Origin of the sequence: Variovorax sp. OK212, assembly GCF_900112425.1 — a bacterium.
Taxonomy (GTDB): domain Bacteria; phylum Pseudomonadota; class Gammaproteobacteria; order Burkholderiales; family Burkholderiaceae_C; genus Variovorax.
In genome coordinates this window covers 55,647-111,370 of the sequence record NZ_FOLP01000013.1, presented here as the reverse complement: position 1 = coordinate 111,370, position 55,724 = coordinate 55,647, and the positions used below count along the sequence as shown (strand labels likewise).

The following is a 55,724-nucleotide window of genomic DNA, read 5'->3' as shown; positions in this document are numbered from 1 at the left end:
CACAAGCCGCTGTCGGAGCAGGGCGTGTGGCGCGAGCGCATTGCCGAGTCGCGCATGCTCATCGAGCAGTCGCGCTGGATGGTGCTCAACGCGGCCTACCGCATGGACACCGTGGGCAACAAGGTCGCCGCGAAGGAGATCGCGATGATCAAGGTGCTCACGCCCAACAACTGCGTGAAGGTGATCGACTGGGCCATGCAGGCCTTCGGCGCCATGGGCCTGAGCCAGGACACGCTGCTGACGCACTTCTACGCCTACGAGCGCCACCTGCGCGTGGCCGACGGCCCCGACGAGGTGCACCGCAACGCCATTGCCAAGCAGGAGCTGGCGGCGTACCAGTAAGGCGGGGAAGGCGCGGAAGGCGCAGAAAGTAGAAAGCGCGTCAGCCCACGCGCTTCGCTCTTTCGAGCATCGCGTGCAGCAGCACGTTGCAGCCCGCCGTCAGGTGGCCGGGCTGCGCGTCCTCGATCTCGTTGTGGCTGATGCCGTCCTTGCACGGCACGAAGATCATGCCGGCCGGCGCGAGCCGCGCGGCATAGATCGCGTCGTGCCCCGCGCCCGACACCACGTCCATGGTCGAGTAGCCGAGCTGCTCGGTCGCGCGGCGCACCGCGTCCACGCAGTCGGGGTGGAAGGGGCAGGGCGGGATGTAAGACACCCGCTCGATGGTGATGCCCAGTCCCGTCTCGCGCTGCGTGCGCTCGATGAACGCCAGGATCTCGGCGTGCATGCGGTCGAGCAGCTCGTCGTTCACGTTGCGCAGGTCGATGGAGAACTTCACCTGCCCCGGAATCACGTTGCGGCTGTTCGGGTGCACCTGCACCATGCCGACCGTGCCGCGCCCGTAGGGCGGGTGGCTGTGCGCAATGGCCACCACCTCCTGCATGATGCGCGTGGCCACCTGCAGCGCGTCGCGGCGCAGGTGCATCGGCGTCGGGCCCGCATGGGCTTCCATGCCGGTCACCACGCAGTCGTACCAGGACAGGCCGAGCACGGCCGGCACCACGCCGATCACCTTGCCCGCGTCTTCCAGCACCGGCCCCTGCTCGATGTGCGCCTCGAAGTACGCGCCTATCGGGTGGTCGCCCGGCGTCTGCGTGCCCACGTAGCCGATGCGCTGCAGCTCGTCGCGCACCGTCTTGCCCTCGGTGTCGGTCGCGGCGTAGGCGTGTTCGAGGCTGAAGGCGCCGCAGAACACGCCCGAGCCCATCATGACGGGCACGAAGCGCGAGCCCTCCTCGTTGGTCCAGAAGGCGACCTCGATGGGCGCCTCGGTGCGGATGCCCTGGTCGTTCAGCGTGCGCACCACCTCCAGCGCGGCGAGCACGCCGTAGTTGCCATCGAACTTGCCGCCGGTGGGCTGCGTGTCGATGTGGCTGCCCGACACCACGGGCGGCAGCGCGGGGTTGGTGCCTTCGCGGCGCATGAAGACGTTGCCGATCTTGTCGACGGTGATCGACAGGCCCGCTTCCTTGCCCCACGACACCACGAGGTCGCGGCCCTGCTTGTCGAGGTCGGTCAGCGCCAGCCGCTTCACGCCGCCCTTGGGCGTGGCGCCGATGCGCGCGAGTTCCATCAGCGCGTTCCACAGGCGCTCGCCGTTGATCGCCAGCGCCTGCTTGTCCACTACTGCATTCATCTGTATGACTCCTTGAGGGTTCAGCGCGCCACGGCCGTCGGCGCGTGCTGGTGCTTGAAGCGTTCCAGCGCGGTGAACATCGGCGCGAAGGCCGGGCGTTTCAGGTAGCGGCCGGTGCCGGGCTCGGCGCGCAGGTCGCCGTCGCGGTACACCCAGCGGCCCGCGGCCACGGTGTGCTTCGGCAAGCCGGTGACCTGGCGGCCTTCGAAGATGTTGAAGTCGCTCTTCGAGTGCTGCGTTGTCACCGACAGCGTCTTGGTGGCCTTCGGGTCCCACACCACGATGTCGGCGTCGGCGCCCGCCTGCACCACGCCCTTGCGCGGGTACAGGTTGAACAGCTGCGCCGCGTTGGTGGAGGTGACGCGCACGAACTCCGAGGGCGTGAGCCGCCCGGTGTTCACGCCCGCGTCCCACAGCACGGCCATGCGTTCTTCCACGCCGCCGCAGCCGTTGGGAATCTTGGTGAAGTCGTCTCGGCCCGCCGCCTTCTGATCGGCGCAGAAGGTGCAGTGGTCGGTGGCCGTGGTGTGCAGGTTGCCGCCCTGCAGGCCGCGCCACAGCATGGCCTGGTTCTCGCGCGAGCGGAAGGGCGGGCTCATCACGTGGGCGGCGGCGCGCGCGAAGTCGGGGTCGCGGTAGGCACTCTCATCGACCACCAGGTGGCCGGCCAGTACTTCGCCGTACACGCGCTGGCCGCGTGCGCGGGCGCGGGTGATGGCGTCGAGCGCTTCGCCGCACGACACATGCACCACGTAGATCGGCACGCCCAGCACGTCGGCAATGGCAATGGCGCGGTTCGCCGCCTCGGCCTCGACCATCGGCGGGCGCGACAGCGGGTGGCCCTCGGGCCCGCGAATGCCCTGCGCCAGCAACTGCTGCTGCAGCATCGCGACCAGCTCGCCGTTCTCCGCATGCACGGTGGGCATCGCGCCGAGTTCCAGCGAGCGCTGGAAGCTCTTCACCAGGATCTCGTCGTCGGCCATGATCGCGTTCTTGTAGGCCATGAAGTGCTTGAAGCTGTTCACGCCGTGCTCGTGCACCAGCTCGCCCATGTCCTTGTGCACGCTGTCGTTCCACCAGGTCACGGCCACGTGAAAGCTGTAGTCGCCGGCGGACTTCTCGGCCCAGCCGCGCCACATGCGAAAGGCGTCCATCAGCGGCTGCTGCGGGTCGGGAATCACGAAGTCGATGATGCTGGTGGTGCCGCCGGCCAGGCCCGCCGCCGTGCCGCTGAAGAAGTCGTCGGCCGCGACCGTGCCCATGAAGGGCAGCTGCATGTGGGTGTGCGGGTCGATGCCGCCGGGCATCACGTAGGCGCCGCCCGCGTCGATCACCTGCGCGCCGGCGGGGGCCTGCAGGTCGGTGCCGACCTGCACGACCTTGTCGCCCTCGCAGAGCACGTCGGCCCGGTGTTCGGCATCGGCGTTGACCACCGTGCCACCGCGAATGAGTACGGTCATGGCTTGAATTCCTTTTCTAGCTGGGGTTCTTGAGCGGCGCGGCCACGCCCTGCAGTTGCGGCGCGCGCGCCTTCATGAGACCGAGGTACACCACGGCCGAGAGCACCACACCGACGAACCATGCGTAGGTGTAGACAGTCTTGAAGAACTCGGGCATCGACGGCACGGCCGCCGGAAAGGCCGCGTTCAGAAAGCCCGGAATGTTCGGCAGCACGCCGACGATGAAGGCGATGACCGCAGCCATGTTCCAGCCGTTGGTGTAGCTGTATTGGCCGGTGCCTCGGTAGAGCGCATCGACGTCGAGCTCCTTGCGGCGGATGAAGTAGTAGTCGGCAATCAGGATGCCCGCCACCGGCCCCAGCAGCGCCGAATAGCCAATGAGCCAGGTGAAGATGTAGCCCTGCGTGGTCTCCAGCACCTTCCACGGCATCATCACGATGGCGATGCCGGCCGTGATGTAGCCGCCCTTGCGGTAAGAGATCTTCTCGGGGTTGAGGGCCGAGAAGTCATAGGCCGGCCCCACCAGGTTCGCCGCCAGGTTCACGCTCACCGTGTCGATCAGCAGGATGAGCAGCGCAATCAGCACCGCCGCGCCCGTCATGCGGCTGGCCAGGTCCACCGGGTCCCACAGCGCCTTGCCGTAGATCACCACGGTGGCCGAGGTCACCATCACCGCCATCATCGCGAGCAGCCCCATGGGCGCGGGCAGGCCGATGACCTGGCCCACCACCTGGTCGCGCTGCGAGCGCGAGAAGCGGGTGAAGTCCGGAATGTTCAGTGCCAGCGTGGCCCAGAAGCCGACCATGGCCGTGAGCGAGGGCCAGAACACCGCCCAGAACAGCCCGGCTTTCTTGCCGCCCGGCTCGAACTGCGAGGGCTGCTCGAAGATGGGGCCGAGGCCGCCCGCGCGCTGCACGGCCCAGTAGAGCAGGGCGATGCACACGAGGATCTTCAGCGGTGCGGTGTAGGTCTCGAGCCGGCGGATCGACTCGATGCCGTGCACCACGAAGTACAGCTGGATCGCCCAGAAGATCAGGAAGCACACCAACTGCGCGCCGTTGATGCCCAGCAGCGGCAGCTTGTCGCCGCCCAGCGGCTGGCCCATGAGCACGCCCACCAGCGTGTAGATCATCTCGCCGCCGAACCAGGTCTGGATGCCGTACCAGCCGCAGGCCACGATGGCGCGCAGCAGCGCGGGCAGCCGCGCGCCGCGCGTGCCGAACGAGGCGCGCGCCATCACCGCGTACGGAATGCCGTACTTCGCGCCGGCATGCCCGATGAGCAGCATCGGCACCAGCACGATGGCGTTGCCCAGGAACACCGTGAGCACCGCCTGGCTCCACGACATGCCGCCCTCGATCAGGCTGGCCGCCAGCGTGTAGGCGGGAATGCACATCACCATGCCCACCCACAGGGCCGCGAAGTGGTACCAGCGCCACGTTCGCTGGGCCAGCGTGGTGGGCGCGAGGTCTTCGTTCCAGAGGTTGGCGGCGGGGCCGCCGCCGTGCTGCGATGGGGTTGTCATGGGGGTTGTCTCCTGCACGTGTGTTGTGTTCTTGGCGATGTCGTTGTTCCCCTCCTGCCGCGGGCCCGGTCTGCGCCGGGCTGGGTCACTCATTCATTCATTCGCCGGCTCAGGCATGGCTGTCGGCGCGCATGGGGTTGTTCGGGTGCGTGGTCCAGTTGGCGTACTGGGCGACCACCGGGTGGCCGGTGCGCGCGTCCATCTCGCCGGGCTTCAGGGTGCGCATCGACAGCGCGCCGGGCACCGGGCAGATCGACACGCACAGGTTGCAGCCCACGCACTCTTCTTCCTTCACCTCGAAGTAGCGCATGCCGTCCTTGGTGGCGCTGATGGCCTGGTGCGAGGTGTCTTCGCACACCACGTGGCAGCGTCCGCACTGGATGCAGGCGTCCTGGTGGATCACGGCCTTGTCGACGTGGTTCAGGTTGAGCTGCTTCCAGTCGGTGATGCTGCCGATGGCCCGGCCCTGCAGTTGCGCGAGGCTGGCGTAGCCCTTCTGGTCCATGAAGTTGGAGAGGCCGTCGCACAGGTCCTGCACGATCTTGAAGCCGTACACCATGGCGGCCGTGCACACCTGCACCGAGCCGCTGCCCAGCGCGATGAACTCCGCCGCGTCGCGCCAGGTCGACACGCCGCCGATGCCCGAGATGGGCAGGCCCGCGGTCTCGGGGTCGCGCGCGATCTCGGCCACCATGTGCAGCGCGATGGGTTTTGCGCCGGGGCCGCAGTAGCCGCCGTGCGAGCCCATGCCGCCGGTGTTGGGGAGCATGGCCATCGCGTCCAGGTCCACGCCCATGATGGAGTTGATGGTGTTGATGAGGCTCACCGCGTCGGCGCCGCCTTTCTTGGCGGCGCGCGCCGCGGGGCGGATGTCGGCCACGTTGGGCGTGAGCTTCACGATCAGCGGCAGCTTCGAATAGTGCTTGCACCACTCGGCCACCATCTGGATGTACTCGGGCACCTGGCCCACGGCCGCGCCCATGCCGCGCTCGCTCATGCCGTGCGGGCAGCCGAAGTTCAGCTCCAGGCCATCGCAACCGGTGTCTTCCACCATCGGCAGGATGTTCTTCCACGATTCCTCGGTGCACGGCACCATCACCGAAGCGACCAGTGCGCGGTCGGGCCAGTTGCGCTTCACGCGGGTCATCTCTTCCAGGTTGGTGCGCAGCGGCCGGTCGGAAATCAGCTCGATGTTGTTGAAGCCGGTCACGCGGCGGTCGGCCGCATAGGACACGGCGTAGCGCGGGCCGTGCACGTTGACCACGTTCGGGTCTTCGCCCACGGTCTTCCACACCACGCCGCCCCAGCCGGCCTCGAAGGCGCGGACCACGTTGATCTCCTTGTCGGTGGGCGGCGCGGAGGCGAGCCAGAAGGGGTTGGGGCTGCGGATGCCCACGAAGTCGGTGCTCAGGTCTGCCATGTGAATTGCTCCTGTCGCGGCCATGCGCGAACGGGTGGATGTGGGAAGGGAAGGGTTGGGCCGCTTGCGCTATGCGGCGGCGCGCAGGTGCCGGTCGATGGACAGCGCGGCCTGCTTGCCGTCTTCCACCGCCTCGACCGTGAGGTCGCGTCCGCCGAAGCGCGCGTCTCCGCCGGCCCACACCTTGGGCCGCGAGCTGCGGCATTCCGCGTCGGTGCTGATGCGCCCGCCCTGCAGCTGCACGCCGCTGTCCTCCAGCGCGGTGGCCACGAAGCTCTGGCCGATGGCGCACAGCACCATGTCGGCCGGGAGCGCGAGGCTCTCGCCGGTCTCCACCAGCTTGCCGCCGACCAGCGCGGTGCGCGCGAAGTCGATGCCGCGCAGCACGCCGCCCTTGGCGCGCAGGGCCTTCGGCGCGGCCCAGTGGATGATGCGCACGCCGTTCTCCTTGGCCCAGCTCTGCTCGTCGACCGAGGCGCCCATGGCCTCGGCGCCGCGCCGGTAGACGATGCTCACGTCTTCCGCGCCCAGCTTGCGCGACTGCACGGCGGCATCCACGGCGGTCATGCCGCCGCCGATCACCACCACGTGCCGGCCGATGGCCACGTCCGCCGGCGACGCGGCCTGGCGCAGCTCGGCGATGAAGTCGACCGCGTCGCGCACGCCGGCCTGCTCGCCCAGGCCCAGCGTGTTCACGCCGGCCAGGCCGAGGCCGAGGAACACCGCGTCGTAGTCATCGGCCAGTGCGTCCAGGTGCAGCTCGCGGCCCAGCGCATGGTGGTTGCGCACCTCGATGCCGCCGACCGACAGCAGCCACTCGATCTCGCGCTGCGCGAAGCCGTCCACCGTCTTGTAGCTGGCCAGGCCGTACTCGTTCAGGCCGCCGAGCTTGGGGCGCGCGTCGAACAGCACCACCTGGTGGCCCAGCACCGCGAGCCGGTGCGCGCAGGCCAGGCCCGCGGGGCCCGCGCCCACCACCGCCACGCGCCGGCCGGTGTCGGCCGCGCGCACGAACAGCGGCGTGCCGGGCGCGTCGAAGAAGGCGTCGGTCGCGTGGCGCTGCAGCAGGCCGATTTCCACCGGCTTGCTCTCGTTGGTGTTGCGCACGCAGGCCTGCTCGCACAGCACCTCGGTCGGGCAGACGCGCGCGCACATGCCGCCCAGCGGGTTCTCCTCCAGGATGGTGCGGGCCGCGCCGCGCAGGTTGCCGTCGGCAATGCGGCGGATGAAGGTGGGAATGTCGATGCCCGTGGGGCAGGCCGTCTGGCAGGGCGCGTCGTAGCAGTAGTAGCAACGCTCGGCCTCGATGTTGGCCTGCACCACGTTCAGCGGCGGGTGGGCGTCGCAGAAGTTCTTGGCGTACTGCGCGGGGGCCAGGCGGCCGGCGCGCACATCGGAGGCGATGTGGGCGGTGGGCGCGACGGAGTTCATCGTGCTGCTCATGGGCGTTCAGGCTCCAGGATCGTGGTGGGGATCTGTTGCGACACGAGGGAGCTGGCCCTCGTGAAGTTTGACCAAGTGGTCGAATGTCGCGATGATTCAGCAAACAAGGGGTGCCGCCCATACACAGTTGGCGCGGCAGGCGAGAAAGTGTTTGCTGCCGCTGGCCGTGCTGTTTGGTGCACCGGCCAGCACGGTTCCTTCGGGCAAACCCTCTCTTTCGCCAACCCCGGAGCCGTTCGAGCTTCGAAGGAGACACCGCGATGCAGAGTTCACGCAACGCCTCGGCGCTGCACGTGCCCGCAACCTCCGGCGCCGGCTGGATGCAGGGCCTGATGGGCGAGATGGACGAGGCCGCCCCCGGCCTCGGGCTCGCGCAGCGCCTGGTAGTGGGCGTGGAGTTGCGCGTGACCGACGGGCGCCTGGCACCCGGCACCAAGATGCCCTCGGTGCGCGCGCTCGCGGGCAAGCTGGGCATCAGCACCTTCACCGTCACCGAGTCGTACAGCGCGTTGCGCGCGCGCTCGGTGCTGGCCTCGCGCCCGGGCAGCGGCTACTACGTGCTGCACCGGCCCGCGCGCCTGGCCGACGAGGTGGTGCCGCGCATCGCCGATGCGTCTTCCGGCCATGACCGCCCGCCGCCTGCCGAGTACCGCGGCGACGAACTGGTGCGCGAAGCCATGCGCCGCGTGGCGCGCGCCGCGCCCGACTGGGACGGCGGCGCGCGGCCCAGCTTCGGCCTGCCGCGCCTGCGCGAGCTGATCGCCGCGCGCCATCGCGCCGAACTGCCCGGGCTGGCGCCGCAGCAGGTGATGACGGCCGCCGGCAGCCTGGGCGCCGCCATGTGCCTGCTGCAGGCCTGGACCGCGCCCGGCGACGCGGTGCTGCTCGAGTCGCCCGCCTCGCGCCAGCTGCGCAACCTGGTGCTGACGCTGGGGCGGCGCATTCTCGAAGTGCCGCGGCGCGGCGGCTGCCTCGACATCGCCGCGCTCGACCGCCTCGCACCGCTGCTGCCTGCCGAAGGCCGCCAGCGGCTGCTGTTTCTCTCGACCGCCGTGTCCAACCCCCTGGGCATCTGCATGAGCCTGCAAGGCGCGCACCAGGCGTTGCAGTCCGCCGAGCGGCACGACCTGTGCGTGATCGAGCTCGACACCTGGCGCGGTCTCTCGCCGCTGCAGGCGCCCAGCCTCGCGGCCATGGACGGGCTGCAGCGCGTGGTGCAGGTCGGCGGCGTGTCGACCACGCTGTCGGCCAAGCTGCGGCTCGCGCATGTGCTGTTGCCGCAGCGCTGGGCCGACGACCCTGTGCTGCGCTGCCTGCACACCACGCTCGGCCCGAGCGAGTTCGAGGAGCGCGTGGCCTGCGAGGTGCTGTGCGATGCGGGCTACCCGCGCTTCCTGCAGAAGCTCAACACCGCGCTGAAGATCGCGGGCGAACGCACGCTGTCGCTGTTGACCGGTGCCGGCCTGCAGGCGCTGCACGCACCCGACGGCGGCCCGTTCCTGTGTGCCGGATGGCCGCCCGGCAGCGAGCCGCGCCCGACCGTCGACGCCGTGCTGCAGGAGGCGCGCAAGCAAGGCCTGCCGCTGGCGGCGGCGACCGACTTCGGCGCCGCGCCGCAGCCGCTGGCCTGGTACCGCTTCAACGTCACGCAGTGCGGCGACGAGCGGCTGGTGCGCTTCCTGGCGCGGATGAAGAACCCATGAGCGCCGCGCCGGGCCGCCCCGAGCAAGCTCGCACCGCAACGCGCAGCGTGGAGGTTGTCTGATGAGCGTGGTGCGCCCCCCCGCCGTCAAGCGCCGGGCACGCCGCCAGAACCTGGAGAGCGCCATCGTCGCCGTGGCGCAGGAGCGCTTCGCGGTGCATGGCTATGGTGGCGTGTCGGTGGACGACATCGCGGCCGACGCGGGCATCTCCAAGCAGAGCCTGCTGTATTACTTTCCCTCGAAGAAGGCGCTGTACCGGCGTGTCTTCAACGACGTGCTCGACTCGTGGCTGTCCAACCTCGACAGCCTGGCCGCCGCCGACCTCGACCCGTACGCCGCGCTGGAGCGCTACGTCACGCAGAAGCTGCAGTTCTCGTACGACCACCCCTCGGGCTCGCGCCTGTTCGCGCAGGAAATCATCTCGCAGGCACCGCAGTGCGCCGACGACATCGAGGCCAAGCTGGTGCCCGCGTTCCGTGCCGAGGCCGCCGTGCTGCAGCGGTGGATGGCGCGGGGCGACGTGCAGCCGCTGCCCGTGGCGCACCTGCTGTTCACGCTGTGGGCCATGACGCAGACCTACGCCGACTTCGCGTGGCAGATGCGCATGCTGCTGGGCAAGAAGGCGCTGGAGCCCGAAGACTTCGAGCAGGCGCGCGAGACCGTCATGCGCATGCTCGAGGGCGCGCTGGGATTGAAACGGAAACCGGCGGCGTCCTGAAGTGCGCCTACGCCGGCACCGGCGCTTCCCACGCAAAGCCCACGCCGTACACCGAGCGTATCCAGTCGTGCGCGGGCGTCACCGCGCCGAGCTTGCGGCGCAGGTTCTTCACGTGGCTGTCGATGGCGCGTTCGGTCACGTCCACCGTGTCGTCGTAGGCCAGTTCCAGCAGGCGGGCGCGCGAAAAGATGCGCCCCGGGTGCCGCGACAGCACCTGCAGCAGCCCGAACTCGCGCCGCGTGAGGTTCAGCGGCGTGCCTTCGAGCGAGGCGCGCCAGTGCACGTCGTCCAGCACCAGGCCGGGTGCGTCGTCCTGCGAGGCCGGGCCCGATCCCGACCCCTGCCCGCCGAAGGCCGGCCCGGCGGTGCGCCGCAGCACGGCGCGCACGCGCGCCACCAGCTCGCGCGGCGAGAAGGGCTTGCACACGTAGTCGTCGGCGCCCAGCTCCAGTCCCAGCAGGCGGTCGACCTCCTCGATGCGCGCGGTCAGCATGATGATCGGGTGCGCCGTGTGCTCGCGCGCGCGGCGCAGCACCTCCACGCCGTCCAGCCGCGGCAGCATGATGTCGAGCAGCGTGAGCTCGGGCGGCGCCGCCACGATGCTGTCGAGCGCGCTCTGCCCGTCGGTGAAGTGGGTGGTTTCGTAGCCCGCGTGGCGCAGGTAGTCCTGCACCACCGAGGCGATGTCGATTTCGTCTTCGACGATGACGATGCGTGTCATGACGATGCAGCCAGTGGAAGGGTGAGGGTCACGCGCAGCCCGCCCAGCGGCGAGGCCGACGCGTCGATGGTGCCGCCGTGCGCCTCGATGGTGGCGCGGCAGATCGACAGGCCCAGCCCCGAGCCGCCGTGCTCGCGGCTGCGCGAACTCTCGCCGCGGAACAGGCGGTCGAACAGGCGCGGCAGCTCGCTGTCGGGCACGCCGGGCGAGCTGTCGTCGAACAGCAGCGTGAGGCAGTTGCCGGTCCACGGGCCTTCGACCGTGACGTCGATGCGCAGCGCGCCGCCTTCGTCGGTGTAGGCCAGCGTGTTCTCCAGCAGGTTCATGAACACCTGGTGCAGCCGGTGCGCGTCGCCCTCCACGGTGGGCTGAGACAGGGTGTCGATGCGGTCGACGGCCTGGCGGTCGACCTCGATGCCGCGCTTGGCGAAGCGGTCGCGCGTGTGGTCGAGCGCCTCCTTGAGCAGCGACAGCGGGTACACGGTGGCCGTGAGCAGGTCGCTCTGCGGCTCGCGCATGCTGCTGCGCAGGTCGTCCACCAGCTGGCCCAGGCGGATCACCTGGCGGTGCAGGCGCAGCGCGGTGCGTTCGTCGAAGGTGCGCACGCCGTCCTGCAGCGCCTCGATCTCCGCGCGCATGGCGGCCAGCGGCGTGCGCAGCTCGTGCGCGGCGTCGGCCAGCCAGGCGCGGCGCGAGGCCTCGACCGTGTCCAGCCGCTGCGCCATGTCGTTGAAGGTCTTGCCCAGCAGCGCGAGCTCGTCGGAGCCCTGCACCGCCACGCGCGTGGAAAGCCGGCCGCGCGCCACGTCCTGCGCGGCCTGCGTGAGTTCGTCGATGGGGCGGAACCAGCGCCGCGCCAGCAGCCACGACAGCACCAGCGCAAAGCCCAGGCCGCACAGGCCCGTGAGCACGATCACGCCCGACTGCCGCGCGATGAAGGCGCGGTCGGCCTCGCTCTCCAGCCCCTGCACCGGCGCGAGCGCCAGGTAGCCGATGACCGACTTGTTGTGCCGGATCGGCATGCGCGCGGCGTTCGCCAGGTCGATGTCGGCGCCCACCACGCGCGCGCCGCGCGCGTCGAGCACGGCGATGCGCTGAAAGATGGAGTCGTGCATGCCGCGCGGGTCGGGGAACAGCCACGGCGGCGGCATGCCCGGGATGCCGGGCGCGCGACGCGGCAGCAGGTCGAGCTGCGCGGACGACGGCATGGGCGGCGGGCCGCCGTCGGGCGGGCTGTCCGGCGGAGGCGCGGCGCGCATGGCCCGGTACTCGTACCAGGGCGGCAACCGGCGCTCGTCGCCGTTGGCAGCGGCACTGTCGAGCACGTTGGCGAAGCGGCCCATCTGCAGGCGCTGCCAGGCTTCCTCGTTGTCGCGCAGGTTCTTCCAGTCGCCGTTGGTCACGTAGTGCTTGAGCACCAGCTGCGAGAGCCAGTCCATGCGGCGGATCTCGATCTCGGCCACGTAGGAGCCCAGGCCGCGCTGCAGCGCAATGATCGACAGGCCCGCGAAGCTGATGAGCAGCACGATCAGCAGGGCGGCCAGCGCCAGGAAGATCTTGCGGGAAAGGGTCAGTTGCGGCATGGGCACGGGGGAGGCATGGCCGCATTCTGCGACATGCATGAGCGGTCGGGCAGGCGGGGAAAGGGCGAGAGAAAGGGCGTGTTCGGGGGGGAGAAAGCCGATGATGTGGCCGGAATGTGGAGGAAATTGGGAGAATTTCCGCGCCAAGGGTTTCTCCATTTTTTCTCCCGGATCCGGCCGCAGCATGGCCGCATGAATCCGACGCTGAGCTTTGCGCTGCTGGGGGCGATCACCGTGTTCTTCTGGCTGGTCGCCCAGGCATGGACGCTGCTGGTCCTGTGGGCCGAAGGCTGCGTCACGCGCCCGGCCGTTCCCGGGTCGATCCACGAGGAGAAGAGAAAACCATGACACATCCGGACCCCGCCATCGGCCGCCGCGGCCTGCTGGCCACGCTCGGCGCCACGGCACTGGGCGGCGTTTCCACCCGCCCCGCTCACGCTGCTCACGCCGCGCACGCCGCTCACGCTGCGGAAGCTGCCCAGGCCGCCCCGGCCAACCTGCCGCTGACCGCGCAGACCACCGAAGGCCCCTACTACCTGGACGTCGCCCAGGTCCGCCAGGACGTCACCGAGGGCCTCGAAGGCGTGCCGCTGGACGTGCGCTTCACCGTGTGCGACACGGCGGGCAAGCCGTTGCCCAGGCTGCGCGTGGACCTGTGGCATTGCGATGCGCAGGGGCGTTACTCGGGCTTTGCCGGGCAGGGCGACGACCGGGCGGGCGGGTTCGAGGGCAAGACCTTCCTGCGCGGCAGCCAGTTCACCGGCCGCGAGGGCACGGCCGCGTTCACCACCGTCTACCCCGGCTGGTACGCCGGGCGCACCACGCACATCCACATGAAGGTGCTCAACGGCGCGCGCGCCGTGCTCACCTCGCAGTTCTTCCTGCCCGACGCGCTCAGCGAATTCCTCTACACGCAGGTCTCGCTGTACAAACGCGCCCGGGTGCGCGACACGCTCAACAGCGTCGACGGCATTGCGCTGCGGGCCGGCGACACGGTGCTCGGCGCGGTGCGCGAGGAGCGCCAGCGCTACGTGGCCACGCTCGCGCTGGTGGTCGACCCGGCCGCGAACCCGGTGGTCGACCGGCCGCCCCGGTCCGGCGGCATGCCGCCGTCGGGAGCGATGCCGGGCATGCCTTCGCCCGGCGCGGCGTCGGGCATGCCCCCGCCCCGCGCAACGGGCATGCCCCCCGGCACGCAAGGCATGCCGATGGGCGGCGGCCCGGGTCCCATGCGTCCTCGCGCGCTGGAAGGCGCCGCGCGCATCAAGGCGCTGGTGCCGCCACGCGCCGCCGGCTGAGCCGGTGCACGCTGTTCACCCCGCCGGCTGAGCCGGCGCACGCCGCTCACCCCGCCGGCCGCTCCGCAAAGCTGAAGCCCACGCCGTAGACCGAGCGGATCCAGTCGTGCGCGGGCGCGGCGGCCGCGAGCTTCTTGCGCAGGTTCTTGATGTGGCCGTCGACCGCGCGCTCGTTCACGTCCAGCGCTTCCGCAAACGCCACCTCCAGCAGCTTCGAGCGTGTGAGCACCCGCCCCGGCGCACGCGACAGCGCGCGCAGCAGCAGCAACTCGCGCCGCGTGAGCGACAGCGGCCTGCCTTCCAGGCTCGCGTTGCCGCGCGCATCCGTGAAACCCACCACCGCCGACGGCCGAGCGGCCTCGTTGCGTTGCGCATGCCGGCGCAGCACCGTGTTCACGCGCGCCACCACCTCGCGCGGCGAGAAGGGCTTGCACACGTAGTCGTCGGCGCCCATGTCGAGCGCGCGCAGCCGGTCTTCCTCGTGCGCGCGCGCCGTCAGCATGATGATCGGGTGGTTGCTGTGCGAGCGCACCTTGGCCAGCACGTCGATGCCGTCTGCCACGCCCTCCGTGCCTCCTGTGCCTCCGGTGCCTCTTGCGCCCCCGGTGCCTTCCACGCGCGGCAGCACGATGTCCAGCAGCGTGAGCGCGGGCGGCGCCGTCAGGATGCGCTCCAGCGCCGCCGCGCCGTCCTCGATCTGCTCGACCTCGTAGCCCGCGCCGTGCAGGTGCGAGCGCAGCAGGCAGGCGCTGTCGTTGTCGCTGTCGCGCCCGTCTTCCACCAGCAGGATGCGGCCCATGGTCGTGGTTCTCCTGTTCAGAAAGACGTGCCGATCTGGAACTGGAAGCGCTGCGTGCGGTCGGCCGCGATGTTGTTGGCCGTGTCCTCCTTCTGGTAGAGCAGCGGCACCGCATAGGCCAGCCGCAGCGGCCCGAGCGGCGAGATCCAGCTGATGCCGATGCCGGCCGACGCGCGCAGGCGGTTCTGCGCCTTCCACTGCGCGTCGGTCATGCTGGCCGTGCGGTCGGCGAACACGTTGCCCGCGTCCATGAAGGTGTACATGCGCAGCGTCTTGTCGTTGCCCGCGCCGGGGAAGGGCGTGGAGAACTCCATGTTGAAGATCGCCTTGCGCGTGCCGCCGAGCGCGCCGCCGGTCACCGCGTCGGTCGGGCCCAGCGAGTTCTGCTCGAAGCCGCGAATCGAGCCCAGGCCGCCCGCGTAGAAGTTCTTGAAGATCGGGTACGTGCTGCTGCCCAGTGCGCGCGCATAGCCCAACTGGCCGTTGATGGCCAGCGTGTACTGCTTGGACAACGGAAAGTACTGCTGGTACTGGTAGTTCGACTTCATGTAGCGCAGGTCGCTGCCCACGCCCACCTCGAGGCTGGCGCTTTGCAGCTTGCCGCGCGTGGGCACCAGCGCGCTGTCGCGGTCGTCGCGCGACCAGCCCAGCGTGGCCGGGATGCCGACGATGCTCGAGTTCGAGCAGCTCACGCTGGGCACGGTGCCCGTGCACTTGAAGTAGTCCAGGTAGGCCTGCGGCGTGGCCGTGTACACGTAGGAGCCGTCGACCAGCGTGTAGGTGCCGTTGGTGCCGGGCGTGAACGAATAGCGCTCCACGCCGATGCCCAGGAACACCGTGTCCTGCTCGCCCACCGGGAAGCCGAAGCGCACCGAGCCGCCGTCGCTCGCCAGCTTGTAGTTGCCGTCGGCCTCGTAGTAGGGCCGCGTGGTGGTGTGGAACACGTTCAGCGTGCGCGAGATGCCGTCCTTGGTGAAGTACGGGTCGGTGGCCGTGAGCGAGATGGTGCGGTTGTACGAGCTGGTGTTCACGTTCAGCCCCAGCGAGTTGCCGCTGCCGAACACGTTCTCCTGCGTGATGCCGAAGGTCAGCGACACCTTGTCGGTCGACGAGTAGCCCGCGCCCAGCTGCAGCGAGCCGGTCGGCTTCTCGGCCACGGTCACCGCCAGGTCGACCTGGTCGGGCGAGCCGGGCACGTCGACGGTGTCGACGTTCACGTCGGTGAAGAAGCCCAGGCGGTCCACGCGGTCGCGCGAGGCGCGGATCTTGTTGCCGTCGTACCAGGCGCCTTCGTACTGGCGGAACTCGCGGCGGATCACCTCGTCGCGCGTCCTGGCGTTGCCGCCGATGTTGATGCGCCGCACGTACGCGCGGCGCGAGGCCTCGGCGCTCAGCACCAGCGTGACGCGGTTGTTCACGCGGTCGATCTCCGGCTCGGCCTTCACGCGCGCGAAGGCGTAGCCGAAGGTGCCGAAGTAATCGGTGAAGGCCTTGGTGGTGGCCGCAACTTCCTCGCCGTTGTACGGCGCGCCGGGGCGGATGGCCACCAGCGTCTTGAACTCGTCCTCGCGGCCCATGTAGTCGCCCGCCAGCTTCACGCCGGCCACCACGAACTTCTGGCCTTCGGTGATGTTGATGGTGAGCGTCAGCGTCTGCCGGTCGGGCGAGATCGCCACCTGCGTCGAGTCGATGCGGAACTCCAGGTAGCCGCGCGTGATGTAGTAGGAGCGCAGCGTCTCCAGGTCGCCGTTGAACCTGGTGCGCGAGTACTGGTTCGACTTGGTGTACCAGTCGAGCCAGCCGCCGCTGTCCTGGTCGAACAGGTCGAGCAGCGTGCTCTCGCTGAAGGCCTTGGCGCCCACCACGTGCACGTCCTTGATGCGCGCGGACTCGCCCTCGGTCACGGTGAAGGTCAGGTTCACGCGGTTGTTCTCCAGCGGCGTGACGGTGGTGATCACCTGGGCGTTGTAGAGGCTGCGGCCGATGTACTGCCGCTTGAGTTCCTGTTCCGCGCGGTCGGCCAGCGCCTTGTCGTAGGCCTGTCCGTCGGCCAGGCCCACCTCGCGCAGCGCCTTCTGCAGCGCGGCCTTGTCGAACTCCTTGGTGCCGACGAAGTCGACGTCGGCGATGGTGGGGCGCTCTTCGACCACCACCACCAGCACGTTGCCGTTCACGTCGATGCGCACGTCCTTGAACAGGCCGAGCTTGAAGAGCTCGCGGATGGCGTTGCTGCCGCGTTCGTCGTTGTAGGTGTCGCCGGCCTTCAGGCCCATGGTGGCGAAGACCGTGCCGGGCTCCACGCGCTGCAGGCCTTCGAGGCGGATGTCCCTGACGGTGAACGGATCGACGGCCCAGGCGGGAAGCGAGGCCAGTGAGGCAAGCAGCACGGCGGCCGCTGCAAAGGACTTCGGTAAGTGCATGGCCGCATGGTCATGGCCAATGTCGGAGAAATTTGGGACTTCCCCGCGGCCGCCGGGGCTGTGCTGTGTCTTTACGTTACTGCAACCCCATGGCGTTTGCACCCGGCCATGCCGGTGCGGCGAGCACGGTTGCGCCCGGGTTGGCGTTTGCCGTGACGCCGCTTCGCTCGCGGCAGTTCTGCAGATGCTCGTCCAGCGTCAGCTCGCCCTGGATCTCGAGCAGCCGCTCCACCGTGCGGTCGACGCCTTGCGCGTCGAGCAGGCGGTAGGTGCGCGCGGTGCGCCCGTTGTTGCGCACCAGCCGTGCGATGTACGGCAGGTCCTGCTGCGTGATGACGGCCGCCGGCATCACGCCTTCGAGCTCGATGCCTTCGCACGGCAGCAGCACGAAGTACTGCAGCCGCAGGTCGTCGGGCAGCATGCTGCGCAGCTGCGTCGTCTTGCGCCCGCCCTGCCATGCGGGGTCTTTCACCTCGCGCGCGTTCTGGCAGCCGTTCAGCCGCAGGAACCAGCGCGGCGGCGACTGGTCGGACTTCTTGCGGTAGACGAAGGCGTTGCGCCACGCCTTGATCTCGAACAGGTAGACGCCGGTCTCGCACACCAGCACCGCGTCGATGCGCGCGGTGCGCACCGCATGCCCCTCGGGCATGGGGATCACGAGGTTGCGAAGAATCCGCAGGTGGGAAAAGGCGGGGCTGAAAGCGTTGGTGAGCTGTTGCGCGCCCAGCAACGAGGCGATGGTGCTTTGCAAGGCAATGGTCATGGAGGGCTCCTTCGGTGGCACAGCATCGCGCGGCTTTTGGGAGATTTCTTGTACGAGGTGTGTCCGGTGGTGGCGCAGGCGGCGCTCGGGCCCGGTTCGGGGCTTTGCACGCAAACAACATCCCGTGCAAAGACCCGGCATTCACAAGATTCCTCCGAATTTGAACGAGACCATGCGTCTCGGCTGCTCGATGAAGAGCCGCTGACAACGGAGAACCTGAATGAAGAAAACCCTCACGGCATTCGCTGCCCTGGCCGTCTGCGGCCTGGCTTCTGCCCAATCGTCCGTCACGCTGTTCGGTGTCGTCGACGCCGGCGTGACCTACCAGTCGGCCACCTCGCGCGACGCGACCACGGGCGCGTCGATCAAGCAAAGCAAGACGAGCCTGAGCAACTCCGGCTACAACTCCAGCCGCATCGGCTTTCGCGGCACCGAAGACTTGGGCGGCGGCCTGGCGGCGAGCTTCTGGCTCGAAGCCCCCATCACCAACGACGACGGCGCCACCGGCATCAGCACCTTCAGCCGCCGCTCCACCGTGAGCCTGTCGGGCAACTTCGGCGAACTGCGCCTGGGCCGCGACTACACCGCCACCTTCTGGAACGACACCGTGTTCGACCCGTTCGGCACCAACGGCTCGGGCTCCAGCGTGATCAATACCGTCAGCGGCAGCACCGGCCTGAACAACGCCAACTACGTGCGCGCCAGCAACGCGGTGGGCTACTTCCTGCCGCCGAACCTGGGCGGCTTCTACGGCCAGCTGCAGTACAGCTTCCACGAGAACACCAGCACCGACGCGACCAGCACCACGGCGGCCACCAGCAGCAGCGCGGGCCGCTACGTCGGCGGGCGCTTCGGCTACGCCAACGGCCCACTGGACGTGGCGCTGGCCGTGGGCCAGAACGTGGCGGCGGACACCACCACGCTGGAGCGCAAGGTGCAGACCATCAACCTGGGTGCGTCGTACGACTTCGGCCCGGTGAAGCTGTTCGGTGAACTCTCGAACGTGAAGAACAAGTTCAACACGGCGCTGAGCAACACGCACGACAGCTACAACGGCTACCTGTTCGGCGCAACGGTGCCGGTGGGCGCGGGCCTGATCCGCGCGTCGTACTCGGTGGTTCGCTACAACGAAGGCGCGGCCGGCATCACGGGCGAAGACCCGCGCGCGCAGAAGCTGGCCATCGGCTACGTGCACAACCTGTCCAAGCGCACGGCGCTGTACGCCACGGTGGCGCGCGTGAACAACCGCAACGACGCCAACTACACGGGCAGCCTGGTGTCGGCCAGCACCACCGGCTACGGCAGCGCGGGCGTGGGCTACACGGGCCTGCCGCGCTCGTCCACGGGCTACGACTTCGGCATTCGCCACGCGTTCTGACGCGGGGCTCGCACTGCGCGAGGGAAGAGGGCGCGCGCCCTTTTTTTCCTGCCCGCTCAGCCTGTTCATCCAGCACCGAGTTTTCAATGAACCGACTCAGACTCTTCGCCGGCGCCCTGGTGGCCGCCAGCCTCACGGGCTGCATCATGCTGCCCCCGCCGCCGCCCATGTTCCACCGCCCGCCGCCGGGCTTCCGGGGCGAGGGCGGCGCAGGCGCTCCGATGCCCTTCGGCGACGCGCGCCGGCCGCCTTCCGCACGTGAGCCTTCCGCACGTGACATGTGCGACGCGCGTTGCGCACCGGGCGCGCCCGACGCGCAGGCCGCACCGGGCGCGCGCTGATGGCCGCCGCGGGACAGCTGCAGGCGGGCAACCTCGGCGCGATCATCGCGAGCGTGGTGCTTCTGGGCCTGGGCGGCGTGCTCTTCCTGATGGGCTCGCTGTTCGTCGCCAACGTCCGGCAGAGCGCGAAGGCGCGCGAACTCGCCGAGCAGGCCAGGAAGGACGCGCGGCAGCGCCAGGACGCCAGCCGCGTGCACGACCTGCGCCCGCTGCTCGACGCCGCCTCGGGCGACACCGCAAGCCAGGGCATCCGCCTGGACATCCAGTTGCCGCCCGAAGCCGTGCCCGTGCTCGCGATCGAAGCCGAACTGCGCGAGCTGCTCGCCAAGGTCACGGCCTATGCGGCCAGCGTGATGCGCGCCGGTGCCACATTGCAGGTGTCCGCGCATGCGCAAGGCGAGCAGGCGGTGATCCACTGGCGCGACCTCGATGCCGTCGATGCACGGCCGCCGCTCGCACGCTTCTTCGACGGCTCGCATGCCGTTGCGGCGAGCGCTGCCGCGCGGGCCTGCGAACGCATCGCCAGCCACCACGGCGGGCGCATCTACTCGGCCCCCCACGCGGGCGGCGTGCTGGGGCTGACGCTGCGCCTGCCGTTGTTGCAGGCCTAGCGAAGCGCGGCTTCTTGCGGGCCTTATCGGCCTTATCGGCCTTATCGGCCTTGCCGGTCGTTCCGGCCGTGCTCCCCCGAACATGGACAAACGGTAATGAAGCGCCCGCGCTTTCTCTGGTTGAATCGCGGCTAGGATGGTCCCGGCGGCGCCGCGGGTGGACGGTGGGCCGGCCGACTCCATCGCCATGAGCACCAGAACGCAGTCATTTCCCGCTTCCCTTCTTCCTGTCCTTGCCCGCGCCCTTGCCCCGCACGAGGGGGCGGCCCTGAAGTGCTAGGCCCCACCGCCATGTGGCGCTGCCTCATCGTCGAGGACGACGCCGACAACGCGCGCTACATCGCCGACGGCTTCCGCTCGCTCGGCCATGTGGCGGTGATCAGCCGCGACGGCGCCGACGCGCTCGCGCGTGCCACGGGCGAGCCGTGGGACCTGGTCATCCTCGACCGCATGCTGCCCAACGACGTCGACGGCCTGTCGATCCTCTCGACCATGCGCGCGCTCGGCAAGAAGACGCCGGTGCTGGTGCTCAGCGCCTTGAGCGCGCTCGACGAGCGCGTGCGCGGCCTGAAGGCCGGCGGCGACGACTACCTGGCCAAGCCCTTCGCCTTTTCCGAGCTCGCGGCGCGCGCCGAGGCACTGGTGCGCCGCTCGCGCACCGGGCCCGAGATCCGCATGCTGCAGCTGGCCGACCTCACGCTCGACCTGGCGCGCCGGCAGGTGGAGCGCGGCGGCCGGCCCATTGCATTGCAGCCGCGCGAGTTCAGGCTGCTGGCCTATCTGATGATGCATCCGGGCCAGGTGGTCACGCGCACCATGCTGCTCGAAGCGGTGTGGGACTACCAGTTCGACCCGCAGACCAACGTGATCGACGTGCAGGTCAGCCGGCTGCGCGGCAAGCTCGACGCGGGCGGCGCGCCGACGCTGATCCACACCGTGCGCGGCGTGGGCTACACGCTGGCCGCGCCGCAATGATCAAGACGCTGCGCCAGCTGTGGCGCTCGGTCGGTTTCAGGCTGGCCTTCTACTACGGGCTGCTGGTGGCCATCACGATGCTCGCCGCGCTGGCCATCGTCTACATGCAGACGGTGGGCGTGCTGCAGCAGCGCATGGTGCGCCAGGTGGCCACCAGCATGCAGCAGCTCATGGTGCGCTACGACGCGCGCGGCGCCGACGGCGTGGCCGGCGAGATCGCCAATGCGCTGTCGGACGGCCGCAATTCCGACAACGAGATCTACCTGCTGACCGACCGCGAGGGCCGCAAGCTCGCGGGCAACCTCGACCAGGTGCCCTCGGAAGCGCCCGACGCGGGCGACGGCGTGCACCGGCGCGTGGTGCGCGCGGGCCAGACCGTCATCGCCTACCTGGTGATGCGCACGCTGCCCGACGGCGGCCTGCTGGCGGTGGGGCACGACCTGCGCGACCAGGAGTCGATCGAATCGCTGGTGGCCAGCGCCAGCGCGGCGGCGGGCATCGTGGCGGTGCTGCTGCTGATCGGCGGCACCTTTGTCTTTCGCCAGGAGCTGGAGCGCAGCGTGGGCGCGGTGCGCCGCACGGCCGCGCGCATTGCGGCCGGCGAACTGCAGGAGCGCGTGGCGCACTCCGGGCAGGAGGGCCAGGAGGACGAGTTCGCGCTGCTGGAGCACGACATCAACGCGATGCTCGACCGCATCCAGTCGCTGATGGACGGCGTGCGCCACGTGTCGAACACCATCGCGCACAACCTGCGCACGCCGCTCACGCGCGTGCTGGTGCGGCTGCGCGCGGTGGAAGGCGGGTTGGGTGTGGAGGCCCCCCAGCGCGAGGCCGTGGCCACGGCCATCCGCGAACTCGAAGAGCTCGCGGTGGTGTTCGAGAAGCTGCTGCAGATCGCCGAGGTCGAGGCCGGCGCGCGGCGCCAGCAGTTCGCGCCGGTGGCGCTGCACGTGATCGCCGACGACGTGGCGGAGCTGTACGAGGCGGTGGCCGAGATGCAGGGCATCGCGTTGCTGCGCGAGCCGGCCGACATGGCCGTGGCGCTGGGCGACCGCGACCTGCTCGCGGGTGCCGCGGCCAACCTGCTCGACAACGCGCTGAAGTACGCCGCGAACGGCCGTACGGGCGCCACGGTGCGCATCGGCACGCACACGGTGGACGGCCGCGCGCAGCTCTTCGTGCAGGACGACGGGCCGGGCATTCCGCCGTCGGAGTACGAACGCATCGGCGTGCGCTTCCACCGGCTGGACCGCAGCACGCCGGGCCACGGCCTGGGGCTGGCGAGCGTGCAGGCGGTGGTGGCGCTGCATGGCGGGCGGCTGCAGTTCGGCGACGCGAAGCCGGGCCTGCGCGCGTGCATCGACCTGCCGATGGCGCACGACTGAGCCGCGAACATTGCCGAACGGCAATGTTTTGTTCATACACACGAGGCCGCTGAATTCCTAGGATCGGTCGCGCACATCCCTGTGCCGATCAACGCAGTTCCAGGAGACATCAACGGTGAGAATCAAGAGTCAGAGAGACTTCTGCTCGGGCGTGCTTTTCAGCGCCTTCGGCGTGGCCTTCGCATGGGGCGCCACGACCTACAACGTGGGTTCCGGCGCCCGCATGGGCCCGGGCTACTTTCCCCTGATCGTGGGCATCCTCATTGCCCTCATGGGCGTGGCCATCACGCTCAAGGCGCTCAGCGTCGAGACGGAAGACGGCGAGCCCATCGGGCGCATCGCATGGAAGCCGCTGGCTTTCATCATCGGCGCGAACCTCATGTTCGGCGTGCTGCTCGGCGGCCTGCCGAGCATCGGCTTGCCGTCGATGGGGCTCATCGTCGCCATCTACGCGCTGACCTTCATCGCCAGCCTGGCGGGCGACAACTTCGGCTGGAAGGGCGTGACCCTGCTGGCCACCATCCTCGCGCTCGGCAGCTACCTGGCCTTCGTGGTCGCGCTGAAGCTGCAGTTCCAGGTGTGGCCGACCTTCATCGCAGGCTGATTCCCATAAGAACAAGACAAGACCAATGGACCTGATTACCAATCTCTCGATCGGCTTCGGCGTCGCCTTCACGGCGCAGAACCTCGTCTATGCCTTCGTGGGCTGTTTGCTGGGCACGCTGATCGGCGTGCTCCCGGGCATCGGCCCGGTCGCGACCATCGCGATGCTGCTGCCCGCCACCTATGCGCTGCCGCCTGTGTCGGCGCTGATCATGCTGGCCGGCATCTACTACGGCGCGCAGTACGGCGGCTCCACCACCGCGATTCTTGTGAACCTGCCCGGCGAGTCTTCGTCGGTGGTGACCGTGATCGACGGTTACCAGATGGCAAGAAAGGGGCGCGCCGGACCGGCGCTCGCCGCGGCGGGCCTGGGCTCGTTCTTCGCGGGCTGCGTGGGCACGCTGATCCTGGCGGCCTTCGCGCCGCCGCTGACCGAGCTGGCCTTCAAGTTCGGCCCCGCCGAATACTTCTCGCTGATGATCCTGGGCCTGATCGGCGCGGTGGTGCTGGCCTCGGGCTCGCTGCTCAAGGCCATCACGATGATCCTGTTCGGCCTGGCGCTGGGCCTGGTCGGTACCGACGTGAATTCGGGCGTGGCGCGCTACAGCTTCGACATTCCCGAGCTCACCGACGGCATCGGCTTCATCGCCATCGCGATGGGCGTGTTCGGCTACGGCGAAATCATTGCCAACCTCGCGGTGCCCGAGCACGAGCGCGAAGTGTTCACCGCCAAGGTCAAGGGCCTGTGGCCCACCAAGCAGGACTTCAAGGACATGACGCCCGCGGTGCTGCGTGGCACGGCACTGGGTTCGGCCCTGGGCATCCTGCCCGGCGGCGGCGCGCTGCTGTCGGCCTTCGCGGCCTACACCATCGAGAAGAAGATGAAGCTGAAGAAGGGCGAAGTGCCCTTCGGCAAGGGCAACATCCGCGGCGTGGCCGGGCCCGAGTCGGCCAACAACGCCGGCGCGCAGACCTCGTTCATTCCGCTGCTGACGCTGGGCATTCCGCCCAACGCGGTGATGGCGCTGATGGTGGGTGCCATGACCATCCACAACATCCAGCCCGGCCCGCAGGTGATGACCAGCAACCCGGAACTGTTCTGGGGCCTGATTGCCTCGATGTGGATCGGCAACCTGATGCTCATCGTGCTGAACCTGCCGATGATCGGCATCTGGATCAAGCTGCTGACCATTCCCTACAAGTGGCTCTTTCCGTCGATCGTGCTGTTCTGCGCGGTGGGCGTGTACTCGGAGAACAACAACACCTTCGACGTGTGGATGGTGGCCATCTTCGGCATCGTGGGCTATGCCTTCCTGAAGCTCAAGTGCGAGCCTGCGCCGCTGCTGCTGGGCTTCATCCTGGGGCCGATGATGGAAGAGAACCTGCGCCGGGCGCTGCTGCTGTCGCGTGGCGACTGGAGCGTGTTCGTCATGCGGCCGCTGTCGGCGGGCCTGCTGGCCGCCGCCGCGCTGCTGCTGATCGTGGTGCTGCTGCCCTCCGTGAAAGCCAAGCGGGAAGAGGCTTTCGTCGAGGAGTGACGCACCGGCGCAAGGCCCCGGGAAAGCGGCGCCACGGAACTCCGCGTCATACTCGCGGTCCCATGGTTCCGCCGCTTTTTCCCCGATGCCGAACGTGCGCCTTGCTGCTTCCCTGACATTTTTCCGTGCCCTTGCCGCCAGCGCGGCCCTTCTCTGTGCCGGTGCGCTGCATGCGCAGTCGCTGCCACCGGGCGTGCGCCTGGGCATGTCGGCCGAGCAGCTGCAGGCCGTGCTGCCCGCCGCCGAGCGCGTGCAGCGGCCGCAACGCCTGAGCGGCGGGCTGGTCGGCAACTGGCGCGCGGCGCCGGTCGAGATGGCCGGGCTGCTGTTCGAGCCGACCTTCTTCTTCGCCGCTTCCGAGTTGCGCCGCGTCGAGTACGTGGCGGCGGCGCAGGCCACGCCCGACAGCGGCGCCTCGGCCTTCACCGCCCTCGTGCAATGGGGCCGCGGCGTGTTCGGCGCCGAGCTTGCTTCGCGCGACCCTGGCACCGCCTACGCCGCATGGGTGAGCAACGACACCGACGTGTACGTGCAGCAGGTCAGCGACCCGCGCCGTGCCAGCGTGCGCCTGGTCTACAAGGCAAGGCAGCTGCGCGACGGCAGCGAGCTCTGACCTCTTTTCTCTTTTCTCTTTACCCGCTGCCGCGCTGCCCCAGCTTGCGCAGCGTGAGCGACAGCTCTTCCTCGTCCACCGGCTTCAGCAGGTGATGGTCGAAGCCGGCCCGCGCGATGCGGACCCGGTCGTCGGATTGGCCCCAGCCCGTGAGCGCGATCAGTCCCATGCCGTGGTGCTGCGGGTGCGCGCGAAGCCGGCGCGCCAGTTCGCAGCCGTCCATGCCCGGCATGCCGATGTCCAGGATGCCGAGCGTCGGCTCGAAGCCTTCGGCCATGCGCAGTGCTTCCGTGCCGCTGAAGGCCACGGCGGTCTGCGCGCCCAGCAGGCCCAGCAGGGCCGCGAGCGACTCCGCCGCGTCGCGGTTGTCGTCGACCACCAGGATGCGCTGCTGCGCGGCCACCGCCTCCAGGGAGGCACGGGCGTGCGTGCCGGCGCGCACGTCGTGGTCGAGCAGGGGCAGCGACACGGTGAACTCGCTGCCTTGGTTGGCACCCTCGCTCTTCGCGCTGACCGTGCCGCCGTGCAGCTCCACCAGGCTCTTCACCAGCGTGAGGCCGATGCCGAGCCCGCCCTGTGCGGCGCGCGCCGTGCCGCTGACCTGCACGAACATGTCGAAGATCGCGCCGAGCATGGCCGGCGGAATGCCCGCGCCGCTGTCCTTCACGCGCACCACGGCATGGTCGTGCGCGCCGCGCTCGACGAACACGTCGATGCGCCCACCTTCGGGCGTGTACTTGGCGGCGTTGTTCAGCAGGTTGGAGAACACCTGCGTGAGCCGCACGCTGTCGCCTTCGACCGCGAGCGAGGCGTCGGGCATGTGCAGCGCGAGCGTGTGGCGGCCCGCGTCCATCAGCGGGCGGCTCAGCTCCACCGCGCCGCGGATCACCTGGTCGAGCGCGAGTTCGCCGAGCTGCAGTTCGATCTTGCCGCGCGTGATGCGCGAGACCTCCATCAGGTCGTTCACCAGGCGCACCATGTGCTCCACCTGGCGGCCCATGAGCTCGTAGTAGGGCAGCGCCGCCTCGGGCGCGAGGGTCTTGCGCTTGAGGATGGCCAGCGCGGTGCTCAGCGGCGCCAGCGGGTTGCGCAGCTCGTGCGCCAGCGTGGCGAGGAACTCGGTCTTGCGCTTGTCGGCTTCGCTCAGGTCCTCGAGGATCTTGCGCAGTTCGTACTGGCGCCGGCGCGCGCGCAACGCACTGCGCAGCGCGCTCACCAGCGAGGCCACGCGGATCGGGCGCTCCAGCACGGTGACGTTGGCCATGCCTTCCATGGCGGTGGTGATGGCGCGCGAGTCGGCGCCCTGCCGCGCGAGGATCAGCACCGGCAGGTCGGACCACGGCGGCTGGGTCGATACCGCGTCCGCAAGTTCGGCCGCGCCGGTGCCCGAGAGCATTTCCTCGGACACCAGCAGCGCGCCGGCGCCGCGCGGGATCTCGTGCAGCAACTCGTGCAGCGTGGTGCACACGTGCGCCTCGATGCCCGCGTGGGCCAGCACGGCGGTGGTCATCACCGCGTCCTTGGACGTGGCGGTGCGCAGCAGCACGCGCAACTGCGGATCGGCGGGCACCGGCACTGGCACCTCCGCGGGCATGGGCGCGGGCGCAGGCACCAGCGCCGGCGTGGTGGGGGCGGCCGTGGCAGCGATCGTCACGGTGGGACGGCCGCAACGCCGTCGACCGGCACGGGCACGCCGGTGAGGATGCCCCTGAATTGGCGCAGCGGCTCACCCACGTTCAGCCCGGCATGGTCCATCGAGAAGGCGCGGATCGAACGCTCGTGCACGCCGCCGCGCTTCTTGAGCACCGAGATGGCCTGGCGCACCTCGCCTTCGGATTCGAAGTAGCGCAGCAGCACGACCGCGTCGGCCAGGTAGCTGGCGTCGACCGGTGTCTGCATCTGCATGCCGATGAGCCCGTGCTGCGCGCCCACCAGCAGCGTGGCCACGCCGGACTGGCCGAGGTAGGTGAGCAGCTCGTGCAGCTGCACGATCAGGAAGCGCTCGTCGGGCATCGCGTTGAGGTAGCCGTTGAGGCTGTCGATCACGATCACAGATGCCGAATGCTGCGTGACCGCCAGCCGTATCTCGTGCACCAGTTCGCCGGGCGACAGCTCGGCCGGGTCGACCTGCTTGATGCGGATCAGGCCCGACTCCAGGTACGGGTCGATCTTCATGCCCAGGCCGGTACAGCGCGTGCGCAGCGTGGTGATGCTCTCGTCGAAGATGAAGAGCGCCGCGGTCTCGCCGCGCTCGGCCGCGGCAATGGCGAACTGCACCGCCACCGACGACTTGCCCGTGCCCGGCGCGCCCACGAACAGCGTGCTCGTGCCTTTCTCGAGACCGCCGCCGAGCAGCGTGTCCAGCGGCGCGATGCCGCTGGGCAGCTTGGTCTGGGCGGTCTCGCGCACGTGTTCGGCGGCCACCAGCCGCGGAAACACCTGCAGGCCGCCGCGGTGGATCTTGTAGTCGTGGTAGCCGCCGCGAAACGACTGCCCGCGGTACTTGACCACCAGCAGCCGGCGGCGTGCCGAGCCGTAATCGGAGTTGGACTGCTCCAGCCGCAGCACCGCGTGCGCGATGCTCTGCACCTGCAGGTCGTGCTCGGTGGCGGTCATGTCGTCGAGCAGCAGCACGGTGCACTGGCGCCCCGCGAAGAACTGCTTCAGCGCCAGTATCTGCCGCCGGTAGCGCAGCGAGGTGCCCGAGAGCAGCCGCAGCTCCGACAGCGAATCGAACACGATGCGCGAGGGCTTGAGCGTTTCCACGTCGCTGAGGATGCGCAGCGTGGTCTCGCTGAGCTCCACCTCGGACGGATGAAACATCGTGTACTGCTCTTCAGGCTGCAGCGTGTCCTGCGTGGGGAGCATTTCTCGCATGTGGATGGCCGACAGGTCCCAGCCATGCGATGCGGCTACGCCGCGCAGTTCGGTCTCGGTTTCGGACAGCGTGACGTAGAGCACCGACTCACCCTGGCGCACGCCTTCCATCAGGAACTGCAGTGCGATGGTGGTCTTGCCCGCGCCGGGCGTGCCCTCCACCAGGTAGAGCCGGTTGGGCTCGAGGCCGCCTCCCATGACATCGTTCAGGCCTGGGACGCCGATGCTGAGAAGCCTGCGGGTGTTCGGCTCCATCGTGGTTCTCCATGAAACATACGGACACCCATTCCATCATGGAGCGCTCCAAAATGCATGCGCGCCCGGGCCAGCCGGGAAGCCAAACGCGTGTCGGCGGCCACGCCTTCGCACATCGCGAAATGCCGCGCACGCGCCATGGAATTTGTCCTGCACGCCGCGTCGGAACTGTCCGGCTGGCGCGCACCCGGCGGCGAGGAGACTCGCGTCTCCAAATTCCCGTTTCTACTTGCTCACCCTCTGCACCTTCCCAGGAGAAGACGATGCCCGACCACAGCGAGATCCGCATTCCGCAAGACGACGAACGGATCGACGTGACCGACCTCAAGGAGGTCGACTACTGGACCCAATGGTTTGGCGTGAGCGAGGAGCGCCTGCGCACCGCCGTGGCATCGGCCGGTACGGTGAGGGACGACCTGCGCGTCTACCTGGGCCTGCCCTGAACGGGCTTTCCGAACGCGTCGTCGTTCAGCCCGCGGCCAGCATGCCGCGCTCTTCGATGAACGCCACCACCTCGGCCACGCCGGTGAGGGTCTTGAGGTTGGTCATCACGTAGGGGCGCTGGCGGCGCATGCGCTGCGTGTCCTGCTCCATCACGTCGAGGTTCGCGCCCACGTAGGGCGCCAGGTCGGTCTTGTTGATCACGAAGAGGTCGCTCTTGGTGATGCCGGGGCCGCCCTTGCGCGGGATCTTCTCGCCGGCCGCCACGTCGATCACGTAGATCGTGAGGTCCGACAGCTCGGGGCTGAAGGTGGCCGCGAGGTTGTCGCCGCCCGACTCGACGAACACCACGTCGGCATCCGGAAAATCCTCCAGCATGCGGTCGATGGCCTCGAGGTTGATCGACGCGTCTTCGCGGATGGCAGTGTGCGGGCAACCGCCCGTTTCCACGCCCATGATGCGTTCGGCCGGCAGCGCGCCGGCCACCGTCAGCAGGCGCTGGTCTTCCTTGGTGTAGATGTCGTTGGTGATGGCGATCAGGTCGTACTTGTCGCGCATCGCCTTGCAGAGCATCTCCAGCAGCGTGGTCTTGCCCGAACCCACCGGGCCGCCGATGCCCACGCGCAGCGGGGGCAGTCTCTTGGTGCGATGGGGGATGTGGTGCAGGGCGGAGGTCATGGTTCGGTTCCGGAAAAAAGTGCGTGTGTGTGTGTCGGTGCGCGCGGGCTACTCGGGGCAGGCCTCGTCGAATTCGCCGTCGAGGGTGCGGATGTGCAGCAGGTGTTCGACCCACCACGGCATCTCGAAGCCCAGCGAGATGGCGATGGCGCCGCCCGGGTCGTAGCCGGGCTGGGCCACCTCGACGAAGGAAGGCTTCAGCTGCGACCAGAGCGAGGCGGTGTCGAGCACCAGTCCGTCGGGGAGGATGCCGCCTTCGGCGATCACCTCGACCATGGGCGCGCCCGCGGTGTCGCGCAGCGCGGCGGCGTTGGCGAGCACCTTCTGCATCGCGCCGGTCTGCGCCGGCGTCGGTCCTTCGGCAGTCCCGTGCACGCGCAGGTCGAACTCGCCGAACGGCGCGATCGCGATGCGGCCTTCCCATACCTTCGAGCGGCCTTCGCCCTGCAGCGTGCCTGCGGGCGGCCATTCGACGGACTTGGGAAACATCGGCATCTGTGAGGACCTTGCGCGCGCGTGCGTGCTAGCTGCGGAAGAGGCGGGAGTATTGCGTTTCGTGCCGCGCCGAAAGCACGGCCAGCAGCGGGGCGAACGCCTGGCGCTCGTCGTCGGAAAGGGCCATGGCGCGGGTCACGGTGTCGGGGATCTCGCGGGCGAGCCGGCCCAGGATGCGCTGCCCCGCGCTCTGGCCCAGCGGCACCGCCTTGACGGCCGCGCCCACCATGTTCTCGGCCCAGCCGAAGGCAAACGCCAGGGCGCAGTCGTGCACCGGGGCGGTGGTGCGGCTCGCAGCGAAGGCGAAGGCCACGGGGTAGCTCGCGGGCAGGCCGGCGAACACCGCGGCGGTGTCGGCATGGTGCAGCTTGAGCCACTCGACGAAGGAGCGGCCCATCTGCTCGGTCTGCAGGAGGAACTCGGCCGACTCGCGCGTCACCATCACCCATTCGTTGAGTGCGTGGATGCGCGGCATGTCGTTCGTGCGCCAGGCCGAGACGGCCTGCGCGAAGAGCGCGAGATCGCCGCGCGCGAAGCTCAGGTGCAGTTGGTCGGACAGCCATTCGGCCGCGCGCGATTCGGAATCGATGCCGGCCCATTCGACCGCGGCCTCGACGCCCTCGGAATACGAGAAACCGCCGACGGGCAGCGCGGGAGACGCGAGCCAGATGAGTTGCAGGAGGCTTTGGCTCGCGTCAGGCATGTGCGCTTTCAACCCGTGGGGTCGCGATGGCGTGGCGGTGCTCGGGGCGCGTGCACAGGACACCGGGTGCTCGCGCAACGCGACCGGCCGAAGCGCCAGCGTTCATCTCAGTGGGAGTGGCCGTGGTGGCGGTGGTCGTGGCCATGCGAATGGTCGTGGTCGTCCAGCAGCTCCGGTGCGAGCACGAGCGGCTTCGGGCCCTTGCCGCTTGCGTGCGAATGCCCATGGTCATGGCCGTGGCCGTGGCCGTGGCCGCCACCGTGCGCATGCTCGTGCGACCCATAGGCGCCGCCCTCGGGCTCGAACGCCTCCTCGACCGCCACGACGATCAGGTGCATCGAACGCAGCATGTCGGCCAGCACATGGTCGGGCTCGATCTTGAGGTGGTCGGGCTTGAGTTCGATCGGCACATGCCGGTTGCCCAGGTGATAGGCCGCGCGCGTCAGGTCGAAGGGCGTGCCGTGGGCGGTGCAGTGCGTGATGCGCAGCACGGGCTGCGGCGCCGCGATCACGCGCACCAGCGAGCCGTCTTCGGCCACGAGCATGTCGCCGCCGCGCACGGCCGTGCCGCGCGGAAGGAACACGCCGATCTGGCGGCCTTGGGAGTCGGTGGCGTCGAAGCGGCTCTTCTGGCGGATGTCCCAGTCGAGCTCGATGGTCGATGCCCTGCGGATCAGCACCGGAGCGAGCCCGGAGCCTTGAGGAAAAATCTTTGAAGCTGTTAGCACGTTCAATCCATCACAAACCAAAGAATGCCGAGTATGGAAGCAATCCCGGCTCAGCGTGTGCGGCTGGAGCCACGCGTGATCAGGCTCCATACGAAGTCGATGGCGTAGCCGAGGACGCTGCCGACCGACTCACCGAAGACCAGGCCTATCAGCCCGCAGGTCACCGCGCTGCACTGAACCACGTTCGTCCAGCCCAGGGTCTGCGGAATGCCCCACCGGTGGCCGCCCCACTGTATGAAGATGTTGATCAGAACGCCAAGGAATGCACCGAGCAGTGCGCCCAAGGCGCCTGTGACCACACGCCCTTTGACAAAATCCATTCTTCTTTTCCTCTTCGCTGCGACTCACATGACCACGGCGCTTCAAATCATCCAGATCGATGGCGAAGCGGGTGTCATCCTGCCAGATGAAGTGGTCGCCCGTTGGGGCTTGCAGGCGGGTGACGCTGTCTTGCTGACGCCCGCTGGTGACGGCGTCACGCTCGAATTCGTCGGCAAGGCGCTGAAAGGAGTCGAGGAGATCGTCAGAGAGATACCGCGTTAGAACAGGAAATACCGCTGCGCCATCGGCAGCAGCTTCGCCGGCTCGCAGGTCAGCAGGTGCCCGTCGGCGCGCACCGCATAGGTCTGCGCGTCGATCTCCATCTTCGGCGTGTAGCCGTTGTGGACCATGTGCTGCTTGCGCACGTTGCGGATGTTCTTCACCGCGCTGAGGTTCTTGCTCAGGCCGTAGCGTTCCTTGATGCCCGAGGCCAGGCCGGCCTGCGAGACGAAGGTCAGCGAGCTCCTGGCGAGCGAGCCGCCGTAGGCGCCGAACATCGGGCGGAAGTGCACGGGCTGCGGCGTGGGAATGGAGGCGCTGGGGTCGCCCATGGCGGCCATGGCGATGGTGCCGCCCTTCAGGATGGTGAAGGGCTTCACGCCGAAGAAGGCCGGCTTCCAGATCACGATGTCGGCCCACTTGCCGACCTCCAGCGAACCCACCTCGTGCGCGATGCCGTGCGCGATGGCCGGGTTGATCGTGTACTTGGCGACGAAGCGCCTGGCGCGGAAGTTGTCGTTGCGCTCGTTGTCCTCAGGCAGCTTGCCGCGCTGCAGCTTCATCTTGTGCGCGGTCTGCCAGGTGCGGATGATGACCTCGCCGACGCGGCCCATGGCCTGGCTGTCGGAGCTGAACATGCTGATGGCGCCCAGGTCGTGCAGCACGTCTTCGGCGGCAATGGTCTCCTTGCGGATGCGCGACTCGGCAAAGGCCAGGTCCTCGGCGATGCCGGCGTCCAGGTGGTGGCACACCATGAGCATGTCGACGTGTTCGTCGAGCGTGTTCACGGTGTAGGGCATGGTCGGGTTGGTCGACGACGGCAGGAAGTTGTCTTCGCCCACCACGCGCAGGATGTCGGGCGCATGGCCGCCGCCCGCGCCTTCGGTGTGGAAGGCGCAGATGGCGCGCCCGCCCACCGCCGCGATGGTGTTCTCGACAAAGCCCGATTCGTTCAGCGTGTCGCTGTGGATGGCCACCTGCGTGTCTGTGGCGTCGGCCACGTCCAGGCAGTTGCTGATGGCCGCGGGCGTGGTGCCCCAGTCTTCATGCAGCTTCAGGCCGATGACGCCGGCGTCGATCTGCTCGTGCAGCGCATCGGGCAGGCTGGCGTTGCCCTTGCCCAGGAAGCCCAGGTTCATGGGGAACGCATCGGCGGCCTGCAGCATGCGCTCGATGTGCCACGGGCCCGGCGTGGCGGTGGTGGCGAAGGTGCCGGTGGCGGGGCCGGTGCCGCCGCCGAGCATGGTGGTGACGCCGGAAGACAGCGCCTCTTCGATCTGCTGCGGGCAGATGAAGTGGATGTGGCTGTCGATGCCGCCGGCGGTGACGATGTTGCCCTCGCAGCTGATGATCTCGGTGCCCGGGCCGATGACGATGTCCACGCCCGGCTGCACGTCGGGGTTGCCGGCCTTGCCGATGGCGGCGATGCGCCCGCCCTTCAGGCCGATGTCGGCCTTGACGATGCCCCAGTGGTCGAGGATGAGCGCGTTGGTCAGTACCGTGTCGACGGCGCCACCGGCCGCAGGGCCGCTGCCTTTGCCGTCCCTGGTGCGCTGCGATTGCGCCATGCCGTCGCGGATGGTCTTGCCGCCGCCGAACTTCACCTCTTCGCCGTAGCCGCCGGCGCGCAGGGTGTAGTCGGCCTCGACCTCGATCAGCAGGTCGGTGTCCGCAAGGCGGACGCGGTCGCCCACGGTGGGGCCGAAGATTTCCGCGTAGGCGCGTCGCCCGATGGTGGCCATTTAGAGTTTTCCTTGAACCAGGCCGCGAAAGCCGTAGACGATGCGATCGCCCGAGAAATCGACCAGCTCGACCGTGCGCTGCTGGCCGGGCTCGAAGCGCACCGCGGCGCCCGAGGCGATGTTCAGCCGCATGCCGTGCGCGGCCTCGCGGTCGAAGCCGAGTGCGCCGTTGGTCTCGGCGAAGTGGTAGTGCGAGCCGACCTGGATCGGCCGGTCGGCGGTGTTCTGCACCACCAGCGTGAGGGTGCGGCGGCCGGGGTTGAGCGTGTGCTCGCCGTCGTCGGTGAAAAGTTCGCCGGGGACCATGGCAGCCGGCCTCAGATGGCTTGTGCCAGCAGCGTCGCGCCCAGGCCGACGACGGCGGCGCCGGCCACGCGCGGCAGCCAGGCGTTGGCACGGCGCAGCGACCAGCCCAGCGCGATGCCCGCCACGTGCAGCAGCACCGTCGCGCCGACCATGCCGGCCAGCGTGAGGGCCGCGCCGTCTTCGCTGGCAAGTTCGTAGCCGTGGGCCACGCCGTGGAACACCGCGAACACGCCGACCACCGCCATGGCGACGACGGCCGGCAGGTGCACGCGCGTGGCCACCAGCAGGCCCAGCACCAGCAGCGAGGCCGCGATCATTGGCTCGACCGCCGGCAGCTGCACGCCGGCCAGGCCCATCAGCGCGCCCACCAGCAGCATGCCGGCGAAGGCCAGCGGCGCCCAGAGCAGGTCGGGCCAGGCGCGGCGCGCGGCCAGGGCGCTCCAGAAACCGACCGCGACCATGGCGGCCAGGTGGTCGGCGCCGGTCAGCGGGTGCAGGAAGCCGGTGGTGAAGCCGTGGTGCATGCCGCCGTCGACGCCGGTGTGGGCGCTGGCTGCCAGCGGCAGCACGGCGGCGAGAAGGGCCAGGGTCTTGGCGACGGTGGGAACGGTCGGGTGGCGCATGGAAGGTCTTTCTTTTTCTGGCTTCGGTTCAGACGATGGGCTGGTGGACGGTCACGAGCTTGGTGCCGTCGGGGAAGGTGGCTTCGACCTGGATGTCCGGGATCATCTCGGCGATGCCCTCCATCACGTCGGCGCGGGTCAGCACGGCGCGCCCGTCGCTCATGAGCTCGGCGACGCTCTTGCCGTCGCGGGCGCCCTCCATCACGGCGGCGGAAATCAGCGCGATGGCTTCGGGGTAGTTGAGCTTGAGGCCGCGGGCCTTGCGGCGTTCGGCCAGCAGCGCCGCGGTGAAGATCAGCAGCTTGTCTTTTTCGCGCGGGGTCAGTTCCATGGGATCGGCATCGGGTGGCGGGAGGAGGCGGCCATTATGGGCAGGCTGGCTTCTTTGCAACAGTCGTGCCGTGTTCGCCAAAAGTCGTACGGATGGCACAAAAGTGCACTGAAACAGGGTTCGGCGCTTGTCCGCGCAGGCCCTGATGGAGCCCGAACCCGCGCCTGCCGCGCAAATACTCCGCACCGGTGTTCGAACACGGGGGAGGGGAAAAAATGCAGCCACAGGCAGGCGGAAAGATCGACTTCCACAGGTCAAGCAATTTCATGCGTTCCTGGTCGCCGCAGACTGGCGAAATCTGCAGGGAGGACATTGCGCTGTCCACGAGCCGGGCGCCTCCGCCGGCGGTTGGCAAGCCCGTCGGTCACAGCGAGCGCAAATCGGTGGAGGTGCCCGCCAGGAAAAAGGCGAAGGAAGATCCGTACGTCAACGCGACGCTCGGGGCGATCAAGGTGGCAGAAGCGGTGTCCGGTGCTGCGGCCAGCCTGCAGCGCTGGCTCCAATCGCCTCCACCTCCGCCCTCACCAAAGGAGAAGTCGAAGGCCGTGCAAGCCGTGCCGCCGTTCGACATCCAGGACATTCCCGGGGCGATGCGCAAGATCGGCGCGCCGGTGGGCGCGGACCTGATGGACAAATGGTTTGCGGGGCAGTTGAACTACCCGCCCACGTCGGATGACGAGCGCGACGGCCTCAACCAGAACGCCGTGCCTTTTCCGCCGGCAATGATCGACACCATGTCCGTCAAGATCGATTGGGTGTTGAAATTTGCCAGAGCCAGGGAGGGACTGAACCAACTGATGTCTCAACTTGGAACGCCGAGGGCGCGCGACGCCATTGCGAAGAAGCTGCGCCCGTACCGCAACCGGCAGGACATCCGGCCCTGGCTGGAGTGCAAGGGAGACTTGGTGCGTCTCCACAAGGAATTCCAGTTCCAGCAGGCGCCCGTCGAGGGCACCCTGAGCCAGAAGCTGACGCAGTTCCTTACGCAGTCGCTTTCCAACGAGGGCCTGCCGGACGACCTGACCTGCGCGTTGGGCTCCTTCAATCTCTACGCGGCAGTTTCGTACGCCTGGTTCGACCACAAGAACAAGACGGCCGTCGTGACCGATGTTTCCATCTATGTGAAAGACAACTTCACGTTCACGGACAAGACGGGCGATGCATCGCAGTACCTCGGGCACTGGAACCGCAGTCATGTGGCCATCGTTCCAGCCCATCAGGTCGCGACGATGGTGAACATCGGGTGGCTCGACTACGCGGTGGTTCAAGGCAATGTGTACGCCAGGGATGCCGTGCTCTATCCGGTCAAGAACTCGGACTTTCGCGCGTGGCAACGCAAGCACAACCGGGGCGGCGACTTCATCATCTACACCGACAAGGTCACCATGAAGCTTGGCACACCGATCAGGGTGGCCCTGTGATCTCGCTGGGCCATTCCATGCTTCACCGCGGTGCGCGCGTTCTCCGGTGGGCGCTGTGCATCGCGGTCGTTCTTGTCGGCGTCAGGTATTGCTTCGAGGCGAGGGGCCGCAGCCGCGCCGACGAATATCCTGATCAGTGGCGGACCGAGATTTCAGACGTTCAGGGCGGTGCCTACACGGCCCGGTCCACTGTCGTGCACCACGGCACGATTCTCTTGAGGCTCTACCGGACGGGTGATTCGACGCTCCTCGCGGAGCGCACCTACAGGGAGCACGGCGTCGAGCTTCTCTGGACCGACGACGAGTTGATCTACGACACCGCCGACGATTCCTTTCTGGGTGGCGGCATCCAGCTTCCGCCCACCCGTCTCGACAAGCTCCTCGCCAAGCTGCCTTGAGCCCGTGGCCGAGGCTCGGCCATGGCACGAAAGCTGCACCGAAACGGTGTGAGCCCCACCGATACGCCGACCTCCCCAGACGACGCCCCCCAGCGCATCGTCAAGGTCCGGCGCGACTACAACAGCTGGGTTGCCAGCGAGACGCTGGAAGACTACGCGCTGCGCTACACCCCTCAGCGCTTTCGCAAGTGGTCCGAATGGCGGGTCGCCAACACGGCCTTCGGGGCGGCTTCATTCCTGATCCTGGAGGCGGTGGGCGCCACGCTGCTGGTGCAGTACGGCTTTGCCAACGCCTTCTGGGCGATCCTGGCGACCGGGCTGATCATCTTCCTGGCGGGCCTGCCGATCAGCGTGTACGCGGCGCGCTACGGCGTCGACATGGACCTGCTCACGCGCGGCGCCGGCTTCGGCTACATCGGCTCCACGCTCACCTCGCTGATCTACGCGAGCTTCACCTTCATCTTCTTCGCGCTCGAGGCAGCGGTGATGGCCTATGCGCTGGAGCTGGCGCTGGGCATTCCGCCGGTGTGGGGCTACCTGGTGTGCGCGCTCGTGGTGATCCCGCTGGTCACGCACGGGGTGTCGGCCATCAGCCGGCTGCAGCTGTGGACGCAGCCGCTGTGGCTGCTGATGCTGGTGGTGCCCTTCGGCTATGTGCTGGTGCGCGATCCTGGTGCGTTTACGGGCATCGTGCACTACAACGGTGTTCGCACCGGAACGCAAGGCTTCAATCTGCACCTGTTTGGCGCAGCCCTGACGGTCGGCATTGCGCTGATCACGCAGATGGGCGAGCAGGCCGACTACCTGCGTTTCATGCCCGCGCGCACGGCCGGCACGGCGCGCCGCTGGTGGGCCGGGGTGCTGGCCGGCGGGCCGGGCTGGGTGGTGCTGGGGGTCTGCAAGATGCTGGGCGGCGCGCTGCTGGCGTACCTGGCGCTCACGCACATGGTGCCGGCCGACCGCGCGGTCGACCCCAACCAGATGTACCTGGCGGCCTACGAGTACGTGTTCCCCAACTACGGCTGGGCGGTGGCGGCCACGGCGCTGTTCGTGGTGATCTCGCAGCTCAAGATCAACGTGACCAACGCCTACGCCGGCTCGCTGGCCTGGAGCAACTTCTTCTCGCGCGTGGCGCACAGCCACCCGGGGCGCGTGGTGTGGGTGGTGTTCAACGCGCTCATCGCCTTCATGCTGATGGAGATGAACGTGTTCGAGGCGCTGGGCGACGTGCTCGGGCTGTTCGCCAACATCGCCATCGCCTGGATGATGGCGGTGGTCGCCGACCTGGTCATCAACAAGCCGTTGGGCCTGTCGCCGCCGGGCATCGAGTTCAAGCGCGCGCACCTGTGGGACATCAACCCGGTGGGCGTGGGCGCGATGGCGCTGGCATCGGTGCTGTCGATCACCGCGCACCTGGGTGTGTTCGGGCCGCTGGCGCAGGCGTTCTCCGCGCTCATTGCGCTCGGCACGGCGCTGGTGGCCTCGCCGCTGCTGGCCTGGGCCACGGGCGGCAAGTACTACCTGGCGCGCGGCTCCGACGAGGCGCACGGCGCGGTCGCCTTCGCGCCGGCCGAGGGCGGGCGCGCGGTGCGCTGGGCGCGGGTCGAAACCGGCAGCTACCAGCGGCTGAAGGTGCAGCACTGCGTGATCTGCGAGCGCGAGTACGAAGGGCCCGACATGGCGCATTGCCCGGCCTACCAGGGGGCGATCTGCTCGCTGTGCTGCACGCTCGACGCGCGCTGCGGCGACCTGTGCAAGCCGCACGCGAGCCTGTCGGCGCAATGGTCGGCCGTGCTGCGCTGGCTGCTGCCGCGCCGCAGCTGGCGCTACCTGGACACGGGGCTCGGGCACTTCCTGCTGTTGATGCTGGTCATCGTGCCGCTGCTGGCCGTGGTGTTCGGCGTGCTCTACCAGCAGGAGCTGCGGGCCTTCGGCGAAGGCGCGCTGGAGCTGGCCTCCGAGGCCGACGTGGCCGCGGCGCTGGCCGGCGTGCAGAAGCTGTCGCTGCGCTCGGGCTTCCTGAAGGCCTACATGGCGCTGCTGGTGATTGCGGGCATCGTCGCGTGGTGGCTGGTGCTGGCGCACCAGAGCCGCAAGGTGGCGCAGGAAGAGTCGAACCGCCAGACGCACCTGCTGGTGCGCGAGATCGAGCTGCACCGCGAGACCGACCGCGCGCTGCAGGCCGCCAAGCAGAGCGCGGACGAGGCGCGCGAGATTGCCGAGCACGCCAAGCTCGCGGCGGAGCAGGCCAAGCAGGCCGCCGACCAGGCCAACCAGGCCAAGAGCCGCTACATCAGCGCCATCAGCCACGAACTGCGCACGCCGCTCAACAGCATCCTGGGCTATGCGCAGCTGATGGGCGAAGACCCGTCGGTGCCGCCGCACCGCCAGCAGGCGGTGGCCGTCATCAAGCGCGGCGGGGAGCATCTGCTGTCGCTCATCGAGGGCACGCTGGCCATCGCGCACATCGAGGCCGGCAAGCTCACGCTGCATGCGCAACCGATGCGCTTTGCCGACACGTTGCGCGAGCTGGCCGACATGTTCGAGCTGCAGGCGGCCGAGAAGGGCCTTCAGTTCCGCTTCGAGGCCGCGGGCGCGTTGCCCGAGGTGGTGCGCGCGGATGAGAAGCGGGTGCTGCAGATCCTCATCAACCTGCTGGGCAATGCGATCAAGTTCACGGCGGCGGGGCAGGTCACGCTGCGGCTGGCCTATGCGCGCGAGTTCGCTTCGGTGGAAATCGAGGACACCGGCCCCGGCATGCCGGCCAGCGAAATCGAGCGCATCTTCGAGCCGTTCGCGCGCGGCAATTCGGCCGGCGCGTCGGCGGCGCCCGGCGCGGGGCTCGGGCTGACCATCGCCAAGATGCTGACCGACCTGATGGGCGGCGAGATGAAGGTGAGCAGCACGCCGGGCGTGGGGTCGCTCTTCTGCGTGCGCCTGTTCCTGCCGCGCGTGCACGACGCCGTGCCGGGCGCGGCGCGGGCGGCGCCGGCGCCGCGCGCGCGGCGCGGCTACGAGGGCCCGCGCCGCCGGCTGCTGGTGGTCGACAACGAGGAGGCCGACCGCGACCTGCTGGGCCATGTGCTGGCACCGCTGGGCTTCGAGCTGCGCAGCGCGGCCAGCGGGCACGACGCGCTGGACCTGATCGCCGCCGGCTACCGGCCCGACGCGATGTTCGTCGACCTCGCCATGCCGGGCATCGACGGCTGGGAAACCATTCGCCGCGCGCGCAAGCTGGGGCTGACCGAGGCTGCCGTGGCCATCGTTTCGGCCAACGCTTTCGACAAGGGGCTCGACAACGACGTGGGCATTGCGCCCGAAGACTTCTTCGTCAAGCCCGTGCGCCACTCCGAACTGCTCGACTGGCTCGAGCGCCGGCTCGGGCTGCAATGGACCGACACCGCCGCCAGGCCCGCACCCGTTGCCGTCGCACGGCCGCTGCAGGCCCCCTCGCTGGCGCGCCTGCGCGCGCTCGAAGAGGCGGTGGGGCTGGGCTACTTCCGCGGCATCATGAACCAGCTCGACGCCATCGATGCGGCGCAACCCGAATGCGCGGCGTGGACCGACGCGCAGCGCGTGCTGGCGCGCCAGTTCCAGTTCGAAGCCATGAGCCGCGCGCTCGCCGACGCCGTGGAGAGCGCCGCATGACCCAGACGCCGATTCCCATCATGGAAACGTCAGCGCTCGCCCGGACGCTGCGCGAGCAGCAGGGCGCCAACAGCGACCTCGTGCTGATCGTGGACGACGTGCCCGACAACCTCGCCGTGCTGCACGACGCGCTCGACGAGTCGGGCTACACCGTGCTCATTGCCACCAACGGCGAGCAGGCGCTGCAGCGCGCCGCGCAGGCCCGCCCCGACATCGTGCTGCTCGACGCGATGATGCCGGGCATCGACGGCTTCGAGGTGGCGCGCCGGCTCAAGGCCGATGCGGCCACGGCGCACATTCCCATCGTGTTCATGACGGGCCTCACCGAAACCGAGCACCTGGTGGCGGCGCTGGAGGCCGGCGGGGTCGACTACGTCACCAAGCCCATCAAACCGAAGGAAGTGCTGGCGCGCATGAACGTGCACCTGCAGGGCGCGCGCCGCGCGCGGCAGGACGCGCGCCAGGCCGGCCAGGCGCGCAACGCGCTCGACGCCTTCGGCTACGCGAGCATCACGGTGCGGCTGCCCGAGGGCCGGCTCATCTGGCAGACGGCGCTTGCGCGCGACCTGCTGCAGCGCTACTGCGAGACCCGCGCGCCCGAGACGCCGCCGGCGGTGCTCGACTGGCTGCGCAGCCACACGCCCGATGCGCGGCAGCGCGGCATCGAGCCGCCGCCGCTGTCGATCGTGCAGGGCGCCAGCAGCCTCACGCTGCGGCTGCACCAGCAGACCAGCAGCGACGACGACGGCGACGAGTGGATGATCATCATGCGGGAAGTGTCCGACACCGGCGTGATCGAGGCCATGAGCCTGAGCCTGAAGCTCACGGCGCGCGAGGCCGAGGTGCTGTACTGGGTGGTCAAGGGCAAGACCAACAAGGACATCGGCGAGATCCTGGGCAGCAGCCCGGCCACCGCCAAGAAGCACCTGGAGCGGGTGTACGTGAAGCTGGGCGTGGAAACGCGCACCGCCGCGGCCGGCGTGGCCATCAAGCGCATCCGCGAGTTGCAGCCGCAGTTCGAGATCTGAAGGCGGGGGCCACTTCGGCACCGGTGGCCGGTACGGCGGCGTCACGTCATGGCGCCGACTTTCCGCGTCCCTAGAATGCTCCGCGGGCCCTGGGATGCGCGCGATGAAGAACAACAACCCCGAACGAACGATGACGACCCGGCCGCCACGCGCCGGCGGAATGCTTGCGGCTTCCCTGCTGTTCGCGACCTGGTGCGCGAGCCCGGCCGCGCACGCCGCCGGACATTTCGACGTGGACGACGCCGGCACGCTCGACCCGGGCCAGTGCCAGTACGAGACCTGGTGGGGCCGCACGGGGGTGGAGCCCGTCACGGGTTTTCACTTCGGGCCGGCCTGCCGCGTGGGCTCGGTCGAGCTGGGCCTGAATTTCGACCGCACCTCGGTGGCGGGTGTGCACTCGGTCACCGGCGGGCCGCAACTCAAGTGGAATTTCTACGGGCCGGCGGCCGATGCGCCGTTGAGCGCGGCCGTGTCGATGAGCGCGGTGTTCGACCTGAAACGCGGCGGTCGTGCCGGCGGGCAGTTCGTGGTGCCGCTCACCTGGCGGCCGCTGGAGAGCCTGCAGCTGCACGCCAACCTGGGCGCCGACTGGGCCAGCGGCACCGGCGCGCGCACCTCGCGCGTGGGCGCGGCGGCCGAGTGGGCGCTGAACGACACCGTCTCCTTCATCGCCGAGCGCAACCGCGCGTCGAACGTGTGGACCTCGCGCATCGGCGGGCGCTTCAGCCTCACGCCGCTCATCAGCGTGGACGTGAGCGCCTCGCGCACCGGGCCGCGGCATGTGCGCGGCTTCGTGATCGGGCTGAACCACGAGTTCACCTGGAAGTGAACCGCCGCGGCTATACCGGCTGTCCCGGCTGTCCCGGCTGTCAGCGCAGGTAGCGCTGGATCCGCTTCTCGTCCTCGGCCAGCTGCTGGCGCATGAGCGAGATGAAGTCCCTCGCGGTGGCCGACAGCGCCTTGCCCGCGGGCAGCGCCAGCAGGCAGGTGAAGTTCACGTCGACCGAGAACTTGCGCACCACCAGCCCGCGCTCCGCATAGTCGAGCGCGGTGATCGGGTTGACCAGGCCCACGCCCAGGCCGCGCAAGGCCATCTCGCACACGCTGGCCGCGTAGGGCGTCTGCACCAGCACGCGCAGCGCCACGCCGTACGGTGCCAGCGCGGCCTCGAGCCGCTGGTGCGTGCGGTCTTCGGGGTTGAACGAGAGGAAGGGCGCCTGCGCCAGCTGGTCGGGCTCGATGGTCTTGAAGCGCGCCAGCGCGTGGCCGGGCGGCATCACCACCACGCCGGGCAGGCGCGCGAAGGTCGAATGGTCGATGCCCTCGAGCGGGAGCTCGTCGGCCATCAGCCCGAAGTCGGAGATGCCCATGGCCACGCGGTCGCGCACGTCCTTCGAGTTCAGCACCTGCAGCGACACCTGCGGCCAGGGGCTCGCGCCGCGGTGCGCCTTCAGCCGTGCCAGCGCGCGCGGCATGAAGCTCAGGCCGTAGGCGGGGAAGCAGCTGATCTCGAGCTGGCTCACGCCGAAGTCGCGCAGGCTGCGCACGCGGTGCTCGATGGCGTCCATGCCGATGAACACGCGCTCCACCTCGATCCACAGCGCGCGCGCCTCGGGCGTGGGCACCAGCCGCCCGCCGGTGCGCTGGAACAGCAGCATGCCGGCTTGCGCCTCGAGCCGCTTGAGCGACTGGCTGATGGCGGGCTGCGTCACCTGCAGCAAGGCCGCGGCCTTGCGGGTGGAGCTGCCGCGCATCAGCGCCCGGAACGTTTCGATCTCTGCAAATCGCATCGATAAGTTTTGTTATCGGTTGAGTAACTTGGGCTGCGTAATTTTATTTCCGTTTGCATAAGATTTGGGCACCACTCTCAATGCATGACCCGTGACGACATCGCCCGTTCTGGACCTCAAGTTCGCCATGCCTTCCATGGACCGCCCTGCCCATCCCTCGGGAAATCCCTTGGGTGTGGTGCGCGACCGGACGCCCAAGCCCGCGCGCAACCCGCAACTGCGCGGCCTGCAATGCCTGCGCTGCGATGCGCTCTACCCGGTCACGCTCACGCACGACGGCTGCCCGGCCTGCCGCCGCGCGGGCTTTCACGTGGCCTTGCGCGCCAGCTACCTGCCGGACAGCGCCGAGACCGTACCGATGCCCTACGGCCCCGGTTTCACGCTCGGCGAAGGCGGCACGCCGCTGCACGACATGCCGGCGCTGGCCGAGCAGTTCGGCGTGGCGCGGCTGAGCATCAAGGACGAGTCGTGCAACCCCACCGGTTCGCACAAGGACCGCATGACCGCCGTGGGCGTGGCGCAGGCGCTCGACTTCGACGCCCACACGCTGGTGCTGGCCTCCTCGGGCAATGCGGCCGTGTCGGCCGCGCACTACGCCTGGGCCGCGGGCCTGGGCTGCGAGGTGGCCACCTATGAGGGCATGCCGGCCACCTACGCGCGGCAGCTCGACGCGCTGGGCGCGCGGCGCTACATGTTCGCCGACAACGCGGGCCGCTGGGCCTTCGTGCGCGAGCGCTCGCAGCATCCCGGCTACTTCGCGCTGACCAACTACCGCCTGCCGGCGCTGGGCAGCGCGCCGCTGGCGATCGAGGGCTACAAGCCGATTGCGCTGGAGTGCGTGACCGACGGCGGGGTGCCGGACCACATCGTGATCCCGACCGGCCGCGGCGACCTCGGCTGGGGCGTCTACGCGGGCTTTCGCGACCTGCTGGCCGCGGGGCGCATCGCGAGATTGCCGCGGCTGTGGCTGGTGGAGCCGTTCCCGCGGCTGTCGCGCGTGCTCGACGGCGGCGCCATCGACGCCAGCTACCCGGGCCACACCGCGCAGCTTTCCACGGCGGGCGCCACCGTCACCTACCTGCAGTGGCAGGCGGCCAGCGCCACGGGCGGCGGCGCGGTGGTGGTGAACGACGAGGAGGCCCGCGCGGCGCGGCGCCTGCTCACCGCGGCCGGCGTGAGCGCCGAGCTGTGCGCCGCCGGCGGCCTGGCGGCATTGCGGCAACTGCGCGCCAGCAACGCCGTGGCGACCGATGCGCACGTGGTGCTGATGCTGACGGCCAACGCGTCGAGCGACCCGAGCTGGCCCGACCGCGCCGCCTGATCGCTGGCGAGCCGCAATAGGCAGATTTACTTCGCGTCGCTGTACACCGTGGCGCGCGACACGCCCATGTGCGCCGCGGCAATCTCGGCGCCCCGGCGCACCTCCAGCAGGCCGGCCTTCTTCAGTTCCTGCACCAGCTGCTTGCGGTCGGCCGGCTTCAGCGAGCGCGAGGTGGTGGCGCGCGCGGCAGCGAACTCGTCGATGCGCGCGTGGATGCGGTCCGAATGCGCGCCGCCCGCCTCGAGGTGCTCATGCACTTCCTTGTCGTCGATGCGCGTGAACTGCGAGATCGCCCCCTGGAAGCTCTGGAACAGCGTGAGGTCGACGTTCAGGCACAGCGCGGCCACGTACTCGCCGCTGTCGTCCTTGATGCCGATCGACGTGCTCTTGACCTTGCGCCCGTCGGGAAAGGTGTTGGCGTAGTTCACGATCACCGCCGGAAACTCCGGGTCGCGGATGCGCGCCAGGCCCAGTTCGGTGACCGACTCGCCCACCTGCCGGCCGCTCAGGCTGTTCTCGATCGCGTAGATCGCGTTCTGCGGGTTGCTCAGGTCGTGCACCACCACTTCGCAGAAGGGCGCAAAGGTTTCGCCCAGGCCCTCGGCCACGTTGCCCAGCATCTCCAGGAGCTGCTTGTTCGACTTCTTCTTCATGGACAGCAATGTATCCAGCTCTGGACGAAGAATCCAATATATACAAAAAATCCAGTATTGGATGTATTATCCAGAATTTCCAACTTCGTCCAGTTTGATCCAGGAGCCGCGAATGACCGTGAACGAACGCGCACGCTATGTCGATCCCCGCACCGGCAGGCACCATGAACTCTCCGAGCGCCGCTGGCGCTCGGACGACGGCAACCCGATGATGGTCACGCCGCTGCCCGGCATCGGGCGCGCCGACATCGACTCGCGCACCCGCTCGCTGTGGCGCTACCGCGCGGCGCTGCCGGTGGCCATCGAGCAGCCCGCGAGCATGGGCGAAGGCTGCACGCCGCTGGTGCAGAAACGCTGGGGGGAGCACGCGCCGTACTTCAAGCTCGAGTGGTTCAACCCGACCTGCAGCTTCAAGGACCGCGGCGCGGCGGTGATGATGTCGTTCCTGCGGCAGATCGGCGTCGACGCGGTGCTGGAAGACAGCTCGGGCAATGGCGGCGCGGCCATCGCAGCGGCTGGCGCGGCGGCCGGCATGCGCGTGAAGGTGCTGGCGCCGAGCTACACGCCCGCGCCCAAGGTGGCGCAGATCAAGGCCTTCGGCGCCGAGGTGCAACTGGTGCCGGGGCCGCGCGAGGAGTCCGAGTACGAGGCGGTGCGGCAGTCGGAATCGATCTTCTATGCCAGCCACAACTGGCATCCGTTCTTCCTGCAGGGCACCAAGACGCTGGCGTACGAGCTGTGGGAAGACCTGGGTTTCGTGGCGCCCGACAACGTGGTGATTCCGACCGGCGCGGGCAGCAACGTGCTCGGCTGCTGGATCGGCTTCAAGGAGCTGCTGGCGGCGGGGCAGATCACCAGGCTCCCGCGCATCTTCGTGGCGCAGCCGCTGAACTGCTCGCCGATCGATGCGAGCTTCACGGCCGGCGCGGACACGCTGGTCGAGCGCGTCGTGCAGCCCACGATCGCCGAAGGCACGGCGATCAAGCGGCCGGTGCGGCTGATGGAAATCCTGCAGGCGCTGCGCGAGACGAACGGCCGCACCGTGGCGCTGACCGAGGCGCAGATCGCGGCCGCGGTGCGCCGGCTGGCGGCCAGCGGGCTCTACACGGAGCCGACCTCCGCGTCTGCCGCGGCGGCGATCGACGTGCTGGCGCAGCGCGGCGACATCAAGCCGGCCGAGACCACGGTGGCGGTGCTGACCGGCACCGGGTTGAAGTCGACGCAGTTCATGACGGAATTGTTCGGTGGCGACGCCGAAGCCTGAAGCCGCCTGAACTTCGTTACCTGGGCCGCGCTACCAGGGCCACGCGATGCGTGTGCCCGTGCCGGTCTCGGCCGCGCGCGCATGCAGCAGGCGCGCCACGGTCAGGTCCTGCAGGGCGAGGCCGGTCATGTCGAAGACCGTGATGTCGCCGGCGTCCCGCTCGAAGGTGGCCTTGCCGCTCAGCAGGTCGCCGAGCTCGACGCAGGCGGTGTCGGGCGCCCATTGCATCTCGCCGATCTGGCTGGCCTGCACGCGGTCGTCCACGACGAGGCGCGCGCGGGCCAGCAGGCCGTCGGGCAGTTCGCGCTTGCCCCGCGTGTCGGCGCCGACGCAGTTCAGGTGCGTGCCGGGCCGCACGGCGTCCAGGTCGAAGAGCGCGCCGCCGCCCGGCGTGGCGGTGATGACGATGTCGCTGCGGGCCACGGCCGCGTTGCGGTCGGTGGCCGGCGCGATGCTGCAGCGGGCGGCGAAGCGGGCTTCGAAGTCCGCCTGGCGCTGGCCGCTCGCGCTCACATAAAGAACCTCGTTCAGCGAGGGAATCAGCCGCAGCGCGAAGTCGAGCTGGATGCGCGCCTGCACGCCAGTGCCGAACAGGCACAGCCGCGCGCTGCCGGGCCGCGCCAGCTGTTGCAGGCCCAGCCCGCCCGCCGCGCCGGTGCGCACGGTGGTCACCGTGTTGCCGTCGATCACGCACAGGGGCCGGCCCGTGGAAGGGTCGATCAGCAGGATGGTGGCCTGGTGCGGCTCGCCGCCGCGCTGCCGGTTGGCCGGCCAGAAGCCGGCCGCCTTGAAGCCGAGCAGGCCCTGGGCCTGCACGTCGCCGGACTTGATGCCGAACACGCCGCCCGTGCGCAGCGGCTCGCGCACGACCGGGAAGACGCGGCCCTCGCGCTCGCTGTGCAGCACGAAGGCCTCGCGCACGGCCTGTTGCACGTCGCCGGGGGAGAGGAGGGCGTCGACCTGGTGCTTGTCGAGCAGCAGGAGCTGGGCGTGCGAAGGCGCGGGAACGGGCTCGGTGGAAGGTGTCATCTGGAAATATTATCCAATTCCAGACAAAAAATCAAAAATAAGACGAGTCCGAAGCGTTCAGCGGCCGGTGTGCACCTTGATCCGGATCGTCGACACGTCCCAGCCGCGGTTCTTGAGCCGGGTGACCAGCATCGGCGCCAGCTGCCGCAGCTTGGCGGCCGCGGCGCTGCCCTTGACCAGCAGGCACCAGACGTCGCCCTCGGCCGGGCCGGGCAGGATGGCCGCGCGCATGGCCGGTGGAATCAGGCCTTCCACGGCCTTGAGCCGCTCGGCGGTGTCCCGCGCCCGCGCCATCAGGCTGCCCAGGGCGGGCGCGCCCTGCGCCGCGTCGTGCAGTGAAATGGCGGGGGGAAGTCGGCGATACATGCGTAATCCAGGGGTTAGAAACAAGACAGCTAAAATGCCCGGTTTGCCGGCGTTCGCGCCGGAAAAAAGGCCGCTTGCTTTAATGGGAAGCGCGCCCAACTGCTTTCACCATATCTTAGGGAATCCGGTCGAAGTGCCTGTCGTCTCAGGTGCCCGCCCATCTCCACCCATGGCAACCAACTTCCTGACCCAGATTTTCGGCAGTCGCAACGATCGGCTCCTCAAGCAGTATCGCAAGACGGTGGAACGCATCAATGCGCTCGAACCCGAGTTCGAGAAGCTCAGCGACGACGGGCTGCGTGCCAAGACGCAGGAGTTCAAGGACCGCATCGCCAAGGGCGAGGAACTGGATGCCCTGCTGCCGGAGGCCTTCGCCACGGTGCGCGAAGGCTCCAAGCGCGTCATGAAGATGCGCCACTTCGACGTCCAGCTGCTCGGCGGCATGGCGCTGCACAACGGCAAGATCTCCGAAATGCGCACCGGCGAAGGCAAGACGCTGACCGCCACGCTGCCGGTGTACCTGAATGCGCTGTCCGGCAAGGGCGTGCACGTGGTCACGGTGAACGACTACCTGGCCAACCGCGACGCGACCTGGATGGGCCGCCTGTACAACTTCCTGGGTCTGACGGTCGGCATCAACCTGCCGCAGATGCCGCGCGAGGAAAAGCAGCAGGCCTACGGCAGCGACATCACGTACGGCACGAACAACGAGTACGGCTTCGACTACCTGCGCGACAACATGGTCTACGAGCCGGGCGACCGGGTCCAGCGCGCGCTGAACTACGCGATCGTCGACGAGGTGGACTCGATCCTGATCGACGAGGCCCGCACGCCGCTGATCATCAGCGGCCAGGCCGAAGACCATACCGACCTCTACCTGGCCATCAACAAGGTGGTGCCGCTGCTGACCAAGCAGGAAGGCGAAGCCGACCCGCGCACGGGCGAAGGCGTGACGGTGCCCGGCGACTTCACGGTCGACGAGAAGACGCACCAGGTGTTCCTGACCGAAGACGGCCACGAGAACGCCGAGCGCATCCTGGGCGAGTTCAAGCTGCTGCCCGACGGCGCGTCGCTCTACGACCCGGCCAACATCACGCTGATGCACCACCTGAACGCGGCGCTGCGCGCCCGCCACCTGTACCACCGCGACCAGAGCTACGTGGTGCAGCAGGGCGAAGTGGTCATCGTCGACGAGTTCACCGGCCGCCTGATGACGGGCCGCCGCTGGAGCGACGGCCTGCACCAGGCCGTGGAAGCCAAGGAAGGCGTGGAGATCCAGGCCGAGAACCAGACGCTGGCCTCGATCACCTTCCAGAACTACTTCCGCCTGTACGGCAAGCTGGCCGGCATGACCGGCACGGCCGACACCGAAGCCTACGAGTTCCAGGAAATCTATGGTCTGGAGACCATGATCATTCCGCCGAACCGCATCAGCAAGCGCGACGACCAGCTCGACCGCGTCTACAAGACGACGCGCGAGAAGTACGAAGCGGCGATCCAGGACATTCGCGAGTGCTACGAGCGCGGCCAGCCGGTGCTGGTGGGCACCTCGTCCATCGAGAACTCCGAAATCATCGACGCGCTGCTCGAAAAGGCGGGGCTGCCGCACCAGGTGCTCAACGCCAAGCAGCACGCCCGCGAAGCCGACATCGTGGCGCAGGCCGGCCGCACGAAGATGATCACCATCGCGACCAACATGGCCGGCCGCGGCACCGACATCGTGCTGGGCGGCAACATCGAGAAGATGATCGAGGCGGTCGAGAACGACGAAGGCCGCGACGCGGCCGCCAAGGAAGCGGACATCGCGCACATCCGGGCCGAATGGACCAAGGACCACGAGTTCGTGAAGTCGCTGGGCGGCCTGCGCATCATCGCGACCGAGCGCCACGAATCGCGCCGCATCGACAACCAGCTGCGCGGGCGTTCGGGCCGCCAGGGCGACCCGGGCTCCTCGCGTTTTTACCTGAGCCTGGACGATCCGCTGATGCGCATCTTCGCGGGCGACCGCGTGAAGGCGATCATGGACCGCCTGAAGATGCCCGACGGCGAAGCCATCGAGGCCGGCATCGTCACGCGCAGCATCGAGAGCGCGCAGCGCAAGGTCGAGGCGCGCAACTTCGACATCCGCAAGCAGCTGCTCGAGTACGACGACGTGTCCAACGACCAGCGCAAGGTGATCTACCAGCAGCGCAACGACATCCTCGACGCGGGCGACCTCACGGCGCAGATCGCGGCGCTGCGCGAAGGCTGCTTCACCGACCTCGTGCGCCAGTACGTGCCCAGCGAGTCGGTCGAGGAGCAGTGGGACCTGGCCGGCCTGGAGAAGAGCCTGTCCAACGAATGGGGCATCGACATGCCCCTGCAGAAGGACGTGGAAGCCTCCGACGCCGTGGCCGACGAGGACATCGTCGAGAAGGTGCTCGCCAACGCGAACGAGAACTTCGACGCGAAGGTGGCGCTGATCGGCCAGGAGAACTTCACGCAGTTCGAGCGCATGGTGCTGCTGCAGAGCATCGACACCCACTGGCGCGAACACCTGGCCTCGCTCGACTACCTGCGCCAGGGCATCCACCTGCGCGGCTATGCGCAGAAGCAGCCCAAGCAGGAATACAAGCGCGAAGCCTTCGAGCTCTTCGGCCAGCTGCTCGACTCGGTCAAGAACGAAGTCACCCGCCAGTTGATGACGGTGCGCGTGCAGTCGGGCGAACAGCTCGAGGAAGCCGCCGAAGCGCTGGAAAGCCGCGGCGAGAACGTTGCCAACATCACCTACAGCGCGCCGACCGAGACCGGCGAGGTCGAGGTGCGCGTCGACGAGGAAAGCCAGCGCCGCGCGGCGTTCGCCGGTGCGGGCGCCATCAGCGCCGAGGCCGCGGCCTTCGGCCGTGTCGGGCGCAACGACCCGTGCCCCTGCGGCAGCGGCAAGAAGTTCAAGCAGTGCCACGGCAAGCTGAGCTGAGCAACGGACTCTCCCCCAGGCTTGTCCACTTCGTGTGACCTCCTTCCCCCTCGCCGGGGGCGATACCAGCGGCCCGGCAAGGCCGGTTGCGCGGTATTCCCGGCGAGGACCGGGGGGGTCCTTGGTACCGATGCAAAACTGATGCGCAAGAAGGAATAACTGCCATGCCCGTGAACCTGTCTGCCCCTGATCCCGCCGCCTTGTTCGCGGTGCCCGGCGTTCGCATCGGCGTGGCCGAAGCGGGCGTGCGCAAGGCCAACCGCAAGGACCTGACCGTCGTGCTGATCGACGAAGGCTCCGCGGTCGGCGGCGTGTTCACCCAGAACCGTTTCTGCGCCGCGCCGGTGCAGGTCTGCCGCGACCACCTGGCCTCGAACTTCGGCATTCGCGCGATGGTGATCAACACCGGCAACGCCAATGCCGGCACGGGCGAAGACGGCCTGATGCGCACGCGCGCCACCTGCATCGCGCTGGCACGCCACCTGGAGATCGCGCCCGAGCAGATCCTGCCGTTCTCCACCGGCGTGATCATGGAGCCGCTGCCCGTGGACCGCATCGAAGCGGGCCTGCCGGCCGCGCTGGCCGACGCCGGCGCCGACCACTGGGCGCGCGCGGCCGAAGGCATCATGACCACCGACACGATCCCCAAGGCGTTCAGCCAGCGGGTGCAGGTCGGCGGCGCCACGGTCACCGTCACCGGCATCAGCAAGGGCGCCGGCATGATCCGCCCGAACATGGCGACCATGCTCGGCTTCATGGCCACCGACGCGAAGATCGACGCCGCGCTGATCCAGCCGCTGGCCAAGCTGCTGGCCGATGCGTCGTTCAACCGCGTGACCATCGACGGCGACACCTCGACCAACGACTCGTTCGTGGTCATCGCCACGCAGAAGGCATCGCACGCCACCATCACCTCGCTCGACTCGGCCGACGGCCAGGCACTCGTGGCCGCCATGCAGAACGTGGCCCGTCAACTGGCGCAGGCCATCGTGCGCGACGGCGAGGGCGCGACCAAGTTCATCACCGTGCAGGTCGACGGCGGCAAGGACGCTGCCGAATGCAAGCAGGTGGCCTATGCCGTGGCGCATTCGCCGCTGGTCAAGACGGCCTTCTACGCCAGCGACCCGAACCTGGGCCGCATCCTGGCGGCCGTGGGCTATGCGGGCATCGCCGACCTCGACCAGACCGGCATCGACCTGTTCCTGGACGACGTGCACGTGGCGGTCAAGGGCGGGCGCAACCCGTCGTACCGCGAGGAAGACGGCCAGCGCGTGATGAAGCAGAGCGAAATCACCGTGCGCATCGGCCTGGGCCGCGGCAACGCCAGCGAAACCGTGTGGACCTGCGACTTCAGCCACGACTACGTGACGATCAATGCCGATTACCGGTCATGAATGAGCAGTTCCAAAGGCTGATCGAGCGCGCCGAGCAGCTCATTTCCCGCATCGAATCGGTCCTTCCGCAGCCGCTGGCCGCGCCCGCCGACTGGAACGCCTCCATCGCCTGGCGCTACCGCCGCCGCAGCTCGGGCCACGGCGTGCTCGAGCCGGTGAAGCATGTGGCCGCGATGTCGCTCGATTCGCTGAAGGAAATCGACGTCCAGAAGGAAAAGATCGCGCGCAACACGCAGCAGTTCGTCGAAGGCAAGCCCGCCAACAACGTGCTGCTGACGGGCGCACGCGGCACCGGCAAGTCGTCGCTCATTCGCGCCTGCCTGCAGACCTATGCGCCGCAGGGCCTGCGCCTGATCGAGGTGGACAAGGCCGAGCTGGTGGACCTGCCCGACATCGTCGAGGTGGTCTCGCAGCGGCCCGAGAAGTTCATCGTGTTCAGCGACGACCTGAGCTTCGACGAGGGCGAGCCGGGCTACAAGGCGCTGAAGTCGATCCTGGACGGATCGATTGCCGCGTCGACGCCCAACGTGCTGATCTACGCGACCAGCAACCGGCGTCACCTGCTGCCCGAGTACATGAAGGACAACCTCTCGTACACCCACACCGAGGACGGCGAAGTCCACCCCGGTGAAGTGATCGAGGAAAAGATCTCGCTGTCGGAGCGCTTCGGCCTCTGGGTGAGCTTCTATCCGTTCAGCCAGAACGAGTACCTGACGATCGTGGCCCAGTGGCTGTCGTCCTTCGGCGTGACACCGGCCGCCATCGAGGCCGCGCGGCCCGAGGCGCTGGTGTGGGCGCTGGAGCGCGGTTCGCGCAGCGGCCGCGTGGCCTACCAGTTCGCGCGCGACTACGCGGGACGGGACGCAGGGCGGGGTGCCGCGTGAGCGAAGCTCGCAAGCACACCGAGGTGGCGGTCGGCGTGTTGATCCGCCTGTCGGACGACGCGCTGCTGCTCTCGACCCGGCCCGAAGGCAAGGCCTATGCGGGCTTCTGGGAGTTTCCCGGCGGCAAGATCGAGGCGGGTGAAACGGTCGAGCAGGCGCTGCGGCGCGAGCTGCACGAAGAGCTCGGCATCACCATCGAGGGTGCGGAGGTCTGGAAGGTCACCGAGCACGACTACCCGCATGCGCTGGTGCGCCTGCACTGGTGCAAGGTGACGGCGTGGACGGGCGAGTTCGAGATGCGCGAAGGCCAGCAGATGGCCTGGCAGCAGTTGCCGCTGGACGTGACGCCGGTGTTGCCGGGCGCGTTCCCGGTGCTGCAGTGGCTGTGCGAAGAGCGCGGCCTGCCGTTCGAGGCGCCGCCGGTTGTCACGCCGGCCGCCTGATTGATGCATCCCAAGTACCGCCCGGACATCGATGGGCTGCGCGCGATCGCGGTGGCCTCCGTGCTGGTGTATCACGCCTTCCCCTCGGCGCTGATGGGCGGCTTCATCGGGGTCGACATCTTCTTCGTGATCTCGGGGTTCCTGATCACGACCATCATCCTGCAGAGCCTCGCGGCGGGCGACTTCACCTACCGCGACTTCTATGCACGGCGCATCCGGCGGATCTTCCCGGCGCTGACCGTGGTGCTGCTGGCGACGCTGCTCGCCGGCTGGTACCTGCTGCTGTCCGACGAGTTCGCCGAGCTCGGCAAGCAGACCGTGGGCGGCTCGGCGTTCGTCGCCAACCTGCTGTTCTGGAGCGAGTCGGGCTACTTCGACACGGCCGCCGAAACCAAGCCGCTGCTGCACCTTTGGTCGCTGGGCATCGAGGAGCAGTTCTACATCTTCTGGCCGCTGCTGCTGGGGCTCGCCTGGCGCAAGCGCTGGCCGATCGTGCGCGTGGTGTTGGCCGTGGCAGCGGTGTCGCTGGCGGTCAACGTGGCCACGGTGCACCCGCTGCCGGCCGCGTCGTTCTACTCGCCGGCTTCCCGTTTCTGGGAGCTGATGGTGGGCGGCATCCTGGCGTGCATGCGGTTGCGGCCGCCCACGCCCAACGTGTGGCGCAGCCATGTGCAGTCGGTGCTGGGCGTCGGGCTGATCGTGCTCGGGCTGGTGATGATCCGCAGCAACAAGGCGTTCCCGGGCTGGTGGGCGCTGCTGCCCACGCTGGGGGCGGTGAGCTGCATTGCCGCGGGCCCGACGGGCGTGCTGAACAAGTACCTGCTGTCGAATCGCGTGATGGTGTGGATCGGCCTCATCAGCTATCCGCTGTACCTGTGGCACTGGCCGCTGCTGGCATTCGTGCGCATCGTGGAAGCCGACCCGCTGCACCCGTCGCCGGTCTACCGTGCGGGTGCGATGGTGGCGAGCGTGCTGCTCGCATGGGCGACCTACCGCTTCGTCGAGCGTTACGCGCGCAACCGGCCCGGCCCGGGCACGCTCAAGGCACTGGCCGTGGGCATGGTGCTGCTGGCGGCGGCCGGCGTCGCGATCTTCCTCGGCGTGCCCCAGCCTCGCAACAACAATGCCCAACTGCAGATCGTGGCCAACGCCACGCTGGACGCCGGCTACTACGAGGGCTTCAAGCTCGACCAGATCGGCGAGCAGCTGATCTACAAGGTCGGCGGCGGGCCCAAGCGCGTGCTGTTCCTGGGCGACAGCCACGTGCAGCAGTACGCGCCGCGTGTGATGGAACTGGCCCGCTCGCTGTCGATGCAGGACAAGTCGGCCTGGTTCGCGACCCAGGGCGCGTGCCCCGCGGTGCCGGGCGTCCATGCGGACAAGAACATCGGCTGCGCCGAACGGCGTGACGCCATGCTGGCCTATGCGATGGGGCCAGAGATCGACTCGGTGGTGATCGGCGGTTGCTGGAACTGCTACTTCGTCGGGCACGGCGCGCTGGAGTACTACTTCCGCGATGCCGACAAGAAGGTCCATCCGTTCCAGAACGGCGACGGCATCGAGCGTTCGCTGGCCTCGCTGGAGTTCACGCTGCGCGAACTCGCACGGCACAAGAAGGTCTACCTGCTGCTCGACAACCCCGGCGGCGACAAGTTCTCGCCCAAGCGCCTGATCGAAGGCAGCCGCCTGACGCACATGGAAGCCATGACCTCGATGCCGACGACGCCGCTGCCGGCCGACCAGAAGCAGCTCAACGACCGGCTGCGCGCCATCGCCGAGGCGAGCGGGGCGGAGCCGATCGACGCGATGGCGGTGCTGTGCAAGAACGACCAGTGCCTGCTCACGCTGCCCGACGGCTCACCCGCCTACAAGGACGGCGACCACCTGCGCCCGCGCTACACCCGGGAAGAGGCGAGCTACTTCGACCGCACGGTGCGCACCGCACCCGCGGCCGAGCCGCAGAAACCTTCGCGCTGAGCGCGCCCGCGTGAACGATGCATCCCAAGTACCGCCCGGACATTGACGGCCTGCGCGCCATCGCGGTGGGCTCGGTGCTGGCGTACCACGCCTTTCCGAGCCTGCTGCCCGGCGGCTTCATCGGCGTCGACATCTTCTTCGTGATCTCGGGTTTCCTGATCACGACCATCCTTCTGCAGAGCCTCGCGGCCGGCGATTTCACCTACCGCGACTTCTATGCGCGGCGCATCCGGCGCATCTTTCCCGCGCTGGTGCTGGTGCTGCTCGCCACGCTGGCATTCGGCTGGTACGTGCTGCTGCCGGGCGAGTTCTCGCAGCTCGGCAAGCAGACCACGGGCGGTGCCGCGTTCTTCGCCAACCTGGTGTTCCTCGGCGAAGCGGGCTACTTCGACGCCACGGCCGAGACCAAGCCGCTGCTGCACCTGTGGTCGCTGGGGATCGAGGAGCAGTTCTACATCTTCTGGCCGCTGCTGCTGGGGCTTGCATGGCGCAAGCGC

General features: G+C 68.8%; 53 protein-coding genes (2 of these 53 cut by a window edge). 28 read left to right on the top strand and 25 right to left on the bottom strand.

Annotated features, from left to right (window positions below; all coding sequences use genetic code 11):
* Positions 1-342: the 3' end of an acyl-CoA dehydrogenase family protein gene (locus BM004_RS28670; RefSeq protein WP_093135934.1), read on the top strand. Its footprint begins 876 nt before the window's first position; the window shows 342 of its 1,218 coding nt (coding positions 877-1,218); the start codon falls outside the window, past its left edge; it ends in the stop codon at positions 340-342.
* Between the two features lie 40 nt (positions 343-382).
* On the opposite strand, the gene BM004_RS28665 is transcribed toward BM004_RS28670, so the two are convergent.
* The 5 genes from BM004_RS28665 to BM004_RS28645 form a co-directional block, all read right to left on the bottom strand.
* On the bottom strand, positions 383-1,639 hold the full coding sequence (locus BM004_RS28665) for a Zn-dependent hydrolase (protein WP_093218578.1): 1,257 nt from the start codon (positions 1,637-1,639) through the stop codon (positions 383-385).
* A 20-nt stretch (positions 1,640-1,659) separates the two neighbouring features.
* Entirely contained in the window at positions 1,660-3,099 is a 1,440-nt protein-coding gene (gene hydA / locus BM004_RS28660) for a dihydropyrimidinase (RefSeq protein WP_093218577.1), read from the bottom strand.
* Between the two features lie 16 nt (positions 3,100-3,115).
* Positions 3,116-4,624 (bottom strand): NCS1 family nucleobase:cation symporter-1, encoded by a 1,509-nt coding sequence (locus tag BM004_RS28655; protein WP_093218575.1) that lies wholly within the window; start codon positions 4,622-4,624, stop codon positions 3,116-3,118.
* A 109-nt stretch (positions 4,625-4,733) separates the two neighbouring features.
* A complete protein-coding gene (gene preA, locus BM004_RS28650) occupies positions 4,734-6,044 on the bottom strand; it encodes an NAD-dependent dihydropyrimidine dehydrogenase subunit PreA (protein ID WP_093218574.1) in 1,311 nt (436 codons plus the stop codon).
* A gap of 69 nt (positions 6,045-6,113) precedes the next feature.
* Positions 6,114-7,487 carry an NAD(P)-dependent oxidoreductase gene (locus BM004_RS28645; RefSeq protein ID WP_256220092.1) on the bottom strand — a complete coding sequence of 458 codons (1,374 nt, stop codon included), beginning with the start codon at positions 7,485-7,487 and terminating at the stop codon, positions 6,114-6,116.
* A gap of 260 nt (positions 7,488-7,747) precedes the next feature.
* On the opposite strand from BM004_RS28645, the gene BM004_RS28640 reads away from it, so the two are divergent.
* On the top strand, positions 7,748-9,190 hold the full coding sequence (locus BM004_RS28640; protein ID WP_093218571.1) for an aminotransferase-like domain-containing protein: 1,443 nt from the start codon (positions 7,748-7,750) through the stop codon (positions 9,188-9,190).
* Between the two features lie 61 nt (positions 9,191-9,251).
* On the top strand, positions 9,252-9,908 hold the full coding sequence (locus tag BM004_RS28635; RefSeq protein WP_093218567.1) for a TetR family transcriptional regulator C-terminal domain-containing protein: 657 nt from the start codon (positions 9,252-9,254) through the stop codon (positions 9,906-9,908).
* 7 nt (positions 9,909-9,915) lie between these two features.
* Here the strand turns inward: BM004_RS28635 and BM004_RS28630 are convergent, their stop codons facing one another.
* Positions 9,916-10,629, bottom strand: a complete 714-nt coding sequence (locus BM004_RS28630) for a response regulator (RefSeq protein WP_093135948.1) — start codon at positions 10,627-10,629, stop codon at positions 9,916-9,918.
* Positions 10,626-12,212 carry an ATP-binding protein gene (locus tag BM004_RS28625; RefSeq protein WP_093218684.1) on the bottom strand — a complete coding sequence of 529 codons (1,587 nt, stop codon included), beginning with the start codon at positions 12,210-12,212 and terminating at the stop codon, positions 10,626-10,628. The genes BM004_RS28630 and BM004_RS28625 overlap by 4 nt, the downstream gene beginning before the upstream one ends.
* Before the next feature lie 15 nt (positions 12,213-12,227).
* Between BM004_RS28625 and BM004_RS40895 the strand changes: the two genes are divergently transcribed.
* Together BM004_RS40895 and BM004_RS28620 are read left to right on the top strand one after the other, a co-directional pair.
* Positions 12,228-12,560, top strand: coding sequence for a hypothetical protein (locus BM004_RS40895; RefSeq protein WP_143072542.1), 333 nt, complete (start codon positions 12,228-12,230; stop codon positions 12,558-12,560).
* On the top strand, positions 12,557-13,510 hold the full coding sequence (locus tag BM004_RS28620; RefSeq protein WP_093218565.1) for an intradiol ring-cleavage dioxygenase: 954 nt from the start codon (positions 12,557-12,559) through the stop codon (positions 13,508-13,510). The genes BM004_RS40895 and BM004_RS28620 overlap by 4 nt, the downstream gene beginning before the upstream one ends.
* A gap of 46 nt (positions 13,511-13,556) precedes the next feature.
* Here BM004_RS28620 and BM004_RS28615 read toward each other — a convergent pair whose 3' ends face one another.
* From BM004_RS28615 to BM004_RS28605, 3 genes are all read right to left on the bottom strand, one after another.
* Entirely contained in the window at positions 13,557-14,309 is a 753-nt protein-coding gene (locus tag BM004_RS28615; RefSeq protein ID WP_093218563.1) for a response regulator transcription factor, read from the bottom strand.
* Positions 14,310-14,326: 17 nt separating this feature from the next.
* Positions 14,327-16,729, bottom strand: a complete 2,403-nt coding sequence (gene bamA, locus BM004_RS28610) for an outer membrane protein assembly factor BamA (protein WP_093218561.1) — start codon at positions 16,727-16,729, stop codon at positions 14,327-14,329.
* A 76-nt stretch (positions 16,730-16,805) separates the two neighbouring features.
* The gene (locus tag BM004_RS28605; RefSeq protein ID WP_093218560.1) at positions 16,806-17,492 is read right to left on the bottom strand and encodes a nuclease-related domain-containing protein; all 687 of its coding nucleotides are present in this window, start codon (positions 17,490-17,492) and stop codon (positions 16,806-16,808) included.
* A gap of 220 nt (positions 17,493-17,712) precedes the next feature.
* Between BM004_RS28605 and BM004_RS28600 the strand changes: the two genes are divergently transcribed.
* From BM004_RS28600 to BM004_RS28565, 8 genes are all read left to right on the top strand, one after another.
* Positions 17,713-18,870 (top strand): porin, encoded by a 1,158-nt coding sequence (locus tag BM004_RS28600; RefSeq protein WP_093218556.1) that lies wholly within the window; start codon positions 17,713-17,715, stop codon positions 18,868-18,870.
* Between the two features lie 86 nt (positions 18,871-18,956).
* Complete coding sequence (locus BM004_RS28595) at positions 18,957-19,211, top strand: hypothetical protein (RefSeq protein ID WP_093218551.1); 255 nt, start codon at positions 18,957-18,959, stop codon at positions 19,209-19,211.
* Positions 19,211-19,822: an ATP-binding protein gene (locus BM004_RS28590; protein ID WP_177206630.1), complete on the top strand. Its 612-nt coding sequence runs from the start codon at positions 19,211-19,213 to the stop codon at positions 19,820-19,822. The genes BM004_RS28595 and BM004_RS28590 overlap by 1 nt, the downstream gene beginning before the upstream one ends.
* A gap of 291 nt (positions 19,823-20,113) precedes the next feature.
* Positions 20,114-20,797: a response regulator transcription factor gene (locus BM004_RS28585; protein WP_093134749.1), complete on the top strand. Its 684-nt coding sequence runs from the start codon at positions 20,114-20,116 to the stop codon at positions 20,795-20,797.
* The gene (locus BM004_RS28580; protein ID WP_093218547.1) at positions 20,794-22,182 is read left to right on the top strand and encodes a sensor histidine kinase; all 1,389 of its coding nucleotides are present in this window, start codon (positions 20,794-20,796) and stop codon (positions 22,180-22,182) included. The genes BM004_RS28585 and BM004_RS28580 overlap by 4 nt, the downstream gene beginning before the upstream one ends.
* Positions 22,183-22,297: 115 nt before the next feature.
* Positions 22,298-22,786 carry a tripartite tricarboxylate transporter TctB family protein gene (locus BM004_RS28575; RefSeq protein ID WP_093134754.1) on the top strand — a complete coding sequence of 163 codons (489 nt, stop codon included), beginning with the start codon at positions 22,298-22,300 and terminating at the stop codon, positions 22,784-22,786.
* 25 nt (positions 22,787-22,811) lie between these two features.
* Entirely contained in the window at positions 22,812-24,323 is a 1,512-nt protein-coding gene (locus tag BM004_RS28570) for a tripartite tricarboxylate transporter permease (protein WP_093134757.1), read from the top strand.
* Between the two features lie 85 nt (positions 24,324-24,408).
* On the top strand, positions 24,409-24,936 hold the full coding sequence (locus BM004_RS28565) for a hypothetical protein (protein WP_093134760.1): 528 nt from the start codon (positions 24,409-24,411) through the stop codon (positions 24,934-24,936).
* Between the two features lie 19 nt (positions 24,937-24,955).
* Here the strand turns inward: BM004_RS28565 and BM004_RS28560 are convergent, their stop codons facing one another.
* Both BM004_RS28560 and BM004_RS28555 read right to left on the bottom strand, forming a co-directional pair.
* Positions 24,956-26,590 carry a hybrid sensor histidine kinase/response regulator gene (locus BM004_RS28560; protein ID WP_256220091.1) on the bottom strand — a complete coding sequence of 545 codons (1,635 nt, stop codon included), beginning with the start codon at positions 26,588-26,590 and terminating at the stop codon, positions 24,956-24,958.
* Entirely contained in the window at positions 26,587-28,068 is a 1,482-nt protein-coding gene (locus BM004_RS28555; protein WP_093134763.1) for an ATPase domain-containing protein, read from the bottom strand. The genes BM004_RS28560 and BM004_RS28555 overlap by 4 nt, the downstream gene beginning before the upstream one ends.
* A 263-nt stretch (positions 28,069-28,331) precedes the next feature.
* Between BM004_RS28555 and BM004_RS28550 the strand changes: the two genes are divergently transcribed.
* Positions 28,332-28,511 (top strand): DUF3606 domain-containing protein, encoded by a 180-nt coding sequence (locus BM004_RS28550; RefSeq protein ID WP_093134766.1) that lies wholly within the window; start codon positions 28,332-28,334, stop codon positions 28,509-28,511.
* Positions 28,512-28,536: 25 nt separating this feature from the next.
* On the opposite strand, the gene ureG is transcribed toward BM004_RS28550, so the two are convergent.
* The 5 genes from ureG to BM004_RS28525 all read right to left on the bottom strand — a co-directional run bounded on the left by ureG (position 28,537) and on the right by BM004_RS28525 (position 31,433).
* Complete coding sequence (gene ureG, locus BM004_RS28545; RefSeq protein WP_093134768.1) at positions 28,537-29,187, bottom strand: urease accessory protein UreG; 651 nt, start codon at positions 29,185-29,187, stop codon at positions 28,537-28,539.
* A gap of 48 nt (positions 29,188-29,235) precedes the next feature.
* Entirely contained in the window at positions 29,236-29,682 is a 447-nt protein-coding gene (locus tag BM004_RS28540) for a hypothetical protein (protein ID WP_093218546.1), read from the bottom strand.
* Positions 29,683-29,710: 28 nt separating this feature from the next.
* Positions 29,711-30,385: an urease accessory protein UreF gene (locus BM004_RS28535; protein ID WP_093218545.1), complete on the bottom strand. Its 675-nt coding sequence runs from the start codon at positions 30,383-30,385 to the stop codon at positions 29,711-29,713.
* A gap of 107 nt (positions 30,386-30,492) precedes the next feature.
* A complete protein-coding gene (gene ureE / locus BM004_RS28530) occupies positions 30,493-31,113 on the bottom strand; it encodes an urease accessory protein UreE (protein ID WP_093218680.1) in 621 nt (206 codons plus the stop codon).
* A gap of 50 nt (positions 31,114-31,163) precedes the next feature.
* Complete coding sequence (locus BM004_RS28525; protein ID WP_093134779.1) at positions 31,164-31,433, bottom strand: hypothetical protein; 270 nt, start codon at positions 31,431-31,433, stop codon at positions 31,164-31,166.
* A gap of 28 nt (positions 31,434-31,461) precedes the next feature.
* On the opposite strand from BM004_RS28525, the gene BM004_RS28520 reads away from it, so the two are divergent.
* Positions 31,462-31,656, top strand: a complete 195-nt coding sequence (locus BM004_RS28520) for an AbrB/MazE/SpoVT family DNA-binding domain-containing protein (protein ID WP_093218541.1) — start codon at positions 31,462-31,464, stop codon at positions 31,654-31,656.
* Here BM004_RS28520 and ureC read toward each other — a convergent pair.
* Genes ureC through BM004_RS28500 form a run of 4 tightly spaced genes read right to left on the bottom strand, consistent with a single transcriptional unit; the run spans position 31,653 to position 34,655 of the window.
* Complete coding sequence (gene ureC, locus BM004_RS28515; RefSeq protein ID WP_093134783.1) at positions 31,653-33,395, bottom strand: urease subunit alpha; 1,743 nt, start codon at positions 33,393-33,395, stop codon at positions 31,653-31,655. The two genes, BM004_RS28520 and ureC, sit on opposite strands and share 4 nt — an antisense overlap.
* Positions 33,396-33,701, bottom strand: coding sequence for an urease subunit beta (locus BM004_RS28510; protein WP_093218539.1), 306 nt, complete (start codon positions 33,699-33,701; stop codon positions 33,396-33,398).
* An 11-nt stretch (positions 33,702-33,712) separates the two neighbouring features.
* Positions 33,713-34,324 carry a HupE/UreJ family protein gene (locus tag BM004_RS28505; RefSeq protein WP_093218536.1) on the bottom strand — a complete coding sequence of 204 codons (612 nt, stop codon included), beginning with the start codon at positions 34,322-34,324 and terminating at the stop codon, positions 33,713-33,715.
* 28 nt (positions 34,325-34,352) lie between these two features.
* Entirely contained in the window at positions 34,353-34,655 is a 303-nt protein-coding gene (locus BM004_RS28500; RefSeq protein ID WP_093134790.1) for an urease subunit gamma, read from the bottom strand.
* Between the two features lie 215 nt (positions 34,656-34,870).
* Between BM004_RS28500 and BM004_RS28495 the strand changes: the two genes are divergently transcribed.
* From BM004_RS28495 to BM004_RS28475, 5 genes are all read left to right on the top strand, one after another.
* Positions 34,871-36,076 carry a DUF6402 family protein gene (locus tag BM004_RS28495; protein WP_143072541.1) on the top strand — a complete coding sequence of 402 codons (1,206 nt, stop codon included), beginning with the start codon at positions 34,871-34,873 and terminating at the stop codon, positions 36,074-36,076.
* A complete protein-coding gene (locus tag BM004_RS28490) occupies positions 36,073-36,474 on the top strand; it encodes a hypothetical protein (protein WP_093334562.1) in 402 nt (133 codons plus the stop codon). Before BM004_RS28495 ends, BM004_RS28490 begins: the two co-directional genes overlap by 4 nt.
* A gap of 21 nt (positions 36,475-36,495) precedes the next feature.
* Positions 36,496-40,122 carry a hybrid sensor histidine kinase/response regulator gene (locus BM004_RS28485; RefSeq protein ID WP_371270878.1) on the top strand — a complete coding sequence of 1,209 codons (3,627 nt, stop codon included), beginning with the start codon at positions 36,496-36,498 and terminating at the stop codon, positions 40,120-40,122.
* Positions 40,119-41,150: a response regulator transcription factor gene (locus BM004_RS28480; RefSeq protein WP_371270876.1), complete on the top strand. Its 1,032-nt coding sequence runs from the start codon at positions 40,119-40,121 to the stop codon at positions 41,148-41,150. Before BM004_RS28485 ends, BM004_RS28480 begins: the two co-directional genes overlap by 4 nt.
* Positions 41,151-41,310: 160 nt before the next feature.
* Entirely contained in the window at positions 41,311-41,979 is a 669-nt protein-coding gene (locus tag BM004_RS28475) for a hypothetical protein (RefSeq protein WP_256220090.1), read from the top strand.
* Positions 41,980-42,019: 40 nt separating this feature from the next.
* On the opposite strand, the gene BM004_RS28470 is transcribed toward BM004_RS28475, so the two are convergent.
* Positions 42,020-42,940, bottom strand: a complete 921-nt coding sequence (locus BM004_RS28470; protein WP_093218525.1) for a LysR substrate-binding domain-containing protein — start codon at positions 42,938-42,940, stop codon at positions 42,020-42,022.
* A 136-nt stretch (positions 42,941-43,076) separates the two neighbouring features.
* Between BM004_RS28470 and BM004_RS28465 the strand changes: the two genes are divergently transcribed.
* Positions 43,077-44,261 (top strand): threonine synthase, encoded by a 1,185-nt coding sequence (locus BM004_RS28465; protein WP_371270873.1) that lies wholly within the window; start codon positions 43,077-43,079, stop codon positions 44,259-44,261.
* 26 nt (positions 44,262-44,287) lie between these two features.
* Here the strand turns inward: BM004_RS28465 and BM004_RS28460 are convergent, their stop codons facing one another.
* Entirely contained in the window at positions 44,288-44,914 is a 627-nt protein-coding gene (locus tag BM004_RS28460; RefSeq protein ID WP_093134960.1) for a helix-turn-helix transcriptional regulator, read from the bottom strand.
* 112 nt (positions 44,915-45,026) lie between these two features.
* On the opposite strand from BM004_RS28460, the gene BM004_RS28455 reads away from it, so the two are divergent.
* Positions 45,027-46,178, top strand: a complete 1,152-nt coding sequence (locus tag BM004_RS28455) for a threonine synthase (RefSeq protein WP_093218522.1) — start codon at positions 45,027-45,029, stop codon at positions 46,176-46,178.
* A gap of 30 nt (positions 46,179-46,208) precedes the next feature.
* Here BM004_RS28455 and BM004_RS28450 read toward each other — a convergent pair whose 3' ends face one another.
* Together BM004_RS28450 and BM004_RS28445 are read right to left on the bottom strand one after the other, a co-directional pair.
* Entirely contained in the window at positions 46,209-47,207 is a 999-nt protein-coding gene (locus BM004_RS28450; protein ID WP_093218521.1) for an ornithine cyclodeaminase family protein, read from the bottom strand.
* Positions 47,208-47,264: 57 nt separating this feature from the next.
* Positions 47,265-47,573, bottom strand: a complete 309-nt coding sequence (locus BM004_RS28445) for a hypothetical protein (protein WP_093134803.1) — start codon at positions 47,571-47,573, stop codon at positions 47,265-47,267.
* A 169-nt stretch (positions 47,574-47,742) separates the two neighbouring features.
* Here BM004_RS28445 and secA point away from each other — a divergent pair, with 169 nt between their 5' ends.
* The 6 genes from secA to BM004_RS28415 form a co-directional block, all read left to right on the top strand.
* Positions 47,743-50,529, top strand: coding sequence for a preprotein translocase subunit SecA (secA, locus tag BM004_RS28440; protein ID WP_093134806.1), 2,787 nt, complete (start codon positions 47,743-47,745; stop codon positions 50,527-50,529).
* Positions 50,530-50,693: 164 nt separating this feature from the next.
* Positions 50,694-51,923, top strand: coding sequence for a bifunctional glutamate N-acetyltransferase/amino-acid acetyltransferase ArgJ (gene argJ / locus BM004_RS28435; protein ID WP_093218520.1), 1,230 nt, complete (start codon positions 50,694-50,696; stop codon positions 51,921-51,923).
* Entirely contained in the window at positions 51,920-52,807 is an 888-nt protein-coding gene (locus tag BM004_RS28430; protein WP_093218519.1) for an ATP-binding protein, read from the top strand. Before argJ ends, BM004_RS28430 begins: the two co-directional genes overlap by 4 nt.
* Entirely contained in the window at positions 52,804-53,250 is a 447-nt protein-coding gene (locus tag BM004_RS28425; protein WP_093218518.1) for an NUDIX domain-containing protein, read from the top strand. Before BM004_RS28430 ends, BM004_RS28425 begins: the two co-directional genes overlap by 4 nt.
* A 3-nt stretch (positions 53,251-53,253) precedes the next feature.
* Positions 53,254-55,227, top strand: a complete 1,974-nt coding sequence (locus BM004_RS28420; RefSeq protein ID WP_093218674.1) for an acyltransferase family protein — start codon at positions 53,254-53,256, stop codon at positions 55,225-55,227.
* Between the two features lie 17 nt (positions 55,228-55,244).
* Positions 55,245-55,724, top strand: partial view of an acyltransferase family protein gene (locus BM004_RS28415; protein WP_093218517.1) — the start only. 1,506 nt of this gene lie beyond the right edge of the window; only the first 480 of its 1,986 coding nucleotides appear in the window; the start codon lies at positions 55,245-55,247; its stop codon lies beyond the right edge, outside the window.

What these genes read in the sequence shown, in the direction of transcription:
- BM004_RS28665 (WP_093218578.1), bottom strand. Translation starts at nt 1,639, where the DNA reads ATGAATGCAGTAGTGGACAAGCAGGCGCTGGCGATCAACGGCGAGCGC.
- hydA (WP_093218577.1), bottom strand. Translation starts at nt 3,099, where the DNA reads ATGACCGTACTCATTCGCGGTGGCACGGTGGTCAACGCCGATGCCGAA.
- BM004_RS28655 (WP_093218575.1), bottom strand. Translation starts at nt 4,624, where the DNA reads ATGACAACCCCATCGCAGCACGGCGGCGGCCCCGCCGCCAACCTCTGG.
- preA (WP_093218574.1), bottom strand. Translation starts at nt 6,044, where the DNA reads ATGGCAGACCTGAGCACCGACTTCGTGGGCATCCGCAGCCCCAACCCC.
- BM004_RS28645 (WP_256220092.1), bottom strand. Translation starts at nt 7,487, where the DNA reads ATGAGCAGCACGATGAACTCCGTCGCGCCCACCGCCCACATCGCCTCC.
- BM004_RS28640 (WP_093218571.1), top strand. Translation starts at nt 7,748, where the DNA reads ATGCAGAGTTCACGCAACGCCTCGGCGCTGCACGTGCCCGCAACCTCC.
- BM004_RS28635 (WP_093218567.1), top strand. Translation starts at nt 9,252, where the DNA reads ATGAGCGTGGTGCGCCCCCCCGCCGTCAAGCGCCGGGCACGCCGCCAG.
- BM004_RS28630 (WP_093135948.1), bottom strand. Translation starts at nt 10,629, where the DNA reads ATGACACGCATCGTCATCGTCGAAGACGAAATCGACATCGCCTCGGTG.
- BM004_RS28625 (WP_093218684.1), bottom strand. Translation starts at nt 12,212, where the DNA reads ATGCCGCAACTGACCCTTTCCCGCAAGATCTTCCTGGCGCTGGCCGCC.
- BM004_RS40895 (WP_143072542.1), top strand. Translation starts at nt 12,228, where the DNA reads ATGGCCGCATTCTGCGACATGCATGAGCGGTCGGGCAGGCGGGGAAAG.
- BM004_RS28620 (WP_093218565.1), top strand. Translation starts at nt 12,557, where the DNA reads ATGACACATCCGGACCCCGCCATCGGCCGCCGCGGCCTGCTGGCCACG.
- BM004_RS28615 (WP_093218563.1), bottom strand. Translation starts at nt 14,309, where the DNA reads ATGGGCCGCATCCTGCTGGTGGAAGACGGGCGCGACAGCGACAACGAC.
- bamA (WP_093218561.1), bottom strand. Translation starts at nt 16,729, where the DNA reads ATGCACTTACCGAAGTCCTTTGCAGCGGCCGCCGTGCTGCTTGCCTCA.
- BM004_RS28605 (WP_093218560.1), bottom strand. Translation starts at nt 17,492, where the DNA reads ATGACCATTGCCTTGCAAAGCACCATCGCCTCGTTGCTGGGCGCGCAA.
- BM004_RS28600 (WP_093218556.1), top strand. Translation starts at nt 17,713, where the DNA reads ATGAAGAAAACCCTCACGGCATTCGCTGCCCTGGCCGTCTGCGGCCTG.
- BM004_RS28595 (WP_093218551.1), top strand. Translation starts at nt 18,957, where the DNA reads ATGAACCGACTCAGACTCTTCGCCGGCGCCCTGGTGGCCGCCAGCCTC.
- BM004_RS28590 (WP_177206630.1), top strand. Translation starts at nt 19,211, where the DNA reads ATGGCCGCCGCGGGACAGCTGCAGGCGGGCAACCTCGGCGCGATCATC.
- BM004_RS28585 (WP_093134749.1), top strand. Translation starts at nt 20,114, where the DNA reads ATGTGGCGCTGCCTCATCGTCGAGGACGACGCCGACAACGCGCGCTAC.
- BM004_RS28580 (WP_093218547.1), top strand. Translation starts at nt 20,794, where the DNA reads ATGATCAAGACGCTGCGCCAGCTGTGGCGCTCGGTCGGTTTCAGGCTG.
- BM004_RS28570 (WP_093134757.1), top strand. Translation starts at nt 22,812, where the DNA reads ATGGACCTGATTACCAATCTCTCGATCGGCTTCGGCGTCGCCTTCACG.
- BM004_RS28565 (WP_093134760.1), top strand. Translation starts at nt 24,409, where the DNA reads ATGCCGAACGTGCGCCTTGCTGCTTCCCTGACATTTTTCCGTGCCCTT.
- BM004_RS28555 (WP_093134763.1), bottom strand. Translation starts at nt 28,068, where the DNA reads ATGGAGCCGAACACCCGCAGGCTTCTCAGCATCGGCGTCCCAGGCCTG.
- BM004_RS28550 (WP_093134766.1), top strand. Translation starts at nt 28,332, where the DNA reads ATGCCCGACCACAGCGAGATCCGCATTCCGCAAGACGACGAACGGATC.
- ureG (WP_093134768.1), bottom strand. Translation starts at nt 29,187, where the DNA reads ATGACCTCCGCCCTGCACCACATCCCCCATCGCACCAAGAGACTGCCC.
- BM004_RS28540 (WP_093218546.1), bottom strand. Translation starts at nt 29,682, where the DNA reads ATGCCGATGTTTCCCAAGTCCGTCGAATGGCCGCCCGCAGGCACGCTG.
- BM004_RS28535 (WP_093218545.1), bottom strand. Translation starts at nt 30,385, where the DNA reads ATGCCTGACGCGAGCCAAAGCCTCCTGCAACTCATCTGGCTCGCGTCT.
- BM004_RS28525 (WP_093134779.1), bottom strand. Translation starts at nt 31,433, where the DNA reads ATGGATTTTGTCAAAGGGCGTGTGGTCACAGGCGCCTTGGGCGCACTG.
- BM004_RS28520 (WP_093218541.1), top strand. Translation starts at nt 31,462, where the DNA reads ATGACCACGGCGCTTCAAATCATCCAGATCGATGGCGAAGCGGGTGTC.
- ureC (WP_093134783.1), bottom strand. Translation starts at nt 33,395, where the DNA reads ATGGCCACCATCGGGCGACGCGCCTACGCGGAAATCTTCGGCCCCACC.
- BM004_RS28510 (WP_093218539.1), bottom strand. Translation starts at nt 33,701, where the DNA reads ATGGTCCCCGGCGAACTTTTCACCGACGACGGCGAGCACACGCTCAAC.
- BM004_RS28505 (WP_093218536.1), bottom strand. Translation starts at nt 34,324, where the DNA reads ATGCGCCACCCGACCGTTCCCACCGTCGCCAAGACCCTGGCCCTTCTC.
- BM004_RS28500 (WP_093134790.1), bottom strand. Translation starts at nt 34,655, where the DNA reads ATGGAACTGACCCCGCGCGAAAAAGACAAGCTGCTGATCTTCACCGCG.
- BM004_RS28495 (WP_143072541.1), top strand. Translation starts at nt 34,871, where the DNA reads ATGCAGCCACAGGCAGGCGGAAAGATCGACTTCCACAGGTCAAGCAAT.
- BM004_RS28485 (WP_371270878.1), top strand. Translation starts at nt 36,496, where the DNA reads ATGGCACGAAAGCTGCACCGAAACGGTGTGAGCCCCACCGATACGCCG.
- BM004_RS28480 (WP_371270876.1), top strand. Translation starts at nt 40,119, where the DNA reads ATGACCCAGACGCCGATTCCCATCATGGAAACGTCAGCGCTCGCCCGG.
- BM004_RS28475 (WP_256220090.1), top strand. Translation starts at nt 41,311, where the DNA reads ATGCTTGCGGCTTCCCTGCTGTTCGCGACCTGGTGCGCGAGCCCGGCC.
- BM004_RS28470 (WP_093218525.1), bottom strand. Translation starts at nt 42,940, where the DNA reads ATGCGATTTGCAGAGATCGAAACGTTCCGGGCGCTGATGCGCGGCAGC.
- BM004_RS28465 (WP_371270873.1), top strand. Translation starts at nt 43,077, where the DNA reads ATGGACCGCCCTGCCCATCCCTCGGGAAATCCCTTGGGTGTGGTGCGC.
- BM004_RS28460 (WP_093134960.1), bottom strand. Translation starts at nt 44,914, where the DNA reads ATGAAGAAGAAGTCGAACAAGCAGCTCCTGGAGATGCTGGGCAACGTG.
- BM004_RS28455 (WP_093218522.1), top strand. Translation starts at nt 45,027, where the DNA reads ATGACCGTGAACGAACGCGCACGCTATGTCGATCCCCGCACCGGCAGG.
- BM004_RS28450 (WP_093218521.1), bottom strand. Translation starts at nt 47,207, where the DNA reads ATGACACCTTCCACCGAGCCCGTTCCCGCGCCTTCGCACGCCCAGCTC.
- BM004_RS28445 (WP_093134803.1), bottom strand. Translation starts at nt 47,573, where the DNA reads ATGTATCGCCGACTTCCCCCCGCCATTTCACTGCACGACGCGGCGCAG.
- secA (WP_093134806.1), top strand. Translation starts at nt 47,743, where the DNA reads ATGGCAACCAACTTCCTGACCCAGATTTTCGGCAGTCGCAACGATCGG.
- argJ (WP_093218520.1), top strand. Translation starts at nt 50,694, where the DNA reads ATGCCCGTGAACCTGTCTGCCCCTGATCCCGCCGCCTTGTTCGCGGTG.
- BM004_RS28430 (WP_093218519.1), top strand. Translation starts at nt 51,920, where the DNA reads ATGAATGAGCAGTTCCAAAGGCTGATCGAGCGCGCCGAGCAGCTCATT.
- BM004_RS28420 (WP_093218674.1), top strand. Translation starts at nt 53,254, where the DNA reads ATGCATCCCAAGTACCGCCCGGACATCGATGGGCTGCGCGCGATCGCG.